Genomic DNA, 50,163 nt, shown 5'->3' on the forward strand with positions numbered 1-50,163 from the left:
CCCCCCTCACGTTCGTCGCTTGAGGCCTGCCCCCTCCACCAAGCCGCTGCGCGTCTTGGTCCCCCTCCCCGCAAGTGGGGAGGATTTGCATCAGTCAGCCCGCCTCCCGCCCCGCTCCATCCATGCTGCCTTGACGTCGGACTCTGCTAGCGCGAGAATCCATCGTGAACGCACAGCGTACATTTCGGGGGATTCGACCATGGCCAGCCGCGCGCAGACGCCGCTCTGGCGGGAAACGGTGAAGGCGGGCGCGGCCCGATCGGGTGCGATGATCGTCGCTGTGGCGGTCGCGGCAGTGTCGTTGCTGCTCATCCTTTCGCTTGCCAGCTATCATTCGGGCGACCCGTCGCTCAGCACCGCGGCGGGCGGCCCGGCGCAGAATTTGGTCGGCTATCCCGGCGCGGTGATCGCCGATCTGGCCTATACCGTCCTGGGCTGGCCAGCCTGGGGCATGCTGGCGGTCGGGCCGGTGATCGCGTGGCAGCTGTGGCGCGGCGAGGGTGCCGGCGGCTGGGTCAGGATGGCGCTGACCGCTGCGTTCGGCCTCCTGTTGGTCGCCACCGCGCAGGGATTCGTGTCGAGCGGGGCGAGCCTGGACTGGCCGGCCGGCAAGAGCGGGCTGGTCGGGATGCTGATCGCCGACGGCCTCAAATGGCTGATCGCGCTGATCGGCAATCCGGTCGCCGTCTTATGGACCGACCGCGTCGTTGGTGCGCTCGCCGGCCTGTCGGGCGCGGTGATCTGGTTCATGAGCCTGGAAGTCGGGCTCCCGCGCGTGCCGGCAATGCCGCGGATCGGCCGATCGGCCGAGGTGCAGCGCCTGACCGACCAGCGTCCGGGCGATCGCGTGATCGACATGGAGCCGGAGCCGTCGATCCGCCAGCCGCGCGCGGTGGCGCTCCCCGACAATCGCCCTGCGCCGGTCATCGCCGAGCGTAACGCGGTGCCGGCGCCGGCCAAGCCGGCCAAACCCAAACAGGGCAGTTTCGACCTGCGCGACAATTATCCGCTGCCGTCGCTCGATCTGCTCAAGGCGCCGCCGCCCTCGACCGGCGGGCCGATCGACAAGGCCGCGCTCGAGCGCAACGCGCGGTTGCTCGAAACCGTGCTCGACGATTTCCACGTCAAGGGCCAGATCACCGCCGTCCATCCTGGCCCGGTCGTCACGATCTACGAGCTCGAACCCGCCGCCGGGACCAAGGCGAGCCGCGTGGTCCAACTGGCTGACGACATTGCGCGCAACATGTCGGCGGTGTCCGCGCGCATCGCGCCGATCCCCGGCCGTACTGTGATCGGCATCGAACTGCCCAATGCGCGGCGCGAGACGGTCAACCTGCATGAGCTGATGGCCTCGGACGCGTTCGAGGATCAGTCGGCGTCGCTGCCGATCGTGCTCGGCAAGAACACCGCGGGCGACCCGGTGATCGTCGACCTGGCGCCGATGCCGCACCTGCTCGTCGCCGGCACCACCGGTTCGGGCAAGTCGGTCGGTCTGAACTGCATGATCCTGTCGCTGCTCTACAAGCTCGATCCCAAGCAGTGCCGGATGATCATGATCGATCCGAAGATGCTCGAACTGAGCATGTACGACGACATCCCGCACCTGCTCTCGCCAGTGGTCACCGATCCCTCCAAGGCGGTCCGCGCGCTCAAATGGGCGGTCGAGCAGATGGAGGACCGCTATCGCATGATGGCCTCGGTCAACGTGCGCGGCCTGGCCAGCTTCAACGACAAGGTGCGCGCCGCCAAGATCAAGGGCCAGCCGCTCGGCCGCAAGGTCCAGATCGGCTATGAGGACGGCAAGCCGGTCTATGAGGAAGAGCAGCTCGAATTCGAGCCGCTGCCGCAGATCGTCGTTATCGTCGACGAGCTCGCCGACCTGATGATGACCGCCGGCAAGGAAGTCGAATTCCTGATCCAGCGGCTGGCGCAGAAGGCGCGCGCCGCCGGCATCCACCTGATCATGGCGACCCAGCGCCCATCGGTCGACGTCATCACCGGCGTGATCAAGGCGAACCTGCCGACACGCATCTCGTTCAATGTCACCAGCAAGATCGATTCGCGCACCATCCTGGGCGAACAGGGCGCCGAGCAGCTGCTCGGCAAGGGTGACATGCTCTACATGGCGTACGGCAAGCAGATCAGCCGCGTCCACGGCCCGTTCGTCAGCGACGATGAGGTGCGGGCGGTCGCCGATCACTGGCGCGCGCAAGGCCAGCCCGATTACATCCAGTCGGTCACCGAGGAGAGCGAGGACGGCTTCGCGCTCGACGGCGCGCCGCTGGGCGAGGATTCGGCCGAGGACCAGCAATATCGCGGCGCGATTCAGTTGGTGGTCGAAAGCCAGAAGGCGTCGACCTCGTGGCTGCAGCGCCAGATGCGGATCGGTTACAATTCGGCGGCGCGGCTGATCGAGCGGATGGAGAAAGACGGCATCGTCGGCCGCCCCGACCATGTCGGCAGGCGCGAAGTGCTGCGCGATCGCGAGGGTAATCCGCTCTGATATGAAGTCAGCTTCGCTGACCGGCACCGGCCCGCTCCCCCACCCGGCCTCCCATATGATACTTCCGTTGGGAGGCCGGGTGGGGGAGCGGGCCGGTGCCGCCTTCCGGTTCGGCGAAGCTGAACCGGACCAAGACTTACGCGTTCAGAACGGGTTCAAGCCCATGGCGCCACTTTGGCCGCCTGTTTCAGGAGAATATTCGTGACGTCTCGCGCCCTAGCGCTGTTGTTCGTGCCCGCTTTTGTCGCCACCTCGGCCGTCGCCGCGCCGGCGGCGACCTCGCCCGACCTCGTCAAGGTCCAGCAGCATCTGCGTGCCGTCCAGTCTATGACCGCGGCGTTCAGCCAATATGACCGCAACGGCAAGACGCTGACCGGCACGCTGTCGTTGAAACAACCCGGCAAGCTCCGCTTCCAATATCAGAAGAACGTACCGATTCTGATCGTTGCCGACGGCAAGTCCTTATGGTTCCTGGACTATCAGGTCGGGCAGAAGCAACGCTGGCCGATCGGCGGCTCGCCGCTGGGTGTATTGCTCGACCCCAGCAAGGACATCAGCCGCTTCGCCAAGGTGATGCCGACCGCCGACCCGTCGGTCATTTCGGTCGACGCCAGCGATCCCAAACATCCCGAATATGGCCGCATCACCCTGGTATTCGAACGCAACGCGGCAGGGCCGGCCGGCCTGATCCTGCGCGGCTGGGTAGCGCTCGACGCGCAGAACAATCGCACGACGATCCGACTGTCCGACCCCAAGTTCAATGTGCCGATTTCCGACGGAACGTTCCGCTTCAACGACCCGGTGCGTGGCGGATTCAAAAAATAACGAACCGTTCATCTGGGCGACAGCTTCGCCCGCCTAATACACGTTTCGCGGATGTGGGGCGGTTCGGGATTTTCCCCCTGTTGCCCGAAGCAAGCCACTTCCCGCCTGCGTGACGAACGCTAGGTCGGCCCCTGTTCCATGCCCCCGGAACAGGGGCCTTTCTCTTTTTGATCGGCTCTCGCCGATGGACGGTGCCAGCCCGCTCCCCCACCCGACCTCCCATAGAATACTGACGTTGGGAGGTCGGGTGGCGGAGCAGGCTGGCACCGCGACGGATCGATAGCTACATCGCGAGCGCATGACCTCCCTCAAGATCGTCTCCTGGAACATCAACTCGGTCCGTTTCCGCATCGAGATCGTCGAGAAATTCCTGCGCGAGGTCGCGCCCGACATATTGTGCCTGCAGGAAACCAAGGTGATCGACGCCGACTTCCCCGAAGGCGCGTTCCGCGCGCTCGGCTACGACACGATCTTCCTCCACGGCCAGCGCATGCATCACGGCGTCGCGATCATCAGCCGCGTGCCGTTGGTCGAGGACGACCGATTCGACTGGCAGGCGAATCGCGAAGCGCGGCATGTCGGCGTGCGGTTGCCGAACGGCGTGCGGCTGGAGAATGTCTATGTACCTGCCGGCGGCGATATCCCCGACCGTGAGGTCAATCCCAAGTTCGGGCAGAAACTCGATTTCGTCGAGCGCATGACCGCCTGGTCGGCGACGCTCGATTGCCCGACCATCCTGACCGGCGACTTCAACATCGCGCCGCTCGAATCGGACGTGTGGAGCCACAAACAGCTGATCAAGGTCGTCAGCCACACCCCTGTCGAGATCGATGCGCTCAACCGGCTCAAGGACTCGAACAGCTGGGTCGATCTCGGGCGCCATTTCTATCCCGCGCCGGCGCGCCTCCACACCTGGTGGAGCTATCGCTCGCCCGATTGGACGGTCAATGATCGCGGCCGGCGACTCGACCATATGTGGGCGACCGCCGACGTCGCGGCCAAGGCGCGGTCGCATCAGGTGTTCGAGGATTGCCGCAATTGGCTCAAGCCCTCCGACCATGTCCCGATCATGACCGAGTTCGACCTGTGAGGGCCCTGTCTGTGAAAACTGCGCTATGAGCGCGCGCGACGTCGCCCGCGCGATCGACGCGCTGCGCCGCGGCTGGCCGATCGCCATCCGGGGCGCCGGCGCGCCAATCGGGCTGCTTGCGATCGAGACTGCCGATGCCGGGCGGATGAAGGCGTTCGACCCTGAGGGCGATTCGCCGATCCTGCTGTCGGCCGGGCGCGCCGCCACGCTCAAGCTCGCCAATCAACTCGAAGCCGCCATCCCCGATTCGCCGGTGCTGGTCGAACGCACCTTCTGGATCGATTTCGACTGCGCGGTCGCGCTTGCCGATCCGCAGCTCGACATGGCGACCCCGATGAAGGGGCCGTTCCGCGCGATCCATGTCGATGATCGTGACGTCATGGCGGCCGCGCTGTCGCTCGCGCGCACCGTCGGCGTGCTGCCCGCTTTCTTCGTCGGCCAGGCGCCGGACGAAGTCATCACCATCGCCGATATCGAGGCGTTCGAGGATCCGATCAGCCTGGCGATCGCGGCGCGGGCCAAGCTCCCGGTCGCCGGGTCGGAAAATTCGGAGATCGTCGCCTTCCGGTCGCCCGATTCGCCCGGCGAGCATGTCGCGCTGATCATCGGCCAGCCCGACGGCCGCCCCCCTTTGGTGCGGCTCCACAGCGAATGCCTGACAGGCGACGTTCTCGGCAGCCTCAAATGCGATTGCGGGCCGCAGCTCCACGCCGCGATCCATGCGATGGAGGATACCGGCTGGGGTATATTGCTCTATCTGCGGCAGGAGGGGCGAGGGATCGGGCTGGTCAACAAGTTACGCGCCTATGCGCTGCAGGATCAGGGGTTCGACACGGTCGACGCCAATACGCGGCTGGGTTTCGCGGTCGATGCCCGCGACTTCCGCGTCGCGGCGCGCATGCTCGATCTCCTCGGCCAGACCAAGATCCGGCTTTTGACCAACAATCCCGAAAAAGTCCGCGTGCTGGAGGCGGCCGGGATAACGGTCGCCGAGCGCGTGCCGATCGCTCTGCCGCCCAATCCGTTCAATGCCAAGTATCTCGCGACCAAGCGCGACCGGACGGGGCACCAGCTTTGAACGTCACCGAACGCGCCGCATAACCGTCGGAGGTTAGGCGACCAGCGCCGCCACCTCATCAAAACTCGACGCCACCGCCGCGACCCCGATCGTGCGGAGCCGGTCCGCATGGTCCGGCGCGCAATGATTGCCGGCGCACAATCCGATGACATGTCCGCCCGAGGCGACCGCGCCGGTCGCGCCGACCGGCGAATCCTCGATGATAGCGCTGTCGCGGATCGCCACGCCGAGCTTGTCGGCGGCGTAAATGTAGAGATCGGGCGCCGGCTTGCCGCGCTCGACATGCTCGCGGCCCGAATAGAGATGATCGCCGAACACGTCGGACAGGCCGATATGGTCGAGATGGCGGCGGATCCAGCGCGTCGAACTCGACGACACCACCGCCTTGGGCAAATCGGTCGGCAGCGCGCGGACGAAGGCGACCGCGCCGGCGACCTCCTCGATACCTTCCGCCATCACCCGTGCATCCTCGGCCTCGCGCGCAGCGAAGAAATCATCGGGCAGCGCACGGCCGATCCATGCCTCGACGCGGTCGAGAAAGTCCTTGCCCGCATAGCCCATGAAATTGGCCATCGATTCTTCGGGCGTGGTCGGGTGGCCGATCGAGGTCAGAAAATCGGCGATATGCTTGTTGCCGATATACTCGCTCTCGATCAGCACGCCATCGAAGTCGAACAGCAAGGCCGCGAACCTGACCGGGACCACGCCGCCGCTCAAGCGCGTGCTCCGAACAGCGCCGATCCGACGCGAACATGGGTGGCGCCAAGCGTTACCGCGGTCGGATAATCGCCCGACATGCCCATGCTGAGCCCCGCCAGGCCATTGTCGCGCGCCAGCTTGGCCAACAATGCGAAATAGGGTGCCGGTTCGACCTCGAGCGGCGGCACCGCCATCAGCCCGACGATCGGCAGCCCGGCGGCGCGCGCTTCGGCGAGCAGGCCGGGCAGATCGGCGATCGCGCATCCGCCTTTTTGCGGCTCGTCGCCGATATTGACCTGGACGAAGCAATCGGGGCGGCGGCCGCTTTCCATTGCCTTGGCCAGGGCGGTGATCAGCGAGGCGCGATCGACCGAATGGATTTCGTCGAACAACGCCACCGCGTCGGCTGCCTTGTTCGATTGCAGCTGGCCGACCAAGGCGAGCCGCAGGTCCGGGTGGCGCTCGCGTAGCGCCGGCCATTTGCCCTGCGCTTCCTGCACGCGATTCTCTCCGAACACGCGTTGCCCGGCGGCCATCAGCGGTTCGATCGCCTCGGCCGGGTGCGTCTTGGAAATGGCGATCAGCTCGATCGTGTCGCTGCGCCCGGCGAGCTTCGCCGCCCGGGCTATCGCATCGCGGACGCCGGCGAGCCGCGCGGCGGGGTCGTCGGTCGTCATGCCGCGCGCTATAGGCAGGGTCGTGCCGCATCGCCAGTCCCCGATCCCAGTTTTGTGGCTGATGACCGACGAGCGGCTCGGCGATGGGCTGTGGGCGGCGTTGCGTCGGTTGCCGAGCGGCAGCGGGGTGGTGTTTCGGCATTACGCCACGGCGGCGCGAGAGCGGCGGAAGCTGTTCCGCCGCGTGGCGCGGATCGCGCGGGCACGGGGACTGGTGGTAGTGCGGGCCGGCGCGCGGGCTGGATATGGCGAAGATGGCGTGCATGGAGCGGCGCGCGCTTGCAACGGGCTGCGGACGGCGCCGGCGCATGATCGGCGCGAGGCGGTCGCGGCGGTGCGGCGGGGGGCGGATGTGTTGTTCGTGTCGCCGGTGTTCGCGACTCGGTCGCATCCCGGGGCTGAGGCGCTGGGCGCGCGCAAGGCGCGGCGGATTGCTCGGGGTTTGCCGGTCACCGTGATTGCGCTTGGCGGGATGGATGCGCGCCGGTTTCGCGAGATGACCGGGTTCGATGGGTGGGCGGCGATCGATGCTTGGGGTGCGGGCGGTAGCGGCGCGAAGTGAATTCGCGCCGTCGGTCCTCGCTTGCTCGAGGCCGGCCGGAGTTCTTGCTTTTTCGCTATTTAGCTGCCGCTAAATCGCGGCAAGAACTCAGAACCTAAACGCCGTCCCGACATACACCGCCTGGCTGTCGCGCTGCGCGTCGGGCAGCGGGGCGAGGCGATCGCGATCCTGCGACTTGTAGCGGACACCCGCGGTCACATCGAGATTGCGGCTGAGCGAGTACGACCCGCCGACATCGATCGAATCCTTGGGCAGATAGCCTGCCAGGCGCGCATCGCCGATCGTGGTGCGCTCGCTGGTCGCCTTCAGCCTGGTGCTGCGGCGGACCGAGAAGCTGGTGCCGATATCGATCGGCTTGCGGCCGACCGGGCTGGCGGCCAGATCGATCTTGAGATCGCTCGGCGTCACGACATGCTTGACCGGCGCGTTGCGACCAAGATCATAGGCGATCGGCGCCAGGCCGACCGATTCGGTGTCGACCGAGGGCGCGCCGCGCAGCGTCACGACACCGGTCTTGACCGCCGGCGGCGGCGTCACGGGGCGTTGGGTGCCGCGCGATTCGGCCGGAGTGAAACGGAACGGAGTCGCATCGAGCCCGTTGCGCGCAATCAGCGCGGCAAGCTTGGGATCGGCCGACGCCGGGGTGAAGAAGGACGCGACAGGACGCGAAATCAGCCGCTTGGCGGTATCGGGCGCGCCGATCGCGGGCACGGCAAACGCGGCGGTGACGCCCAGCGCCCCCGTGACGATTCCGAAAATTGCCCGCTTCCCAACCACGATTGGTTCCCTGCGACTCCAATAGTCATACGAGCCCTAACACGGTTCGATCCCGACTCGCCACATCTGATCGCGTTTTTCCGCCAAGTGTTGCATCGCGTCCACAGACTCGTTCTCGCCTCTCGGCGCTTGCGGCTGGCGGCCCTGTGTCTATAGATGCGCGATATCTCCCCCTTTGGTATCAGGGAACGACCGATGACCCTTCTGCGCCGTGCCGCGTATCTGGCCCTTCCGCTCTCGCTGATGGCGTGTGCGCACCACCGGGGGGGAGTCGCCAAGGCCGACATCGCCGCATCGAAGGTGACGACGATCGGCGTCAATGCCTATCTGTGGCGCGCGACCCTCGACACGCTGAGCTTCATGCCGCTGCTCCAGACCGATTCCAACGGCGGCGTCATCGTCACCGACTGGTACGTCAATCCGCGCTCGCCCGGTGAGCGGATGAAGGTCACGGTGTCGATCCTCGATCAGGATCTGCGTGCCGACGCGGTCCGCGTCGCGGCGCTGCGCGAAGTCAGCACCAATGGCCAGTGGGTCGCGGCGCCGGTCCAGGCGGCGACGGTGCAGAAGCTTGAGGACATCATCCTCACCCGCGCCCGCGACCTTCGTCGCCAGGCGATCGCTCCAGGTAAATAACTAGGAACCCGGCGGGCGGGTACTGCCCGCCCAGCAGGATAGACCCTAATGTCGCGCTTCAACCCGCTGAAAGCGGATGCCCATTGGCAAAAGATCTGGGACGATGCCCAGACCTTTGCCGCGCGAGACGATTCGCCCAAGCCCAAAAGCTATGTGCTCGAGATGTTTCCGTATCCTTCGGGGCGGATCCATATGGGCCATGTCCGCAACTACACGATGGGCGACGTCCTCGCGCGCTATCAGCGGATGAACGGCATGGAAGTGCTCCACCCGATGGGGTGGGACGCGTTCGGCATGCCGGCCGAGAATGCGGCGATGGAAAAGCACGTCCATCCCGGCGGCTGGACCCGCCAGAATATCGCGACGATGAAGGCGCAGCTGAAGCGATTGGGCTTCGCGCTCGACTGGTCGCGCGAAATCGCGACGTGCGAGCCGGATTATTACGGCCAGGAACAGGCGCTGTTCCTCGACATGTATGCCGCCGGATTGGTCTATCGCCGCGAATCGGCGGTCAATTGGGACCCGGTCGACATGACCGTGCTGGCCAACGAGCAAGTGATCGACGGCCGCGGCTGGCGTTCGGGTGCGCTGGTCGAGAAGCGCAAGCTCAACCAATGGTTCCTCAAGATCACGCAGTTCGCCGACGAGCTGCTGGAGGGCCTGAAGGGCCTCGATCACTGGCCCGACAAGGTCCGCGTGATGCAGGAGAATTGGATCGGCAAGAGCCAGGGGCTGCAGTTCGCCTGGTCGCTGTCCGATGGCGGTTCGGTCGAGGTGTTCTCGACGCGTCCCGACACGATCTTCGGCGCGAGCTTCATCGCGGTCGCCGCCGACCATCCGATCGCACAGGCCGCCGCCGCGCGCGATGCGGAAGCGGCGGCGTTCATTGAGCTATGCAAGCAGGGCGGCACCACCGCCGCCGAGCTCGAGACGCAGGAGAAACTGGGTTACGACACCGGCATTACCGCGACGCATCCCTTTGATCCGGCGTGGCAAATTCCGGTCTATATCGCCAATTTCGTGCTGATGGACTATGGCACCGGCGCGGTATTCGGCGTGCCCGCGCACGACCAGCGCGACTTCGAGTTCGCCACCAAATATCTCCTGCCGATCCGCCGTGTCGTGTCGGACGGCGACAAGACCGATCCCGATTTCACCGATACCGAAGCCTATTCGGGCCCAGGCACGATCGTGAACTCGCATTTCCTCGAGGGCATGGACGTCGAGGACGCCAAGCGCGAAGTGATCGTCCGCGCCGAGGCGGGCGGATGGGGAACCGGCACCACCGTCTATCGCCTGCGCGACTGGGGCGTCAGCCGCCAACGTTACTGGGGCACGCCGATCCCGATCATCCATTGCGACCAATGCGGCGCGGTGCCGGTGCCGCGCGACCAATTGCCGGTCGTCCTGCCCGAGGATGTCAGTTTCGACATTCCGGGCAACCCGCTCGACCGCCATCCGACCTGGAAGCATGTCGATTGCCCGTCCTGTGGCGGCAAGGCCGTGCGCGAGACCGACACGCTCGACACCTTCGCCGATTCGTCCTGGTATTTCATACGCTTCGCCAGCCAGCCCAAGGACAAGCCGTTCGACCGCGCGATGGCCGAGCAATGGCTGCCGGTGGGCCAATATATCGGCGGCGTCGAGCATGCGATCCTGCACTTGCTCTACGCACGCTTCTGGACGCGCGCGCTCAAGCATATCGGCATGCTGGACATCGCCGAGCCGTTCGCCGGGCTGTTCACCCAAGGGATGGTGACGCACGAGACCTACAAGTCGGTCGAGGGCAGGTGGCTGTCGCCGGACGATGTGCGCGACGGCAAGGAGATCGCCACGGGGCAGCCGATCACGGTCGGCCGCACCGAGAAGATGTCCAAGTCGAAGAAGAACACGATCGATCCGGAGCCGATCGTCGACCAATATGGCGCCGACGCGACGCGCTGGTTCATGCTGTCCGATTCACCACCCGAGCGCGACCTCGCCTGGTCCGAAGCGGGGATCGAGGGCTCGTGGCGCTTCGTCCAGCGGCTATGGCGGCTGGTCGACGGGATCGAGCAAGGTGAGGGCAACGACATCGCGCTCGACCGCAAGCTGGCGCAGACGATTGCGGGCGTGGCCGTCGATATCGAGGCGCTGCAGTTCAACAAGGCGGTCGCCAAGCTCTACGAATTGGTCAACGCGATCGAGAAGGCCAAGCCGTCCGCGTCGCGCAGCAGCGCGATCCGCACGCTGGTCCGCCTGGTCGCGCCGATGACCCCGCACCTCGCCGAGGAAGCATGGGCGGCGATGGGCGAATCGGGACTGGTCGCCAATGCCGATTGGCCGTCTTATGATCCGGCCTTGCTGGTCGAGGATGAGGTCACGATCGCGGTACAGGTCAACGGCAAACTGCGCGACACGCTCGTAATGCCCAAGGGTGCAGACAGAGCTGTGGTCGAGGCCGCCGCGCGCGCCAATCCCAACGTCCTCCGCGTCCTGGACGGCGCCGAACCGAAGAAGGTGATTGTCGTGCCCGATCGTCTGGTCAATCTGGTCGCATGAAGCGACTCGCGCTCCTCCTCGCGCTGGCGACCGCCGGCTGTGGCCTCCATCCGCTTTACGAAGGCGGCGCTTCGGGCTCGGTCGCGTCCAGCCTGTCGCGAGTCGAGGTCGCGCCGATCCCCGGCAAGAACGGTTATCTGATGTCGAACGCGCTGCGCGACCGACTTCCCCAGAGCAGTGGCGAGCCGCCATTGTACCGGCTCGAGGTCAAGCTCGACGATTCGATCACCGGTCTGGGCGTGAAGCGCGACGACACGATCACGCGCGAGCGGCGGTCGTTGCGCGCGCGCTATCAGTTGGTCGCCGCGTCGAGCGGTGAAGTGCTGCTCGACGCGACCGCAGGGTCCGATGCCGGTATCGACGTGGTCAATTCGGAATATGCCACGATCGCAGCCGAGAACACCGCGCTCGAAAACCTGTCGCAGATCGTCGCCGATCAGATCGTCACGCGGATCGCCGTCTATCAGCGCCGCGCCGCCGCTGCGGAAAAGTGAAAGTTTCTGAAAATCAGTTAGTTAACTCGCTGGATTCGGCGGCTTCGGCGGTCCGGCTCTATCTGCTCCATGGTCCCGACGAAGCAGGCGCGATGGACTATGCCGCTCGACTGGGGCGTGCACTCGGCGCCGATGCCGAAAAGGTCGCGATGGAGGGACCGACGCTGCGTGGCGATCCTGGCAAGCTGGTCGACGAGGCGCGGTCGCTCGCCTTGTTCGGTGGGCGGCGCTGGATCCTGGTCGCCAATGCCGGCGACGAATCGCTCGAGGCCGCGCAATTGCTGCTCGCCGAGCCCCAGGTCGAGCATCCGGTGGTGATGATCGGACCGGGGCTGCGCACCACGTCGAAGCTGGTCCAGTTCGCGATCGCCCAGCCGGCGGCGATGAGCTTCGCCTGCTACATCCCCGATGGCGCCAATGCCGACCGCATGGTGGTCGGCATCGCGCGCGAATATGGTCTCCGCCCGACGCCGACCGCGATCCGGCGATTGATGGCGGCATCGGGCGGCGATCGCAGCGTGATCGCGCGCGAAGTCGAAAAGCTCGCGCTCTATCTCGACGCGGCGGGCGACCGGCCGCGCGAGCTCGACGACGATGCGCTCGACGCGCTCGGGGCCGATCTCGGCGAATCGCAAATGTCCGACGTAGTCGATGCCGCGCTCGAGGGGCGCGTCCACGACATCGCGCGCGAACTTGCCCGATTCGCCGATTCGGGCGGCGCGGCGATCCCGTTGCTGCGCCAGATCGTCCGCAAGCTGATGGCGTTGGCGGCGATGCGCGCCGAAGTCGATGCGGGCAAGCAGCCGTCGGTCGTGGTCAAGGCACGCCGAGTCCATTTCCGCGAAGAGCCGGGGATGATCCGCCAGGTGCAGAAATGGAAATCGTCCGACATCGCCGCCGCGATCGACCGACTGCGGCGTGCCGAACGCCAGCTGATGGCGCCAGGCGGGGCAGGGGAATTGCTCTCCGACGTCGCCATCACCGAAACGACGCGCGCTGCGGCGCGGATGCGGTAGGCAGTTTAGCTCGCACAAAGACGCAAAGGCACGAAGAAGTTCGCGCAGAGGCGCAGAGATTTTAGGAGAGCCTCGCTGTGCGAGGCTCTTAAATCACCGCATTTGTCTCTCAACGGCAACCCAGCGCGAAACACCTCCGCGCCCTCCGCGCCTCTGCGCGAACCTAATCTACTCTGCTTTGCGCCTTTGCGTCTTTGTGCGCGAAAATATTAAAGCGGCTCGCCGGTTAGCCGCTGGCAGACCATGTCGAGTTGGTCGAGTGTCGAATAGGAGACGGTGACCGTCCCGCCCTTCGCGCCATAGGTGATCTTCACGCCCAGCCCGATGACGTCGGTCAACTGGCGTTCGAGTGCGGCGATATCGGCGTTGCGCCCATGACTGCCACTACCGCCGCCGCCATGGCCGCCGGACGTGCCGTCGTCCTTGGCCGCCTTGGCGAGTCGCTCGGTCTCACGCACGGAAAGACCGCGAGCGACGACTTCGGCGGCCAGACGTTCGACATCGGGCACGCCGATCAGCGCGCGGGCATGCCCCATGTCGATCTTGCCGTCGGTCAGCAGCGACAGAACAAACTCTGGAAGATCAAGCAATCTCAATAGGTTAGCGATATGGCTGCGCGATTTGTGAACCAGCTTTGCCAACGCTTCCTGAGTATGGCCGAATTCGTTGATCAGGCGCTTGTACGCATCGGCCTCTTCGACCGCGTTGAGGTCGCGGCGCTGGATATTTTCGAGCAGCGCGATTTCGAACGTGTCGGCATCGTCGAGCTCGCGGACGATCACCGGGACTTCGTGCAATCTCGCGCGCTGCGCCGCGCGCCAGCGACGTTCGCCGGCAACGATCTGGTAATTGCGGCCGTGCGGACGGACCAGGATCGGCTGGAGCACGCCCCGCGTCGCGATCGACTGCGCCAATTCTTCCAGCGCGACGTCATCGAACACGCGGCGGGGCTGGCCGGGTTGAGGAGTCAGTGCACCTACCGGCAACATGCGAATGCCCGCCGGGGTTTCGCCGCCGCCCGACGTCGGCACCGCCTCGGGGGCGATGTCGCCGAGCAAGGCGTTGAGCCCGCGGCCAAGGCTGGGGCGGGGCTTGCGAGGAGCTTCGGTGGTCATGCGGCAATCGCAGGGGCAGCAGGGGGGAGGCGCCCGATCAGCTCGCGCGCCAACGCCATATAGGCTTCAGACCCCGAGCAGCGATAATCGTAGATCAGCGCCGGCACGCCATGGCTCGGCGCTTCGGACAGCCGCACATTGCGCGGGATTACCGTGTCGAACACCACCTTGCCGAGCACCGCGCGAACATCCGCCGACACCTGGTCGGTCAGGCGGTTGCGGCGATCGTACATGGTGAGGGCGACGCCAAGAATTGCCAGCCCCGGATTGAATCGCGTGCGGATGCGTTCGACCGTCGACAGCAACTGGCTCAGCCCCTCGAGCGCGAAGAACTCGCATTGCAGCGGCACCAACAGCGAATCGGCCGCGACCATCGCGTTGATCGTCAGCAGGCCAAGCGAGGGCGGGCAGTCGATCAGCACGACGTCCCAGCGGTCGCTCGCCGCGTCGAGCGCGTGGTCGAGACGGTGCGTGCGTTCCTCGTAATCGACCAGCTCGATTTCGGCCCCGGACAAATCGACCGTCGCCGGGACAATATCGAGCCCTGGCACGACGGTGCCGATCACCGCGTCAACCACCGAACATTCGCCGATCAGCACGTCGTAGCTCGACTTCTTGCGGTCGGCGCGATGGATGCCGAGCCCGGTCGAGGCATTACCTTGCGGGTCGAGGTCAATGATCAACACGCGCTTGTCGGTCGCCGCGAGCGCGGTGCCCAAATTGATCGCGGTCGTGGTCTTGCCCACGCCGCCCTTCTGGTTGGCCACGGCAATGACGGTCATCGCGCCCGTGCTCCGCGCGCGATCACGATGCTTGAGTCAGGATCGGTGATGCTCTGTTCCACGTGGAACATTCCATGCCATCTTTGCTTGGCGCGCGCCACCTCTTCGCGCGCCGATCGCCCCTTTGGTAGCAGCCAAAGTGTCTCATTGCTGGCGCATTGCGCCGCCGACGCGATCACTTGTGTCACCTGCGCGACCGCCCGCGCGGAGATGACGGCCACGCGCTGGTTGAAATTCTCGACCTTACCGGTGACCACCTCGACCTGGGGAAGGGCGAGCGTCGCCGCGGTTTCGCGCAGGAAGTCGGCGCGCAACCGACGCGGCTCGACCAGGATGAAGCGGCGCTCGGGCTGCGCTGCCGCCAACGCCAAGCCGGGAAAGCCCGCGCCCGTCCCGATATCGAGCCAATCCCCCTGGTCGGGTGCCAGCGGCGCGAGCTGCAGCGAATCGACGATATGCCGCGACCAGATCGTCGCCAGCGTCGAACGCGCGATCAGATTCTGCTGGTCACTTTCGACCGTGACGAGCGCGGCCAGATGATCGAGGCGGCCAATCGCCTCGGCGCCAAAGCGCGCTGTCGCCCAATCGCGTGCCTCTTCCTCGGTCATGCCGCTGCCCGTGTCGCGTGAAGCAGGACCGCGGTCAGCGCCGCTGGCGTGATTCCCCGGATGCGCCCCGCCGCGGCCAGCGTTGCCGGGCGCGCGGCGGTCAGCCGCTCGACCATCTCATTGGACAGTCCGGGGATGGCCGTGAAATCGAGATCGGGCCGCAGAGCGATGCGCTCGCTGGCGCGCAGTTCGGACACTTCCGCCTCCTGCCGCTCGACATAGGGCGCATAGCGCGCATCCTCGATCGCTTCGTCGACCACCGGCGTAGGGTCGGCCGCGAGGGTGGGGGAGACGTGCGCCAGCTCGACGCCAGGAAAGCGCAGCCATTCGCCCGCCGATCGCCGCGCGCCGTCTTGCGCGACCTGCGCGCCGCGCGCCGCCAGCGCACTCGCCGTTATCGGCTCGGCGAGGTGCGCGTCGATCGCCGAGCGTTCGACCTGGCGCGCACGGACATGGCGCAGCCGCTCCTCGCCAAGCAGGCCGGCCGCTTCGGCAGCCGCGCTCAAGCGAGTCTCTGCATTGTCTGCGCGTAGCCGCAAGCGGAACTCGGCGCGCGCGGTGAGCATGCGATAGGGCTCGGTCACGCCCTGCAGGACAAGGTCGTCGATCATCACGCCGAGATAGGATTGCGCACGGTCGGGGACGAAGTCCGCCAGCCCCAGTGCCGCCGCCGCGGCATTGGCGCCCGCGACCAGGCCTTGCGCCGCCGCTTCCTCATAGCCCGTGGTGCCGTTGATCTGCCCCGCGCAGAACAGGCCGGGCAGGGCGCCGACCGCCAACCGATGATCGAGCGCGCGCGGGTCGATATGATCATATTCGACCGCATAGCCGAACGCAGTGATCCGGGTCCGCTCGAGCCCCGGGATCGAAGCGATCAGCGCCTGCTGCACGTCGGCCGGCAACGACGTCGAGATGCCGTTAGGATAGACGGTGGGATCGTCCAGGCCTTCGGGCTCCAGGAAAACCTGATGTCCGTCGCGATCTCCGAAGCGGTGAACCTTGTCCTCGATCGACGGGCAGTAGCGCGGCCCCACGCCCTCGATATCGCCCGAAAAGAGCGGCGAGCGGTCGAGCCCGGCACGGATGGTCGCGTGCGTTTCCTCGGTCGTCCGGGTGATCGCGCACCACAATTGGGGGAGGGGGCGGCCGCGCGACAGCGCCGACATCATCCAGCTATCCGCCTCCGACGGTTGAACTTCGGTGCGCGCCCAGTCGATCGTCCGCCCGTCCAGGCGCGGTGGAGTGCCCGTCTTGAGCCGCGTCATCGGCAGACCGAGATCGCGCAATTGCTCAGCCATCACCGTGGCAGCGCGCTCGCCCAGCCTTCCGCCCGCGTCGCGCTCGTCGCCGCGGAACATCTTCGCACCCAGGAACGTACCGGTCGCGAGGACGACTGCCGGTGCCGCCATATGCGTGCCGTCCGCCACCTCGATACCGGCGACCCGTCCACCATCAATCACCAATGCCGTCGCTTCGTTCGCGACCACTTGCACATTGTCGTAGCGCGAGAGCAGGTTCCGCACGGCGGCGCCAAAGCGGCGTCGGTCGGCTTGAATGCGCGGCCCCCGCACGGCAGCGCCCTTCGAGCGATTGAGCATACGGTAATGGATCGCACCGGCATCGGCGGCGCGCGCGATGATCCCATCACAGGCGTCGACCTCGCGGACCAGATGGCCTTTGCCGAGTCCGCCGATACTGGGGTTGCAGGACATCGTTCCGATATTGCCCGCATCGAACGTCACCAGCGCGACCGACGCGCCACGGCGCGCAGCCGCCGCTGCGGCCTCGACACCGGCATGGCCGCCGCCGATCACGATGACATCGAAGCTGTTCATGGCGGCGCGATTAGCAGGGATGTTCCACGTGGAACACTCACTTTCCGATGCAGAACCTCGAGAACAAGGCATCGAGCATCGCCTCGATGCCAACATCGCCGGTAATCCGCGCCAGGGCTACATTGGCGCGGCGCAATGCGTCAGCGACAACGAGCTCGTCAGTCGCATCCATGTCACCAAGCGCCTCGAGCGCTTCGCGGCAATGCGCCCGCTGCCGCCGGTTGAGCGCCATATCGGTGGCGCCAGGAATCAGCGTCGAGGACTTGGCGACCAATAGCTCCCACAATTGCTCGATCCCGGCTCCTGTTTCGGCCGATACTGCGAGCGCGGCCCCCTCGGGCACAGCGTCCCGACCGGCGATATCGGCGCGCGCATGAATCCACAGCATCCGATCCTCCGGCGGAGGATTGTCTCCCAACCAGAGCACCAGATCGGCGCCGGCGATCGCTTGCCCAGCGCGATCGATACCTATCGCCTCGATCGCGTCGCCGGCCGAGTCGCGCAGCCCCGCCGTATCGGTCAGCACGAAGGGCATGCCCGCGCGCGATATGGGGACCTCGATCCGGTCGCGCGTAGTGCCTGCGATCGGCGAGACGATCGCTGCATCGCGACGCGCAAGGGCGTTGAGCAAGGTAGACTTGCCACTATTGGGCGGACCGGCCAGCACGACACGGATGCCGTCGCGCAGGCGATCCACCGCAGGAGCAGCGAGCGCCACTTCGATCTCGGACGCTATCGTACAGGCATCGCTCCGAATGCCGTCGAGCAGCACTGGGTCGACATCGGCCTCGTCCGAAAAATCGAGCGATGCTTCGAGCCGCGCCGCCAGTCCGAGCAACGCGGCACGCCATTGGGCGATCCGTCGGGACAGCGTGCCGTCAGCCATGGCCAGCGCCGCACGCCGCTGCAACTCGGTCTCCGCGGATAGCAGGTCGCCAAGCCCCTCCGCCTCGGCAAGATCTATGCGGCCATTGGTCAGCGCGCGCCGAGTGAACTCGCCCGGCTCGGCGCGCCGCAAACCTGGCTGCCGGGCCAGCGCCGCCTCGACCGCGGCAACCACCGCTCGGCCGCCATGGACGTGCAGTTCGACCAGATCCTCGCCCGTGGCGGTGTTGGGGGCGGGGAAGACCAGTACCAGCGCGCTATCAAGATGATCCCCATTCGCCGGGTCGAGCAACGTCCGCAACCTTGCTTCACGTGGAAAAGGCAGGTCGCCGGCCAGCGCGCGCGCCGCGTCGAACGCCTGAAGTCCGCTGATGCGAATGACGGCGATCGCCGCCGGCGGCAGGCCGGACGAGGGGGCAAAGATCGTGCTCATGGCAGTGTCACAGTAGCAAGCGGCAATTACTCGCTCTTGCCGCCCTCGAACATCTTGCGCCAGAATTGCATCCCAGCGTCGCCCATCGGCATCCAGCTCTTCATCATGGTCTCGAGCAGTTCGGGCTTGACCATATTGCCGTCCATCGCCCCCATCAGCGCCTCGACATATTTATCGTGAATCGGCGTCAGATCGGGCAGGCCGATCGCGCGGCGTGCCTCTTCGGGGGTGCAATCCACCTCGACATTGATCTTCATCGCCGAAACTCCGCTTGAGCGCGCCGGTCGCGCTGCTACCTAGTTGAACGACCTGTATGCGCGCGACGGACCATCAACCGCAACCGCCCCATTCGGAGAGAGCCATGACCGCGACGATCAAGATCGAGACGCTCGAAAAGGACGCCAGCTTAGACGCCTATGTCGCCGAGCCGGCCGGTGGCAAGGCGACCGCCGCGATCATCGTCATCCAGGAGATATTCGGCGTGAACGCCGGCATCCGCCGCAAATGCGATCAGCTGGCCGAGGCCGGCTATCTGGCGATCGCGCCAGATCTGTTCTGGCGGCTTGAGCCGGGCATCGTGCTCGACCCCGATATCCCCGACCAGTTCAAGGCCGCGCTCGACTATATGGGCAAGTTCAACCAGGATCAGGGCATTCGCGACATAGAGGCGACGATCCATGCCGCGCGAAATCGTGTCGGGGGCGGGAAGGTCGGAGCGGTCGGTTACTGCCTGGGGGGCCGGCTGGCCTATATGACCGCCGCGCGCACCGATGTGGACGCTACGGTCGGCTATTACGCAGTCGGGATCGACGGTCTGCTGCGCGAGAAGCATGCCATCGCGCGCCCGCTGATGCTCCACATCGCCGGCGCCGATGGCTTCGTCAGCCCCGAGGTGCAAAAGGCGATGCATGAGGGGTTGGACGATCATCCCAAAGTCACTCTGCACGACTATCCCGGCGTCGACCACGGCTTCGCCACCGAATTCGGCAACCGCCGGAGGGACGAGGCGGCCAATCAGGCTGACGCGCGGACGATGACATTCTTTGCCAATAATTTGAAGTAATTATCGTTATATTTTAAGTAGCTGTGGTAACTTAAGTTCGACCCCCAGCGCCGGCAGCACGCCTAGGCGCTGGTCGGTCAGGCCGTCATAGATCATCGAACAGGCGACCCATAGGATCACCACCAGCCCGACATAGGCAATCCAGCGATGGCGATCGATGATCCGCGCGATGAAGTTGGCGGCCAGCCCCATCAGCGCGACAGAGAAGATCAGCCCGAAGATCAGGATGGCGGGGTGATCGCGCGCCGCGCCGGCGACACCCAGCACATTGTCCAAACTCATGCTGACATCGGCGAGTGCAACCGCGACGACCGCGCCGCCGAAGGTCTTGGCCTTTTTGCCGTCCTTGCCGTCCTGCGAGGCGCTATGCCGCAATTCGCGCCATAATTTCCACGCGACCCACAGGAGCAACAATCCGCCCGCAGCAAGAACGCCAATGAAATGAATCATATAGGTCGCTATCAACGCGAACCCGATACGCAGCACCAGCGCCGCGACCGTCCCGGCGATGATGACCTTGCGCTGCTGTTCCTTGGGCAGGCCGGCGGCGAGCGAGCCTACCACCACCGCATTGTCGCCCGCCAAGGCGAGGTCGATCACCACCACTTCGCCCAGGACGGCGAGCGATTGGGCGGAAAAGAGAGCGGCGATGTCCATGCGCGGACTCTACAAGCCCGCCAGGGCATGGGTTGTTCCCTGAGGGTTCGAACTCAGATCCAGCCGAACAGTCGCCCCAACCCGATAGCCGGATCGACGATGCCTTCATGGATCATGGAACCCGCGACATAGAGGATCACTACCAGTCCCAGATAGGCGATCCAGTGATAGCGCTCGATCAGCCGCGCGATATAATTGGCAGCGATCGCCATCAGCGTGACCGACAGTGCCAGCCCGAAGAGCAGCACCGTCGGATGGTCGCGCGCCGCACCGGCTACCGCGAGCACATTATCGAGGCTCATCGACAGATCGGCGAGCGCGACCTGGAACGCCGCCTTGGCGAAGCTCTTTGGCGCGCGGGCGGGGGTGGCTGCGTTCGCCGCGACAGCCTTGTCATGGTGCCGTGCGTGCTGAAGCTCGCGGAACAACTTCCACGCCACCCATAGCAACAGCACGCCGCCGGCGAACAGCAGCCCGACCACATGGAGCAATTGCGTCGCGACGAAGGCGAAGATGACCAGGCAGAGCAACGCGACGCCGACGCCGATCGACAGGACCCGCTTGCGATCCTTCTCAGGCAGGCCGGCCGCGAGAGTCCCGAGCACGACGACATTGTCGCCCGCCAGCATCAGGTCGATCATGATGACCTGGCCGAGCGCGGCGAGCCCCGCGGCAGTGAAGACGTCGGAAATGTCGATGATCGGCATGGGGATGGGGTAGCAGCGAGAGGCAGGGGCGCAAATGAAAACGGCGCGGGGTTGGCCGCGCCGTTTTCTCGGGTTCGGGTTGCGGCGCGAAGTGAATTCGCGCCGTCGGTCGGACCTACGGTCAGCCGGCCGACCAGGAGCGAGTCCGGGGATTAGCGAGCGCTAATCCCGGTCGCTCACTGGTTCATACTGTCGAAGAAGTCCTCGTTGGTCTTCGAATCCTTCATCTTGTCGAGCAGGAACTCCATCGCGTCGGTGGTGCCCATCTGCATCAGGATACGACGCAGCACCCACATCTTGGAGAGCTTGCTCTTCTCGACCAACAGCTCTTCCTTGCGCGTACCGGACTTGCCGACGTCCATCGCCGGGAAGATGCGCTTGTCGGCAACCTTGCGATCGAGGACGATTTCCGAGTTACCGGTGCCCTTGAATTCTTCGAAGATGACTTCGTCCATACGGCTGCCGGTATCGATCAGCGCGGTGGCGATGATCGACAGCGAGCCGCCTTCCTCGATGTTGCGCGCGGCGCCGAAGAAGCGCTTCGGACGCTGCAGCGCGTTGGCGTCGACACCGCCGGTCAGCACCTTGCCCGATGACGGCACGACGGTGTTGTAGGCGCGGCCGAGACGGGTGATCGAGTCGAGCAGGATAACGACGTCTTTCTTGTGCTCGACCAGGCGCTTGGCCTTTTCGATCACCATTTCGGCGACCTGGACGTGGCGCTGCGCGGGTTCGTCGAAGGTCGAGGAGACGACCTCGCCCTTCACGCTGCGCTGCATGTCGGTGACTTCTTCCGGACGCTCGTCGATGAGCAGCACGATCAGGAAGACTTCGGGGTGGTTGTCGGTGATCGCCTTGGCGATGTTCTGCAGCATCACCGTCTTGCCCACGCGCGGCGGGGCGACGATCAACGTACGCTGGCCCTTGCCTTGCGGGCTGACGATGTCGATCACCCGTGCCGACTTGTCCTTGATCGTCGGATCGAGCTGATCGAGCGTCAGCTTCTGTTCGGGATAGAGCGGGGTGAGGTTGTCGAAATTGACGCGATGGCGGACCGCGTCGGGATCGTCGAAATTGACGCTGGTGAGCCGCGTCAGCGCGAAATAGCGCTCGCCATCCTTGGGCGCGCGGATCTCGCCTTCGACCGTGTCGCCGGTACGCAGGCCGAATTTGCGGACCTGGTTGGGCGAGATGTAGATGTCGTCGGGGCCGGCGAGGTAATTCGCCTCGGGGCTGCGCAGGAAACCGAAACCATCGGGCAGCACTTCGATCGTGCCCAGGCCCATGATCTGGTCGCCATTCTCGGCCTGTTCCTTGAGGATCGCGAACAGCAGATCCTGCTTGCGCAGGGTCGACGCGCTCTCGACCCCCAGCTCCTCGGCCATCGCGACCAGCCCGGCGGGGGGTTTCTTCTTGAGGTCTTTAAGATGCATTTCGGGTGTAATCCGGGTGTCTTGGGGGAGATTTTTCGAGCTTCTGTCGGCGAGGACCGCGACGATGCTGGAGGAAGGAGGAGAGCGAGCGTCCCGAAGGGCACCGCTCTTCTCCACGATCTATGGAGCGGATTCCCTCAAGTCAAGGCGATCAGAACGGTTTCACCACTACCAGGATCACGATCAGCGCTACAAACAGGGCAGGAAGTTCGTTGATCAGGCGGAGCTGCTTCGAGGTCAATGTCGCCTTGCCGCCGGCGAGCTTCTTGGCATAGCCGGTCATCCAGCCGTGATAGCCGCTCATCACGATCACCAGCAGCAGCTTGGCGTGGAGCCAGCCCTCGTTCCAATGCTGACCGACGGTCGCGATGGTCAGCCCGAACACCCACACCAGGATCATCGACGGAGTCATGATTATCTTGCGCAGCTTCGTCTCGCGAACGACCCATTTCGCCGCCTCGGGCGTGCCGAGCGAGTCCTGGTGATGGACCAGATAGCGCGGCAGCATGAACAGCCCGGCCATCCAGAAGATCACGAAAATGACGTGCGCCGCCTTGAGCCACAGATAGATCGAGGCGAGGAATTCCATCATCGGTTCCTTACGAAGTCCAGAAGCTGCTCGACATGCGCGATCGGCGTGTCGGGCAGGATGCCATGGCCCAGGTTGAAGATATGCGGGCGGTCGGCGAATGCCGCAAGGATGCCGCGTGCGGCCGATGTCATGGCGTCACCGCCGGTGATCAGCGCGAGCGGATCGAGATTGCCCTGCACCGGCAACCCCTGCGGCAACACGTAATTCGCCCAGACCGGATCGACCGTCTCGTCCAGTCCGATCGCGTCGGCCCGGGTCTCGCGCGCATAAGCAGCGAGCTTCGCGCCCGCGCCCTTGGGAAAGCCGATCACCGGCGTATCCGGATGACGCTCGGCCAGCGCCGCGACGATGCGCGCGGTCGGGGCGATCACCCAGCGCTCGAATTCGCTCGGCGCCAGGCTGCCCGCCCAGCTGTCGAACAATTGCACCGCCTCGGCACCCGCTTCGATCTGCTTCGACAGATAGTCGATCGTCAGCGTCTCGATCGCGCTGACGATCGCCTGGAATGCCTGGGGATCGCGATAGGCCAGCCGCCGCGTCTCGCCCTGGTCGCGGCTGCCTTGTCCGGCGACCATATAGGTGGCGACCGTCCATGGGCTGCCGGCGAACCCCAGCATCGTCGTTTCGGCGGATAACTGCGCGACCACGCGGCGCACCGTCTCGTATACCGGCTCCAGCCGCTCCGGCACCGCCTGAAGCGCGCTGAGCGCGGTATCGACCAGCCCGGGTGCCAGGCGCGGTCCTTCGCCTTGTTCGAACCACAGACGCTGTCCCAGCGCCCAGGGCACCATCAAGATGTCGGAGAACAGGATCGCCCCGTCCATCCCGAAGCGCCGCACCGGCTGCAGCGTGATCTCGCACGCCGCCTCGCTATCGGTGGCGAGATCGAGGAATCCGCCCTTCTTTTCGCGAAGGTCGCGATATTCGGGCAGATACCGACCCGCCTGGCGCATCAGCCAGATGGGAGGCACGTCCTGGCGCTCGCCGCGCAACGTCGCGAGTAGGGGTTTTTCCGGAATCTGAGCCGTCCCAAGAATCATATAGGAAGATAGATAAGAAGGTTGTTGTAGTTGTTGGCCGGTGAATGCCGGGGCTTATGCGTTCATCCCGCAAATGCCAACAGCTTGACCGCAGCGGAGTCACGCAAGCGCGCCGATTCCCGTTGGCTCATCCCCGTAATCCACAGCTTGTGCGGGGAAATGTTGCCTGTCGATGACGTTGTGGATGAGTGACCCATTTTTCCACGGCCGGGCATCGCTTGGCCGCCGGGGCGAGTTGCGCTAGCGGTTTTACCGATGTTGCCCACAGGCTTTTCAGCGCGCCGGTAAAATGCGGCTCCATTTACACCTCCTGTCCGATTCCACCGGCGAGACGCTGGAGAACATCGCCAAGGCGGCGCTTGCCCAATATGACGATGTCGAGACGATCCGGCATTTCTGGCCGATGGTCAGGAGCGAGGCGCATCTCGAGCGTATCCTGCAGGAAATCGCGCATAATCCCGGGCTGGTGCTGTTCACCTTGGTCTCGAGCGAGATGCGTCGCGCGCTGGAGACGCGATGTCGTGCGCTCGGCCTGCCCGCAGTGGCACCGCTCGATCCGGTCAACGACGCTCTGTCCAATCTGCTCGGCCAGCAGGCGAAGGCGCGGCCCGGCCGCCAGCACGTGCTCGATGCCGCCTATTTCGCGCGGGTCGACGCGATCCAGTTCACCATCGCGCATGACGACGGCATCGGCTGGGAGAATTGGGAAGAGGCCGACATCGTGCTTGCCGGGGTATCGCGCACCTCGAAGACCCCGACCTCGATCTACCTCGCCAATCGCGGTTACAAGACCGCCAATATCCCGATCGTTCCGGAAAGCCCGCCGCCGGCCAAATTGTTCGAGCTGAAACATCCGATCGTCGTCGGGCTGACGACCAGCGCCGATCGCCTGATCCAGGTGCGGCGCAATCGCCTGCTGTCGCTGAATCAATCGCCGGAGACCGCCTATGTCGATCAGGAAGCCGTGACTCGCGAAGTCGCTTTCGCGCGGCGAATGTTCGCCGACAATGGCTGGCCGGTGATCGACGTCACGCGGCGCTCGATCGAGGAGACCGCGGCGGCGATCGTCGCCTTGATCAACGACCAGACGGGGGACGAATGACGGTGATCCTCGCCTCGCAAAGTGCGTCCAGGCGAGCGATGCTCGATGCCGCCGGCGTCACTTATGTCGCTGAGCCTGCGCGGGTCGACGAAGATGGCGTCAAGGCGGCAATGGCTGGCCAACCGGCGCGCGACATCGCCGACGCGCTCGCCGAACTGAAGGCACTGAAGGTATCGCAGGCAAATCCTACGGCGTTGGTGCTGGGCAGCGATTCGATCGTCGCGCTCGCCGACGGCAGGCTGCTCGACAAGCCGCTGACGCGGGAACAGGCCGGCGATCATCTTCGTGCCATGTCCAATGGCGAGCACGCCTTGTGGAGCGCGGCGGTGATCGCCGAACAGGGTCGCCCGGTCTGGCGTCACGTCGACCGCGCGCGGCTGTTCGTACGGCCGCTGTCGGACGCCTTCATCCAGGCCTATCTCGACCTCGAATGGCCGGCGATCGCCGGCTGTGTCGGCTGTTTCCGCATCGAAGGCCCGGGCGTCCAATTGTTCGGCCGGATCGAGGGCAGCCATTTCACCGTGCTCGGCATGCCGCTGCTTCCGGTGCTCGACTATCTACGCATCCGGGGGGAAATGACGTCATGAAATATGCCGAAGTGATCGGCGACCCGATCAGCCATTCCAAATCGCCGCTGATCCATGGTTTCTGGCTGAAGGCGCTGGGACTCGACGGCGAATATTGCGCCACCCATGTCACGCCCGAGGGGCTGGCCGACTATTTCGCCACCCGCGCGGCCGATCCCGATTGGCTCGGTTGCAACATCACCATTCCGCACAAGGAGACCGCGCTCGCCTTTGTCGAGGATCGCGGTGGGGTTAAGCAATCGATCGGTGCGATCAATCTGGCGTTCCGTTCCGAGGGCGCTTTGGTCGGGACCAATACCGACGCGGCCGGATTCTATGCGCCGATCTCGGGGCTGGATCTCGCCGGCCAGCCGGTGGTGGTGATCGGAGCAGGCGGCGCGGCGCGCGCGATCCTGTTCGCGCTGTCGCGTGTCGGAGTCGGGCGAGTCACGTTGCTCAACCGCAATCCGCTTAAAGGTGCCGCCCTGCTGGCCAGTTTCGGGCTCAAGGGCGATGCGCTCAAGCTGGACGCGCCGCTGCCGCCCGCCGCCTTGCTGGTCAACGCCACCTCGCTCGGCATGGCGGGGCAGCCGCCCCTCGATCTCGATCTGTCGCCGCTGCCGGACGACGCCGTCGTGTACGACATCGTTTATGCTCCGCTCGAAACCGGATTGCTCAAGGCGGCGCGAGCACGCGATCTCGACACGGTGGACGGGCTCGAGATGCTGATCGGCCAGGCGGCGTTGGCGTTCGAACTGTTGTTCGGCGCCGAGCCCCCGCGCGAACGCGATGACGAGCTCAGGGCCCTGCTGACGTCATGAAGACGATCGGCCTCACCGGATCGATCGGGATGGGCAAATCGGCGGTGGCGCAGATGTTCGCCGATGAAGGGATTGCGGTATTCGATGCCGACGCGACGGTGCGCCGGCTGCAGGGCCCCGGCGGCCGGTTGCTGCCGGCGATCGAGGCGGCGTTTCCCGGCACCACCGGTCCGGATGGCGTCGACCGCGCCGAACTCGGAGCGCTGGTGTTCGGTGACGACGCGGCGATCAAGCGGCTGGAGGCGATCGTCCACCCCGCGGTCGGCGAGGAACGCGCCGCGTTTCTGGCACGACATGGCGACGACGACATGGTCGTGTTCGACATTCCCTTGCTGTTCGAGACCGGTGGCGACCGCAATGTCGACCTGGTCGTGGTGGTCTCCGCCGACGCCGCAACCCAGCAGGCGCGCGTCCTGGCGCGCCCCGGCATGACGCGCGACCGCCTCGCCGACATTCTCGCCCGCCAGACCCCCGATGCGGAAAAAAGAGCGCGCGCCGACCATATCATCGCAACCGATTGCCCGATGGATCAAACCCGCGCCGCCGTGCGTAGGGTGATAGCTTGCGTCCGTGCCAGCCAAGACCGATAAAAGGACAAATGCGCGAAATCGTCTTCGACACCGAAACCACCGGCCTCTCCTTCAGCGGGGGCGACCGTATGGTCGAGATCGGGTGTATAGAGATGATCAATCGCGTCGAGACCGGGCGCAGTTTCCACCTCTATTTCAATCCCGAACGGCCGATGCCGGTCGAGGCGTTCCGCGTCCACGGCTTGTCCGACGTGTTCCTGTCCGACAAGCCGCGCTTCCACGAAAAGGTCGACGAGTTGCTCGAGTTCCTGGGCGATGATTCGCGGCTGGTCGCGCACAACGCCAGTTTCGACTTCGGCTTCCTGAACGGCGAGCTCGGCAGGATCGGCCGGGACATCATTTCGCTCGACCGCATGATCGACACCGTGGCGATGGCGCGTCAGCGCCATCCGGGCGCCAAACATTCGCTCGACGCTCTGTGTGCCCGCTACGGCATCGACCGGAGCCACCGCGTGCTTCACGGAGCGTTGCTCGACGCGCAATTGCTGTCGCAAGTCTATGTCGAGCTGACCGGCGGCCGTCAGATCGGCCTGACCCTGGTCAGCGAAATCGAGGAGACGATCGAGATCTCCGTGGTCGAGATCGATCCGCGCGCCGCCCAACCGCGGCCGATGCGTGTGTTCGAGCCGAGCGCGGAGGAACTGGCGCGCCACGCCGGGTTCGTGGCGACGCTCAAAAACCCTTTATGGGGGGCCGAGGCGTCCGGTTGACGCGCGTTGCGAGGGACAAGGCGAATGCGCCACCGTCGCCAAGAATGGAGAAGAGAAAATGGATATCCGTGTCTCGGGACATCAGGTTGAAACGGGCGAAGCGCTGAAGAGCCATGTCCAGGATCGCCTCCAGGGTATTGCGGACAAATATTTCTCGCGCGCCATCTCTGCCCAGGTGACTTTCGGGAAAGGCCCGCACGACAATCGATTCAAATGTGACGTCGTCGCGCACGTCATGCACGGCCTCGTGCTCAAGGCCAGCAACGACGGCAACGACGCGCACGGCGCATTCGACGGATCGGCCGACAAGATCGAGAAGCAATTGCGCCGCTACATGCGCCGGCTGAAGGATCGCAAGGCAGGCACGGCTGTCGTCAACGGCGAGGCCGAAGCCGATGCCAATGCCGGCTACACCCTGTTCCAGGAATCGACCGACGAGGACGAGGCGGGGGATTCGCCACTGATCATCGCCGAAACCCGAGTCGACGTGCCGGAGGCATCAGTGTCCGACGCGGTGATGATGCTCGATCTGCGCAACACCCAGGCGCTGATGTTCAAGAATAGCGGGACGGGGTCGTACAACATGGTCTATCGCCGCGGCGACGGCACGATCGGCTGGGTAGAGCCGCAGCGCGCCAGCTGACGGATAAGGGCATCGTGCGGAAAGCCGATACGGGCTTTCCGCACAAGACGATGCGACCATGATGAAGTAGAGAGCGGGATATGATCGACCTGTCGGACCTGATCCGGCCCGAGGCGGTTGCCGAGGGGCTGGCGGCGGCGAGCAAGAAAATGCTGTTCCAGCAGATCGGCGCGCTGGCTGCGACGGCTTATGGCGTGGACGCCAAGGCCGCGGCCGAGGGGCTCGCCCAGCGCGAGAAACTCGGTTCGACCGGGTTCGGTGGCGGCATTGCCATCCCGCATACGCGGATCGAGGGGATCGATGCGATCCACGGCGTGTTCGTCCGGATGGCACGCCCGATCGATTTCACCGCGGTCGACGATCTGCCGGTCGACCTGGTGTTCGCGCTGTTCTCACCGCCCGATGCGGGGGCCGCCCACCTCAAGGCGCTGGCGCGGGTGTCGCGGCTGCTGCGCGACGTCGCGTTCGTGGCGAAATTGCGCGGCGCGGGGTCGAAGGACGCGCTCTATTTCCTGCTGACCCAGGACGAGGCCAGGGATGCCGCCTGAATCGGGTGGCGTGGATTCGGGTGCCCAGGCGCATTTTCGCGCGCTCGAATCGCTTTATGCCGCGGCCCCGATCAATCAATTGTTCAAATCGCGGCTGGAGATTCCCGAAAGCGGCATCGCGCGAATCCATTTCGAAATCGGCGAACAGCATTATCATGCCGGTGGCGCGGCGCATGGCACGAGCTATTTCAAGATGCTCGACGATGCCGCCTTTTATGCCTGCAACAGCCTCGTCACCGATCGCTTCCTCCTTACCACCGCGTTCAACCTGCTGTTCACCCGGCCGCTGAAAGTGGGCCCGGTGATCGCCGAGGGGAAGTGGGTCAGCGGCCAGCGGCGCGTGTTCGTCGGCGAGGCGCGGCTGATCGATGAGCATGGCGAGGAAGTTGCGCGCGGCACTGGCACGTTCATGCGCTCCTCGATCCCGCTCGCCGGCCTGCCCGGATATCGAAGCTAGCGTGGCCCAGGCGCGGCTTACGACCGGCGCGCTGGTCAATGCGATGGTACGCCGCGCGAACTGGGCAGGCGGCTTCGCCACCGTCCTGGCCAAGGGGGACGCGACCGCCGGCGCCGTGCTAGTGGTCGCGCAGGATCGCGGCCAGCACGCCCGGCTGTGGGAACGCGGGATCGGCCCGAGCGGCAATGTCGAGCTGATCGCCGTCGGGCCGGAAGGTGACCCGCAGGAACTGACCGATTATTGGACGAAACGGCGCCGAAACGATCCCGACCTGTGGGTAGTGGAACTGGATATCCCGCAGGCGGAACGGTTCGCCGCTGAAATGCTCATCGGCGATTGACCTGCTGCGTTGCACAATTAAAGGGCTCATCCACCAATTATCCGCGTTGCGCCGCGATGGGGTGCGATCCCTAACGGTTACGCAGTCGGGTGGTGGTCCGGGCGATCCTATTTCTTGCGATCGCGTCCGCGCCCCAACCGCACTTTAGCAAGTCTAAATGCTGTTTTCCTCTCGCGCCGCGAGCCTCGCGGCGACGTTCATTGCACTAACCACGCTCGCCGGTTTTACCGCATCGAGCAAGGCCCTGGGTGCGGATCGCGATGCGACGCTGATCCCGGCAATCGCCACCACGGCCACTACGTCCGCTATAAACCCGTCAGTCCCCAAGCCGGTTCCATCGATCGAACCGGGCGACAGCGCGACGACGTCCTCCAATGAGGTCCGGACGACGGCGCCGGCCCCCGCGCAGGGGCTCCAGTTCGCCAGCCTGGCCGCCGCAGTCGCCGGGCAGGATGTTGAAGAGGGCGCCGACTCCGAATTGTCGTGCCTTGCCGGCGCGGTTTATTTCGAAGCCAAGGGCGAGCCGCTGTCGGGCCAGCTCGCTGTCGCCAACGTGATCATCAACCGCACCAATTCGGGCCGTTTCCCGCGCACGATCTGCGGCGTCGTCAAGCAGCCGGGGCAATTCTCGTTCATCCGGGGCGGGACGATCCCGGCGATTCGCTCGGCCGCGCAATATCGTACCGCGATGGCCATCGCGCAGGTCGCGATGGACAAGGAATGGGATAATCCCACTCCCGGCGCACTCTATTTCCACGCCCGCCGCGTCTCGCCGGGCTGGGGTCGTCCGCGCGTCGCCACGATCGGCAATCACGTCTTCTTTCGCTGATCTGATGCGTTAGCGCGCATGCGCGGCACCAGCCCGAGCGGGCTGGTACCGCTCGTTTGGCTGCCGCCAAACGAAAAACACGTCTTCACGATGTTCCTGTGATGTTCTAAAGCGAAGAGATGCTCGATGCGTCTCCCCGCTGTCCTCCGACAGGAACCGAGGCGCTGTGCGCGGCTGATGTCGCGCGCGGCGTCATTCGCATGCTCGCCCGCCACGATCTCGCGGCGATGACCGAAGTCCCGCTCGACGGCGGGCGCCGCGCCGACATCATGGCGATCGATTCGCGCGGGCAGATCGTCATCGTCGAGATCAAGGTGTCGCGCGCCGATCTGCTCGGCGACGGCAAATGGTTCGACTATCTCGATCATTGCGACCGCTTCTTCTGGGCGGTCCCCGATGGCTTCGACCATGGGCCGCTCCACGGCGAAGCCTTCCTCCCCGAACGCTCGGGCGTGATCATCGCCGACCGCTACGACGCAGCGATCCTGCGCGAAGCTGCCACTCATCCGCTGAGCACGCCGGGGCGCAAGAAGTGCACCCTCGCCTTTGCCCGCCGTGCAGCGCGTAGGGCTAGCGGCTTGGCCGATCCCGAACTGGGGTTCCTGCTACAGGCCGAGTGAATTTTGAGTCACGCAAAGGCGCTAAGGCACAAAGATTTTTTTCGCGCGGAGGCGCAGAGAGCGCAGAGTTTTAGAGAGCCTCGCTTTGCGAGGCTCGCCGTCCATTCATCGCAAATGAGTCTACCGGCAGCGCAGAGCTGAAACGCCTCTGCGCCCTCCGCGCCTCTGCGAGAAATCGATCCACTCTTCTTTGCGCCTTTGCGCCTTCGCGTAAACCAAAAAATCAATGCCGGAAGTGGCGCATCCCGGTGAACACCATTGCCAGCCCAGCTTCGTCGGCCGCCGCGATGACCTCATCGTCGCGGATCGATCCGCCCGGCTGGATGACCGCGGTGGCACCCGCCTCGACTGCGGCCAACAAGCCATCCGCGAACGGGAAGAAGGCGTCCGATGCAACGGCGGAGCCGATCGTGCGCGGCGTCGCCCAGCCGGCCTTGTCGGCGGCGTCCTTGGCTTTCCAGGCGGCGATGCGCGCCGATTCGAGTCGATTCATCTGCCCCGCGCCGACCCCGGCGGTAGCGCCGTCCTTGGCATAGACGATGGCATTCGACTTGACGTGCTTGGCCACCGTCCAGGCGAACAGGCAATCGGCGAGTTCCTGAGGCGTCGGCTGGCGCTTGGTCACCGTCTTGAGGTCGGCCGCGGTGATCCGGCCATTGTCGCGTCCCTGGACCAGCCAGCCGCCGGTGATCGACTTGACGTCCAACCCGCCCCGCGCCGGATCGGGCAATTCGCCGGTCAGCAGAAGCCGCAGGTTCTTCTTGGCCGCGAACAGCGCCAGCGCTTCCTCGTCGGCGTCGGGCGCGACCACGACTTCGGTGAAGATCCCGGTGATCTGGCGTGCCGTGGCGGCATCGAGCGGCCGGTTCACCGCGATGATTCCGCCGAACGCCGATACCGTGTCGCAGGCGAACGCCTCGGCATAAGCGGTCTCAAGGCTCGCCGCGGTCGCGACACCGCAGGGATTGGCATGCTTGACGATGACGCAGGTCGGCGCGGCATCGCGGAACTCGGCGACGAGCTGGAGCGCGGCGTCGGCGTCGTTGAGGTTGTTGTAGCTGAGCTCCTTGCCCTGCACTTGCCGTGCCTGGCCGATGCCGCGCGCGGAGGGACCGGCATGACGGTAGAACGCAGCCTGTTGGTGCGGATTCTCGCCATAGCGCAGCACCGTCGGCTGGTTGAGCACGACCGGCAGCGTTTCCGGGAACATCTGACCCTGATCGGCGAATCCGAACCAGCTCGCGATCATCGAATCATAGGTCGCGGTTGCAGCGAAGGCCTTGGCGGCGAGCTTCTTGCGCTCGTCGAACGTCGTCTCGCCCTTGTCGAGCAGCGCATAGTCCGCAGGGTCGGTGACGATCGCGACAAAGGCATGGTTCTTCGCCGCCGAGCGCACCATCGACGGACCGCCGATATCGATATTTTCGATGATCTCGTCGCGCTCGGCACCCTTGGCCACCGTCTGGGCGAACGGATAGAGATTGACCACGACCAGATCGATCGCGCCGATCGCATGCTCGTCCATCGCCTTGGCATGTGCGGGATCGTCGCGCACCGCGAGCAGGCCGCCATGGACCATCGGGTGGAGTGTCTTGACCCGCCCATCCATCATCTCGGGGAAACCGGTCAAATCTGACACGTCGCGGACGCTCAGCCCGGCGTCGCGCAGCGCCTTGGCAGTGCCCCCGGTTGAAACCAGTTCAACGCCTTTGGCGGCAAGTCCCGTGGCCAGCTCGACGATTCCGGTCTTGTCTGAAACGGACAGCAGCGCCCGCCGGATGGGGACGATATCGGTGGCCATGGCGATTTCCTGTGTTGGGCTGGGAAGCAGACGCCGCCCCCATTGCCGATCAGGTCGCGCGCTTCAAGGCCCAGCTGATATTCTCGCCGCCCGCCGCCGCCTCGCCGCTCACCACCAATTGCTGGGTGGAGACCGGCCGCCCATCGGGATCGATCCACAAACTTTCTTCGATCGTCAGCGATCCGCCGCGGCAGCGGAATTGCCACAGCCGTCCCGACGGCAAGCGCAGAAGTGCCGCCATGCCGTCAGCGGTCGGCGCCGCCTCGACCCCTGCCCCCAGATGGAAGCGGATCGCGAACGGGATCGTGCCGACCTTGCGCTTGCGCCCGGCCGGCAACAGCATGTCGTCGCCGCGCAATTCGCGGCCGTCGCTGGCCAGCAGCAACTGGCGGCGGTGGAGGAATCCGAACCGACGGGCATAGCCGTCATGGCTCGCCTCCAGCCGGCTGGCGCCGTTGCTCTCCTGCCGCGCCAGTTCGACCTCGGCGACGCCCTTGCCCAACGTCCCGTCGGCGTGGATCGCGGTCGAATTGCTGTCGCCGACCACCAAAGTCGAATGCGCCGCGGTGGTGCGCAGCCCTTCGGACAAGGTCGCCGGGATCTGTGCGATCGCCGAACGGGCGCCGCCGCAATTGACGATCAGCCGCTCGGCGCCGTCGGACATCTCCAGCGCCAGGGTCGAGGCGCAGCCACCTTCGGCCAGCCGTGACACCGGGGGCGGCGCGGCATCGACGATCACCACCGCCTCGCCCTGCGCCAGGCGTTGATAGCCCCAGTCGCGCGCCTGGCGCAGCGGCCGCGCGCGCACGCCGGTCGCCGCAACGATCTCGTCGATCCGCTCGCCGCGGATCGGGCCGCCGCCCTGCCAGCTGGAGAGACCATGGTCGCCGTGGCACACACCCTGCAACGCCGGAACCATCCGGCCCAGCGCGGCGGATAAGGCCGCAGGCGGTGCCAGCCGGCGCGCGGTATAGGCCTCGCGCAACATGGTCAGCAGCATGATGATGTCGACCTGGGCCAGCGGCGCGCGCGCAATCACCCCGCCATCCTCATAGACGGCGCTCTCGATCGCCTTTTCCAGGCCGTCTTCGCCGATCTGGCGGCGCGGATCGCCCCCCGGGATCAGCAGCCCCGCACAGATCACCCCACACCAGGCCGCGATCCGCGCGACCCCGGCGGGCGCCTTGTCGGCGCTGCGATCGAGGTGCCGCGCGCCGCGCGCCAGCGTGTTGAGCACCTTGCTGCGATAGACCAGATCGGACGACGACAGGATCAGCGGTGCGTGCGCGGTCCAGTGAAGAATGCGGCGGCCCCACAATTCCGGCGTCCAGGCGGGTTCGCTGACCTTATCGGCATGGACTTCCAGCCACAGCCGCATGATCGTCTCGGCGATCGGCACGCCGATTGGGCGCGTCGCCACGGTCGACAGGTCGCGCAACCAGGCGAAGCTGTGGAGGTAATGCGCCAGCGGTTTCGACCAGTCGGGCTTGGCGAAATCGAGATCGGCGATCGCCACGCTGTCGCCGCGGAACGCGACCCGACCGTCGAGCAGCGCATTGCCGCGACGCGGATCGCCGACGAACGGATCCTCGGGCACAGCGACCAGCTTGAGCGGATGGCGACCGCGCAGCCGAAACGCATGGAGCGGCGTGCGCCAAGTCAGTTTACGGAAGCGCTCGGCGACGCGGTCGGCAAGCGACAGGCCGGCGCTGCTTCCGATGCGGATCAGCCGCTTGCCTTCGTCGATCCCGTCTGACGCGTGTTCCTCGCTCACCCGTCCCTCAACGCCGCGATGTTGGCGGCATAGGCGCCTGGCCCGCCGCGGAAAGTGGCGGTACCGGCGACCAACGCGTCAGCACCCGCCGCGATTACCTGGGGCGCGGTCTCGCGATCGATTCCGCCATCGACTTCCAGGTCGACATCCAGCCCCTGCTTGTCGATCATCTTGCGGATCGCTTCGATCTTGCGCAGCGCCGAAGGAATGAAGCTCTGCCCGCCAAAGCCGGGATTGACGCTCATCACCAGCACCAGATCGACTTCCTCGAGCAGGTAGTCGAGCGCCTTGGCCGGGGTCTGCGGAGTCAGCACGACACCGGCGCGCTTGCCCAGGCTGCGGATATGGCGAAGGCTGCGATGCGTGTGCGGCCCGGCCTCGACATGGATCGAGATCGTATCGGCGCCCGCTTCTGCGAACTGGTCGAGATAGGGATCGACCGGCGCGATCATCAGATGGACGTCGAGCGGCTTGGCGGTGTGCGGGCGGATCGCCTTCACCACTTGCGGCCCGATCGTGATGTTGGGGACGAAATGTCCATCCATTACATCGACATGAATCCAGTCGGCACCGGCGGCGTCGATCGCGCGTACTTCCTCGCCCAGTTTGGCGAAATCGGCACTCAGGATCGACGGCGCAATACGGACGGGCTTGGACATGGCTTGCTCTAACCGGCCCTCGCGAATCGGGCAATGAAGAAGCCGTCGCATCCGCCCTGCTCGGCCAGCGCGCCTGGCAGAATGCGTACCCAGCCGCGCGGATCGGGCACGATTCCGGCCGGCAGCTCGTCGGCGCGGACCGGATCGATCGCGAAATCGGGATTGGCGGCGAGGAACGTCTCGACTTGCTCCTCCCCTTCCTCGCGCTCGAGCGAGCAGGTCGCGTAGACCAGCTTGCCGCCCTTCTTCACCCAGCCTGCCGCCTGGACCAGCAATTGGCGCTGAAGATGCGCCGCTTCCTCGATGATCGCCGGGTGGACGCGATGAAGCACGTCGGGATGGCGGCGAAAGATTCCGGTCGCGCTGCACGGCGCGTCGAGCAAAACCGCGTCGACCGGCGCCGGCGGCGACCAGAAAGCGACATCGGCGGTGACGATCTCCGCGCTGAGCCTGGTACGCGCCAAATTGTCGCGGAGTCGTGCCAGACGACTTTCCGACGCGTCGACCGCGGTGACCGACCATCCCGCGGCGGCCAGCTGCATTGTCTTGCCGCCGGGTGCGGCGCATGCGTCGATCACGCTCCCCTTCCCCGGGCCGAGCAAACGGGCCGGGATGGCGGCGGACAAATCCTGCACCCACCAGTCGCCCTCGGCGAAGCCCGGCAGATCGGGGATCGCGGTGCCGCGCGGCAGGCGGCGCTGGCTGGGCATCAGTTCGAGGCCTTCCGGCCCCTCTTCGCCGCGCAGCGTGAGGTCGACCGGCGGCGGTTCGGCCATCGCGCGCCGCGCCGCCAGCACGACATCGTCGCCCCAGGCGGCTTGCCAACGCAGGGCGACCGCGTCGGGCAAGGTCGGCGGTTCGGGCAGGGTTGCCTTGCGCCGGTCGAGCGTGCCGAACACGCCATGGACCAATTTGCGCGGGCCCCCATCGACCAGCGGCAGTACGGTCGAGATCGCGGCATGCCCCGGCGTTCCCAGTCGCAGCGACTGGGCGAGCGCGATGCGCAGCGCGAACCGCGCCTTGGCGTCATGCGGCAATGGCCGCTGCGTCGCCGAATCGATCAGCGCGTCGAGGTCCGGCAGATGACGCAACACTTCCGACGCGATCGCCCGCGCCAACGCGCGGTCGTTATCGGCCTTCAGACTGGACAGCACGCGCGGCGCGGCTTGATCGAGCGTCTCGCCGCGTCGGAGCACGGCGTCGAGCAGACGAAGCGCGGCCTGGCGCGCGGGAACGCCGGGGGGAAGCGAGGAATTAGACAAGCAGGAAATATCCGATCGTAAATAATGCAGCGATCGCGGCAAGCCAGACGATCAGTCCGAGGAGGACGGCGGGCACATAGCCGACCGGGCGATCCGGCCGAAATGCTTTCAGGATGAGCGCCCCGGTCCCCCAGATCAGGCTGTCCAGAACCGTGTCGATAAAAAGATCTGCTATGAAACCGCCCAACAGGCCCTCCGGCACGATCGGCACTTGCGCCGGTCCTTTGCTGCGCCGATGTGGTTCGTCGACGATCAGCGTTCAATCAATGGACCCATCATGCCCCGTCCCCCGTACGTCAAGCCGCCCGCTTATCTCACGCCCAGCCCGCCGGTGCCTGAGCCGGAGAAGGTCGAGCCGTCGGAGAAGGATCCGCTCGACAAGGATCCGACACGATACGGCGACTGGACGCTGAAAGGCATCGCGGTCGATTTTTAACCTTCGTCACCCCGGCCTTGTGCCGGGGTCCACCGGGCGGCAAGCCGGGGAAAAAGAGCTCTAGCTGCTCGCTAACCTGCGTAGTGGATGCCGGGACGAGCCCGGCATGACGACAAGATTTTGATCTGCTCGATCATGCATAGCCATTCCGGTCGCTTCGACGCCATCTTTGCCGGCGCCAAACGGTTTCGGCCAGGAAGGCGACCTACCACTCCTCCACCCACGCCGTCAGCAAGGTGTGCGCGATCGCATAATGCGGCGGCGACAGGAACGGGGCGGACGGATCGCCGGCCAGCGACTTGCGGACGTCCTCGCGGCTGACCCACATCGCATCCTGCAGCTCATGGGGATCGATCGTGATGACGTCGTCCTCCGCTTCGCCGATACAGGCCATCATCAGCGATGACGGGAACGGCCAGGGCTGGCTGGCGACGTAGCGGACGTTGCGCACGCGCACCCCGGCTTCCTCGAAAATCTCGCGCGCGACCGCTTCCTCGATCGACTCGCCCGGCTCCATGAACCCGGCCAGCGCCGAATAGCGCCCCGCCGGCCATTGCGGCCCGCGTCCGACCAGCGCGCGGCCCGAATGTTCGGCGATCATGATCACCACCGGATCGGTGCGCGGGAAATGCTCGGCGCCGCAGTTCGGACACGAACGGCCCCAGCCGGCGCGGATCATCACGGTCTGCGTCCCGCAATTGGCACAGAATTGATGGCGGCTGTGCCAGTCGAGCACGCTGCGCGCCGCGGCATAGGTCTCTGCTTCCTCCGGCCGCATCAGGTCGAGCGCACGGAACAGGCTCGGCGAGCGCCCAGCCGGCGCGCGCATACCCGGGACATAAGCGGCGAAATGCGGCTTGCCTTCGAGCAGCCCCAGTAGGACCAATTCGGCATCGTCGGGCGCGTCGGCCAGGCTGGTCCAGCCGAGCGTGCCGTCCTCCGCCACCTCTGGCTCGAAATTGTCGAGCTTGAGCAGCCTGGCGCGCCAGTCGCCCATCGCCGCCGCCAGTTTCTCGGGATCGTGACGCAGCGGATCGGCCCGGTCGAGTGGGCTGCCGGTAAAGCCGGGGCGAATCATTTGGCCCGGAAACGCTGCATGTCGCTGATCAGCGCCTTCACCGTCTCGTCGCGGATCGGCCATTTGTCGGCGGGGAAGTAATTGACCATGATCGTGCCGCGGATCTTCTTGACCGGATTGACCCAGGCTGCGGTGCCGGCGGCTCCGCCCCAGCCGTACGTGCCCGCGCCCATCGAATTCGCCTTGTCCTCCAGCACCACCGATCCGCCAGCGCCGAAGCCCATCTTGGGGCCCGCGGTTCCGCCGGTGGCGCCTGCCACGCCGCCGAACTCGACACCGGCGGGGAGGAGGTTCGACATGGCGAGCCTGGCGGTCTCCGGCTTCATGATGCGGACGCCGTCCAGCTCGCCATAATCCTGCAGCATGTGCAGGAACCGGTCATAGTCGCGCGCCGACATCACCAGTCCGGCGCCGCCATAGGGAAAGCTGGGCGGCGACAGATAGGCCGAGGTTGCGGCCGGATCGATCGCGAAGAGCTTGTTGCCGGGCAGGAAGGCGTAATTGGTCGACAGCCGTCCGACCTCGCTCGACGGGACCGTCCAATAGCTCGACGTCATCTTGAGCGGATCGAGGATGCGCGTCTGGACGAAGGCGTCGAAACGCATCCCGCTCGCCTTCTCGATCACCGCGCCCATCAGGTCGAGCCCGATCGAATAGCTCCACTTGGTGCCGGGGTCGGCGATCAGCGGAACGCTCGCCACGCGGTCGGCGAATTCCTGCAGCGATGTCGGGCGCGTCTTGCGCGCATCGACCTCCATCGCCGCGTTGACCTGGCCGGGGGTGATGCCCTTGTCCATGTAAAGCTGGAGCAACGGGCCCTTGGTGATGATGTTGTAACCCAGGCCGGCGGTGTGGGTCAGCAGATTGCGGACCGTGATCGGGCGCACTGCCGGGCGGCTGTCGATCGTATTCTCGTTGAGCTGGACGCGCATGGTCTTGAACGCGGGCAGGAAGTCGCTGATCGGCTCGTCGAGCTTCATCTTGCCGTCCTCGATCAGGATCATCGCCGCCATCGCGGTGATCGGCTTGGTCATCGAATAGACCCGCCACAGGCTGTCCGGACCGGCCGGCGCGGCATTGGCGTCGGTCGCGATCTTGCCCGAGGCGACGAAGGTGGTGGGCAGGTCGCCGGCCCCGAACGCGCCAACGATGCCGGGCATCTCGTTCTTGGCGACATACGAATCGTAGAGCGCCTGGGTCTCGGGGAGAGGCGGTGCCGGTGCGCCAACGGGGGCGGCGGCCGATATCGGCAAGGCCACCTGCTGCGCGGCGGCGGCACCGACCAGCAATGCGATCGTGGCGGTAGCGGTAAACAAGGGGGTCACGCGCATCGTCAAAGCTCTCCCGTCGCTCTAGCGGCCTTGGCGAAGACAGTCGGCAGACCGGCTTCTCCAAGCGACTCGATCGGCCACCATTCGGCGCCGTCGGGCGCTGCATGGCGGTCGACGACGGCGCTCGCAAGCGCCAGCTGCAATCTGAAATGGGTAAAGACGTGTTCGACGCGCCCCGCCAGCATCTGCCAATCGGCCGGGAGCGGGGCGTCGGCGAGGCCCGGCGCCGAATCGGTCCAGGGCCCGGTCGGCAGCGCGCGCATGCCGCCGAGCAGGCCCTTGGGCGGCCGCCGTACCAGCAGCACGTCACTACCGCTTCGCGCCCAGAAGATGGTGCCGTGGCGCGTCGGCTTGCCCGCCTTTGCCGGCTTGACCGGATAGGCCTCCTGGTCGCCGGCCGCATTGGCCGCGCATCCGTCGCGCAGCGGGCAGAGCAGGCATTTGGGTGCGCGCGGCGTGCAGATCGTGGCGCCCAGGTCCATCATCGCCTGGGCGAAATCGCCGGCGCGCTCGTTCGGCGTCAGCGTCGCGGCGGCGGGGCGGATCGCGGCCTTCTCCTCCAGCCGGAACAATCGCGCGACCACGCGCTCGACATTGGCGTCGACTACGGTCGCGGGCGCGCCGAACGCGATCGCGGCGATCGCGGCGGCGGTATAGTCGCCGATCCCGGGCAGCGCGCGCAGCTCGGCCTCGGTGCGCGGAAAGGCCCCCTTATGCTCGGCGACGACGGCGCGCGCGCAGGCGACGAGGTTGCGCGCCCGGGCATAATAACCCAGCCCTGCCCATGCCGCCATGACGTCGGCCTCCTCCGCCTGGGCCAGGCTGGCGAAATCGGGCCAGCGCGTGACCCAGGCGGCGAAGCGCGGACCGACCGCCGCGACGGTGGTCTGCTGTAGCATCACTTCGGACAGCCAGACGCGATATGGATCGGCGGTTTCGCCGGGTCCCGCGCGCCATGGCAGGGTGCGGCGATGTGCGTCGTACCAACGCAACAATGCCGGCGCGACAAAACCTGACAAGGATGGTGCGGAAGGAAGCTTGGCGGCCACCCCGCGGCTATGGCATGGATGGCCGAATGAGCAAGCGCGCCACTCCCAAAGGCCCGACGAAACCCGCGCCGGAACCGCGTCGCGGTGGACCGGCGCGCGCTGTCGGCGACTTGCTGCCCCAGGTCGGCGGGGCGGCGTTTCGTCGCTTCGGCTTCGTCCAGTCGGGAATCGTCACGCGCTGGGCGGAAATCGTCGGACCCAAATATGCCGGCGTGTCGTCGCCCGAATCGATCCGCTTCCCGCCGGGCAAGAAAGCCGAGGGCGTGCTCACCGTTACCGTGAAGGGCGCGCATGCGGCGATGATGCAGCATATCGCGCCGGAGATCGTCGAGCGGGTCAACCGTTTCTTCGGCTATGCCGCGGTCGCCCGGCTCAACCTCAAGCAAGGCAGGATCGCCGAGCGCCCGTCCCGCGCCGCGCCGCCCAGCCTGCGTCCCGCGCCGACCCCGCCGGCCGAACTCGGCCCGGGGCTGCGCGCGATCGCCGATCCCGAATTGCAGGCGGTGCTCGCGGCGCTCGCCGCCGGCGTCGCGGGCAATCGCGGCATCCCCGTCCTTGGGCCCATCAAAGTGCCCGTCATCGGAAAGACTGAAAAATGATCCGTTCGTTGCTGGTGCTGGCATTGATTGCCGGACTGCCGCTTGCCGCCGGTGCCGCGACCAGGGCGCCGGCGAAAAAGACCGCCCCGGCCAAGCGCGCGCCGGCCAAGGTCAATTGGGTCAATGTCGTCGCCGCGACGCCCGAAGGCGGAATGCGGATGGGCAATCCCAATGCCAAGGTGAAGCTGATCGAATATGGCTCGCGCACCTGCCCGCATTGTGCGCTGTTCGCCAAGGAAGGGCTTCCGGTGCTGAAGGCCGGGCCGATCGCCGCGGGCAAGCTTAGCTACGAATTCCGCGACTATCCGGTGCACGGCTCGCTCGACCTCGGGCCCATCCTGTTGGGCCGCTGCGTCTCGACCGCCCAATTCTTTCCCCTGCTCGATGCGATGTTCGCCAATCAACAATCGCTGCTGGCCAAGTTCCAGGCGGCGGCGGCCAAGACCCAGGGCATGGCCAACGCCACGCCCAACCAGATCGCAACCAGCCTGGCCACGGACCTGGGCTATGTCGATTTCGTCAAACGCCGCGGCATGACGGCGGCGCGGGCCCAGGCCTGTCTCGCCAGCACCGCCGGCGTCGATCGCATCGTGGCGATGACCGATGCCGCCGAGAAGCAATATTCGGTCAACGGCACGCCGACCTTCACCATCAACGGCACCAAGGCGGAGAATGTGTTCGATTGGGCCCATCTCCAGCCGTTGCTCGCCGCCGTCGGCGTCTGAATTTTCCCAAGGGAGTAGTATATGAAGATCTCGCCCCTGTTCGCCGCTCTGCCGCTCCTGGCGCTCGCCGCCTGCGGCGGGTCGGGCAACGACGCCAACAGCTCGACCCCGGCCGCCCCGGTCGCGGCCAAGCCGGCGCCCGCCGGCATGTCCTGGGTCGACACGGTGGTGAAGACGCCCGAAGGCGGCTTCCGGATGGGCAATCCCGACGCGCCGCTCAAGATCGTCGAATATGGATCGCGCGCCTGCCCCTATTGCGGCAAGTTCGACCAGGAAGGCTTCCCGGCGCTCAAGGAAAAGTACATTTCCGCCGGCAAGGTCAGCTACGAATTCCGCGAATATCCGGTCCACGGTCCGCTCGACCTCGGCCCGATCCTGCTCGGCCAATGTTCGGGCGACACCGCGACCTTCTTCCCGATCCTCGATCAGATGTTCGCCAACCAGCAGACGCTGCTCGCCAACGAACAGCAGGTCTCGGCCAAGGTCCAGGCGGCGCAGGGCGCTACTCCCAACCAGGTCGCGACCATGTATGCCGAAGGCCTGGGTTATCTCGATTTCATGAAGCAGCGCGGCCTGCCCGAGGACAAGGCACGCGCCTGCCTCAACGACAAGGCGGCGATCGACAAGCTCGTCGAGCGCACCAAGTTCGCCAACGACAAGTTCCAGATCAGCGGCACGCCGACCTTCATCATCAATGGCGAGAAGCTCAACGATGTCGGCGACTGGGCGACGCTCGAACCCGTGCTCAAGGCACGGGGCGCCTGATCGCTGATCGCGCCGGGGGGCCGCTGAACGGATGCAGATCAAACGGCTGAGGCTGTCGGGGTTCAAGAGCTTCGTCGACGCGGCCGATCTCCGCATCGAACCGGGGCTGACCGGCGTGGTCGGCCCCAATGGCTGCGGCAAGTCCAATCTGCTCGAGGCATTGCGCTGGACGATGGGCGAGAACAGCCCGAAGTCGATGCGCGGCGCAGGGATGGACGACGTCATCTTCGCCGGTACCGACAAGCGTACCGCGCGCGACTTCGCCGAAGTGTCGATCCTGGCCGAGATCGACGGCAGCGAGACCGAGGTGGTGCGGCGGATCGAGCGCGGTGCGGGATCGGCCTATCGCATCGATGGCCGCGACGTCCGCGCCAAGGACGTCGCCTTGCTGTTCGCCGACGCCGCGACCGGCGCGCATTCGCCGGCTCTGGTCAGCCAGGGGCGGATCAGCGCGGTGATCTCGGCGCGGCCGACCGAGCGCCGCGCGATGCTCGAAGAGGCGGCGGGGATCGCCGGCCTCCATGTCCGCCGCAAGGATGCCGAGCAAAAGCTGCGTGCGACCGAAGCCAATCTGTTGCGGCTCGACGAGATTATGGCCGACCAGGAAGCGCGCGCCTCTGCGCTGCGGCGCCAGGCACGCCAGGCCGAGCGCTATCGGTTGCTGTCGGACCAGATCCGCGTCGCCGAGGGTCGGATGATCTTCGCCCGCTGGCGCGACGCGGCAGCGGCGGCCGATGCCGCCAAGGCCGAGGCTGCGCAATGTGAGGAAAAGGTTGCGGCCGCGGCCGAGGCGCAGCGTGCGGCGACCGCGCACCAGCATGCCGCGGCGCAAGCACTGGGCGATGCCCGCGCAGCGGCCACTGCGGCGCGAGAGGCGGCGAGCGACGCCGCCCACGCCCTCGCTGCGCTGCGCGCCGAGCATCAGGGCGCCGAGCGACGGATCGCAGAACTGGCCGATCAGCGTGGCCGCATCGGTGAGGACCGCGCGCGCGAAGGCGCGCTGGCGGTCGACGCCGCCGAGGCGCTGGCGCGGCTCGACGCCGAGACGAAATTGCTGACGAGACGTGCCGACGAGGCGGCGGGGCGGCTGCCCGCGCTCGACGCGACGTTGGCGGAGGCCGAGCGCGCGGCACGCGATGCCGATGTCGCGCTGGCGCAAGCGATGAGCCGGCAGGCCGCCGAACTCGCCGATGCCCGCGTTGCCGACGCCGCGGTGGCGGCGGCCAAAGCGCGGCACGACCGTGCGCTGCGCGACCAGACGACGCTGGCGGCCGAGCAAAGGGCATTGGGCGATGCCGCGCCGCTGCGCGAGGAGCGCGAGCGGGCGATCAAGGCGCGTGCCGACGCGCTCGAATCGACCGAGACCGCGCGCGGCGCCCGCGCCCGGGCCGATGCCGACGAACGCGCCGCGCAGGAAGCGCGCGACGCCGCCGAACAGGCGCGCGCCGCTGCCCGCGCCGAACTCGCCGCGATCGAGAGCGAGGTGCTCGCGCTCGAAAAGACGACGCGGCCGTCGGGACGCGACAAATTGCTCGACCATGTTCGCGCCGCGCCGGGCTACGAACGCGCACTGGCGGCGGCTTTGGGCGACGACCTCGAAACCGGGCTCGATGCCAAGGCCGATCGCTATTGGGCCGGCGCCGAGCCGAAGCCCGGGGACCCGTCGGCTGGGGGGCTAACCCGGCTCACCGACCATGTCGAGGCGCCGGCGGCGTTGGCACGGCGATTGGCGCAGATCCTGGTCGCCGAACAGGACGATCAGCGCACGCTCGCGGTCGGACAACGGCTGGTGACGCTGGGCGGGATGCTGCGGCGCTGGGACGGCTATGTCGCCAGGACCGGCGGTGCGGCGGCGGCCGAACGGCTCGAACGGATCAATCGCCTCGCCGCGCTCAACAAGGCGCGGCCCAAGGCGCAAGGCGCGGTCGAAAAGGCCAACGCCCAGCTCGACGACGCCGAGCGCTGCATCGCCGCCGCGCGCGCCGATGCCCAGGCGGCACGCGCCTCGCTCGAACGCGCCGAACATGCCGCGCGTGAGGCGAGCCGCGCAGAGGACCGCGCCACTGCCCAACTCGAACGGATCGAGGCGCAGCGCGCCGATCTCGATACGCGGGCGCGCCGGGTAGCAGCCGAAGCCGGTGAGGCCGAAGCCGAACTGGCGCGTGCGGAAGCGGCCCGCGCTGCCTTGCCCGATGGCGCCGACACGCGCGCCGCGGTGGCGCAGCTGCAAAGCGAGGCCGAGGCACGCCGGGCGCACGCCTCCAATGCGCGTGCCGACCGCGCCCAACTCGACCGCGCGGTCGCTGCCGACCGCGAGCGGCTGGCCGCGGCCGAGGGCGAGCAGAAAGGCTGGAAAGCGCGCGCCGGTGAGGCGGCCAAGCGCATCGCCGACATGGACAAGCGTGAGGCGCAGCTCGCCGCCGAAGCCGAGACGGCGGAAGCGCGTCCCGCGCAGCTCGCGGTGCAGATTGAAGAGCAGGAAGCGCGCCATGCCGAGCTGCGCGCCGCCGCGGACACCGCGGCGGTGACCGAGCGCGCGGCCGAAGTGCGCGTCCGCGACACCGACGAGGTAGGCCGGATCGCTGCGGAAGCGCTGTCGCTGGCGCGAGAAGCGCGCGCCGGGGCGACCGCGCGCGCCGAAAACCAGGATATCCGCCGGATCGAGATGGCGCGGCTGTCGGGCGAGCGCTTCGCCTGCCCGCCGCCCCTGCTCGGCGAGCGGGTCGGGTTCGATCTCGACCAGGTCGGCGATCCGCAGGACGAATCGGTCAAGCACGACAAATTGCTGATCGATCGCGAGCGGCTCGGACCGGTCAATCTGGTGGCCGAAACCGAACTCGCCGAGCTCGATTCGCAGCGCACCGATGCCGCCGCCGAGCGCGACGAGCTCGGCCAGGCCGTCGCCCAGTTGCGCGGCTCGATCGGCACGCTCAACCGCGAAGGGCGGCAACGCCTGCTCGCCGCGTTCGAGGCGGTCAACGGCCATTTCCAGCGGCTGTTCACGACCCTGTTCAATGGCGGCGCGGCGCGGCTCGAACTGGTCGATTCGGACGATCCGCTCGAAGCCGGGCTGGAGATCATGGCGCAGCCCCCGGGCAAGAAACTGCAATCCCTGACCTTGTTGTCGGGCGGCGAACAGGCGTTGACCGCGGTCGCCTTGATCTTCGGCCTATTCCTGACCAATCCCGCGCCGATCTGCGTGCTCGATGAGGTCGACGCGCCGCTCGACGACGCCAATATCGAACGCTTCTGCGACCTGCTCGACCGCATGACCCAGGAAACCGCGACGCGCTATCTGATTGTCACGCACAATGCGGTGACGATGAGCCGCATGCACCGTCTGTTCGGCGTGACGATGGTCGAACGGGGAGTGAGCCGGCTGGTGTCGGTTGACCTGGGTGGCGCGGAGAGTTTGCTGGCGGCGGAATAAGGCGCGCCGCCGAAGATTGCAGCGGAGCTGAAATCAAGGCCGAGGCGCGCCCGGCCGGCGGCGCTGTAAGCGCCGTCCGACGACGCGGGCTTGGCCCGCGGCGGGGCTCAGCTCTCCACCACCTCCGGCAACAGCAACTTCCCGAACACCAGCTTGATCGCCACGAATACCGCCGCCGCGCCCAGGATCGCGCCGACATGGATTCCCCAGAAGCGCCCGGCCGGCATGATCTCCAGCCAGCCGCCGACCACGCCGACCAGATAATTGGCCAGCGCCAGGAACAGATAATAGATGCCGACCACCGTCCCCGAAATCGCCCGCGGCGCAGCGCGCGAATAGAGCGCAAGGCTGACCGGAAAGACGTTGGCGAAGCCGAGATTGTTGAGCGTGTTGACCGCGAGCGCGACCCATAACGCCGGCTTGACGCCGGTCGCCTCGTGACGGCTCGCGACGATCATCACCAGGAGGAAGGCGGAGGACGAGATCAGGCAGCCGATGATCAGCTTGGTGATCTCGTCGGGCTCGCGCCAATGCCGCGCGTACCGGCGCCAGAACGCTACTGCCCCTGCCAGCGTGACGAACCCGGTAAAGGCGTCGAACGAGACCAGGAACGAGGTCGGCATGCGGTGGCCGAACAGCATGAATTCGTAGGAGCGGTCGGCCCAGACCAGATAGGCGTTGAACATCTGCTGGTTGCCGATCGCGCTGACCGCCAGCACCGGGACCATGAACAGCAGCAGGATCAGCACGACGATATCCCGCCGCGTCATCGCCGCCCGTGGCGCGGCCGATACGCTCGCTGCTCGCCGCTCGGTCAGCGGATCGGGCGGCAGATGCCGGCGCCCGGCCAGATAGATGACCAGACCGATCACCATCCCGACGCCGGCCGCGCCGAATCCCCAGTGCCAGCCAACTTCCTCGCCCAAGGCGCCGCAGACCAACGGCGCGAAGAAGGCGCCGAAGCTGATGCCGATATAATAGATCTGGAACGCATCGGTCGCGCGGCCGTCGCCCGGCGCGTAGAGCGCACCGACCTGGCTCGCCAGATTGCCCTTGAGGCAACCGACGCCGAGCACCAGCAACAGCAAGGCGAACAGGAACGATATGTCGAACGCCATCAGGAAATGGCCCGCGGCCATCAACAGCGCGCCGATCGTCACGGTCAGCGTCTTGCCCAGCCAGCGATCGGCCAACAGCCCGCCCAGGATCGGCGTGACATAGACCAGCATCGTGTAGGTGCCGAAAATGTGCGAGGCGAGCGCCTGGGTATTGGGCGGCGCGCCATAGATCCCCGCCAGCACAGCGCTGAACCAGCCGAAACCCACGATCCGCTCGACATGCGGCGTCAGCAGCAGCGCCTTGACCATGTAGAGCACCAGCAGGGTTTGCATGCCGTAATAGGAAAAGCGCTCGAACCCCTCGGTGAAGGCGATGACCGGCAGGCCGACCGGATGGCCCAGGAACTCGCGACGATGCGGCACATCGACGGGCCGCGACCCGGCATCCGGTTCTTCGATCGTCACGCACCCACTCCCACTCGAAAGGACGAGGCTAGGGCGACGGCGCCGTCGGAGCAATGGGCCAAGGTCCGAGGATCATTCCCGCCGATGAGCCGAAATAGGTCACGCAAAGGCGCGAAGGCGCAAAGGGAAAGGGTTTTCGCGCAGAGGCGCAGAGCTGTTTAGCGATAGGCGTCCCCGCGCGATCAAATTCGAACGATCGATTAAGGAGCCTCGCATGGCGAGGCTCAGCCGATGATCTCAGCGCCCTCTGCGCCTCTGCGCGAACCGTCTTCGCGCCTTAGTGCCTTGGCGAGAAAAAATTACGACCGGGCAAGGCGGCCGGTTTCGGTCATCATCCCGGCTGTCTCGCTATGGTTTTCCATCGTATCGTACACCAGCTGATCCGGTGGGAGGGAGGCGGATGATGCGACCGGTACTTCGCCTTGCGTTCGCGATGACCGCGGCGACATTGCTGTCGAGTTGCTGGTGGGTCGGCCCTCCCTTTTACAAAGGCGATCCCGCCGATGCCGGCCCGGTCCGGCCCGGTGTCTACAAGGTCGATCTGCTCGGCGACGGCAAGCCTGCGCACTTCTATCGGGTCGCCTGGCAACCAGACGGAACGATCCTTACGACGCCGCTCCGGCCGCGAAAGGACGAGAAGTCCTCCCGCGTCATCATGGTGCGGTTCGCGGCGACGGGGCGCGATCTGTGGATCGTCCAGGACTTGGCCGACGAAGACAAGGCGGAGGTGTCCTATGGGCTGGCCGAATTGCGCGGCGACGTCTTGTGGCTCGCGCCGGTGATCGATTGCGACACAACAGCGGACATCGTTCGCTCCGCCGGCGGCGAGGTCGAAGAGCCGGCAACCACCAATGTCGAGGATGCCGACGTGGCGCCCTCGGACAATTCGACCCAGGCCGAACCGGCGGCAGGCTCCAAGCCGAGCGGCGGGGCGACATGCCATTTCAGGGACCGGGCCTCGCTTGAGCGCGCGCTTCGTGCTTATGTCGCGACCAATCCGCGATTTGCCGAGCGGATACGCCTCAAGAGGATCGGTGATTGACCGCTGCGACCGACGACACGAGCTTCCTCGGCCACCCGCGCGGGGTCGTCTATCTCGCCTTCACCGAATGCTGGGAGCGGTTCAGCTATTACGGCATGACGTCACTGCTGACGCTCTACATGGTCCAGCAATTGTTTCTGCCGGGTCACGCCGAGCATGTGCTGGGGCTGGCTGCCTTGCGGCACGTGTTCAGCTGGCACGGGACACTCAGCGACGTCGCCTTCGCGTCGCTGATCTACGGCTGGTATGGCGGGCTGGTCTATTTCACCCCGATCCTCGGCGGCTGGATCGCCGATCGCTGGTTGGGGGCGAAGGTCACCGTCATCATTGGTGCCTTGCTGATGTGCGCCGGGCATCTCGCGATGGCGTTCGATACCTCGTTCCTGCTCGCTTTGCTGCTGCTGATCCTCGGTTCGGGTTGCCTCAAGGGCAATATCTCGGCGCAGGTCGGCGAGCTTTATCCGGCCGAAGCGGAATCGCGGCGGACGCAAGGCTACACGATCTTTTCCGCGGGCATCAATGTCGGCGCGATCCTGGGGCCGTTGGCGTGCGGCGTGCTGGCCGCAGCCTATGGCTGGCATGCCGGGTTCGGCGCGGCCGCTGCGCTGATGCTGCTCGCCTTGGTCATCTATCTCGCGGGCCAGCGCCATCTGGCCGGTCGCAGCCCGCGCGCCGACCGCGTCGCACTGCCGCCCATGACTCCGGCCGAGCGCAAGCGGATGTGGCTGCTGATACTGGTCGCCGCGATGACGCTGTTTCCCAACGTCGCCTATCCGATGATCTGGAGCATCGGCGTGCTATGGGTCGATCAGCATGTCAGCCTGTGGACGTCATTGGGCGACGTGCCGCCCTCCTGGTTCAACTCGATCGATCCGTTCGCCTCGGTCGTCGCGGTGCCGCCGCTGGTCGCGCTCTGGGCGTGGCAGGCGAAGCGCGGTCGCGAGCCGTCCGACGTCGTCAAGATGGCGATCGGATCGCTGCTGGCCGGTGTCTCGGCGTTCGTGCTCGCCGTCGGCGCATTGCTGACCGGGCCGGACGGCAAGACCGCCGTGGGGTGGGCGCTCGTCGGGTTCTTCGGGATGGGCGTCGCCTTCCTCTATTATTGGCCGGTGCTGCTCGCGCTGATCAGCCAGGCCGCGCCGAAGCAGGTCACCGCGACCATGATGGGCGGGGTGTATCTGTCCTTCTTCCTGGGCAGCGTGATCATGGGCTGGGTCGGCAGCTTCTACGACACGATGAGCCCCGCCGCTTTCTGGGCGCTCGACGGGTCGATCGGGCTGGTCGGCGGGCTGCTGATGCTGGCGATTGCGCGGCCGCTTGCGCGGGCGCTGGAGCCGGTGTCGGACGGGGACGCCGGCGCGCGCTGAGACTCCGTTCGAAAACGCGCTGAGGGGCGCGTTTCGCGGCACCAGCCC

General features: G+C 66.2%; 51 protein-coding genes. 28 read left to right on the forward strand and 23 right to left on the reverse strand.

Going from position 1 to position 50,163, the window contains the following annotated elements; all coding sequences use genetic code 11:
• Positions 1 to 199 precede the first annotated feature (199 nt).
• From SPR01S_RS10910 to ribA, 4 genes are all read left to right on the forward strand, one after another.
• Positions 200 to 2,503, forward strand: coding sequence for an FtsK/SpoIIIE family DNA translocase (locus SPR01S_RS10910; RefSeq protein ID WP_066589361.1), 2,304 nt, complete (start codon positions 200 to 202; stop codon positions 2,501 to 2,503).
• A 201-nt stretch (positions 2,504 to 2,704) separates the two neighbouring features.
• A complete protein-coding gene (locus SPR01S_RS10915) occupies positions 2,705 to 3,328 on the forward strand; it encodes a LolA family protein (RefSeq protein ID WP_066589364.1) in 624 nt (207 codons plus the stop codon).
• A 298-nt stretch (positions 3,329 to 3,626) separates the two neighbouring features.
• Entirely contained in the window at positions 3,627 to 4,418 is a 792-nt protein-coding gene (locus SPR01S_RS10920; RefSeq protein ID WP_066589367.1) for an exodeoxyribonuclease III, read from the forward strand.
• Between the two features lie 25 nt (positions 4,419 to 4,443).
• Positions 4,444 to 5,496, forward strand: a complete 1,053-nt coding sequence (gene ribA, locus SPR01S_RS10925) for a GTP cyclohydrolase II (RefSeq protein ID WP_066589369.1) — start codon at positions 4,444 to 4,446, stop codon at positions 5,494 to 5,496.
• A gap of 33 nt (positions 5,497 to 5,529) precedes the next feature.
• On the opposite strand, the gene SPR01S_RS10930 is transcribed toward ribA, so the two are convergent.
• On the reverse strand, positions 5,530 to 6,213 hold the full coding sequence (locus SPR01S_RS10930; protein WP_245661949.1) for an HAD family hydrolase: 684 nt from the start codon (positions 6,211 to 6,213) through the stop codon (positions 5,530 to 5,532).
• Complete coding sequence (locus tag SPR01S_RS10935) at positions 6,210 to 6,872, reverse strand: YggS family pyridoxal phosphate-dependent enzyme (RefSeq protein WP_066589371.1); 663 nt, start codon at positions 6,870 to 6,872, stop codon at positions 6,210 to 6,212. Before SPR01S_RS10935 ends, SPR01S_RS10930 begins: the two co-directional genes overlap by 4 nt.
• A gap of 22 nt (positions 6,873 to 6,894) precedes the next feature.
• On the opposite strand from SPR01S_RS10935, the gene SPR01S_RS10940 reads away from it, so the two are divergent.
• Positions 6,895 to 7,434 carry a thiamine phosphate synthase gene (locus tag SPR01S_RS10940; protein WP_245661950.1) on the forward strand — a complete coding sequence of 180 codons (540 nt, stop codon included), beginning with the start codon at positions 6,895 to 6,897 and terminating at the stop codon, positions 7,432 to 7,434.
• Positions 7,435 to 7,521: 87 nt separating this feature from the next.
• On the opposite strand, the gene SPR01S_RS10945 is transcribed toward SPR01S_RS10940, so the two are convergent.
• A complete protein-coding gene (locus SPR01S_RS10945) occupies positions 7,522 to 8,211 on the reverse strand; it encodes a hypothetical protein (RefSeq protein WP_066589374.1) in 690 nt (229 codons plus the stop codon).
• A 195-nt stretch (positions 8,212 to 8,406) separates the two neighbouring features.
• On the opposite strand from SPR01S_RS10945, the gene SPR01S_RS10950 reads away from it, so the two are divergent.
• Genes SPR01S_RS10950 through holA form a run of 4 tightly spaced genes read left to right on the forward strand, consistent with a single transcriptional unit; the run spans position 8,407 to position 12,898 of the window.
• Complete coding sequence (locus tag SPR01S_RS10950) at positions 8,407 to 8,847, forward strand: DUF3576 domain-containing protein (protein WP_084251109.1); 441 nt, start codon at positions 8,407 to 8,409, stop codon at positions 8,845 to 8,847.
• Between the two features lie 48 nt (positions 8,848 to 8,895).
• Positions 8,896 to 11,388: a leucine--tRNA ligase gene (gene leuS / locus SPR01S_RS10955; protein ID WP_066589376.1), complete on the forward strand. Its 2,493-nt coding sequence runs from the start codon at positions 8,896 to 8,898 to the stop codon at positions 11,386 to 11,388.
• Positions 11,385 to 11,882, forward strand: coding sequence for an LPS assembly lipoprotein LptE (gene lptE, locus SPR01S_RS10960; protein ID WP_066589379.1), 498 nt, complete (start codon positions 11,385 to 11,387; stop codon positions 11,880 to 11,882). The genes leuS and lptE overlap by 4 nt, the downstream gene beginning before the upstream one ends.
• On the forward strand, positions 11,879 to 12,898 hold the full coding sequence (holA, locus tag SPR01S_RS10965) for a DNA polymerase III subunit delta (protein ID WP_066589382.1): 1,020 nt from the start codon (positions 11,879 to 11,881) through the stop codon (positions 12,896 to 12,898). Before lptE ends, holA begins: the two co-directional genes overlap by 4 nt.
• 209 nt (positions 12,899 to 13,107) lie before the next feature.
• Here the strand turns inward: holA and SPR01S_RS10970 are convergent, their stop codons facing one another.
• Genes SPR01S_RS10970 through SPR01S_RS10995 form a run of 6 tightly spaced genes read right to left on the reverse strand, consistent with a single transcriptional unit; the run spans position 13,108 to position 18,813 of the window.
• Complete coding sequence (locus SPR01S_RS10970; RefSeq protein ID WP_066589383.1) at positions 13,108 to 14,013, reverse strand: ParB/RepB/Spo0J family partition protein; 906 nt, start codon at positions 14,011 to 14,013, stop codon at positions 13,108 to 13,110.
• On the reverse strand, positions 14,010 to 14,795 hold the full coding sequence (locus SPR01S_RS10975; protein ID WP_066589385.1) for a ParA family protein: 786 nt from the start codon (positions 14,793 to 14,795) through the stop codon (positions 14,010 to 14,012). The genes SPR01S_RS10970 and SPR01S_RS10975 overlap by 4 nt, the downstream gene beginning before the upstream one ends.
• Positions 14,792 to 15,403, reverse strand: coding sequence for a 16S rRNA (guanine(527)-N(7))-methyltransferase RsmG (rsmG, locus tag SPR01S_RS10980; RefSeq protein WP_066589388.1), 612 nt, complete (start codon positions 15,401 to 15,403; stop codon positions 14,792 to 14,794). The genes SPR01S_RS10975 and rsmG overlap by 4 nt, the downstream gene beginning before the upstream one ends.
• Complete coding sequence (gene mnmG / locus SPR01S_RS10985) at positions 15,400 to 17,238, reverse strand: tRNA uridine-5-carboxymethylaminomethyl(34) synthesis enzyme MnmG (protein ID WP_066589392.1); 1,839 nt, start codon at positions 17,236 to 17,238, stop codon at positions 15,400 to 15,402. Before mnmG ends, rsmG begins: the two co-directional genes overlap by 4 nt.
• A 37-nt stretch (positions 17,239 to 17,275) precedes the next feature.
• On the reverse strand, positions 17,276 to 18,556 hold the full coding sequence (mnmE, locus tag SPR01S_RS10990; RefSeq protein ID WP_066589394.1) for a tRNA uridine-5-carboxymethylaminomethyl(34) synthesis GTPase MnmE: 1,281 nt from the start codon (positions 18,554 to 18,556) through the stop codon (positions 17,276 to 17,278).
• A gap of 26 nt (positions 18,557 to 18,582) precedes the next feature.
• The gene (locus tag SPR01S_RS10995) at positions 18,583 to 18,813 is read right to left on the reverse strand and encodes a DUF6489 family protein (protein ID WP_066589397.1); all 231 of its coding nucleotides are present in this window, start codon (positions 18,811 to 18,813) and stop codon (positions 18,583 to 18,585) included.
• Between the two features lie 104 nt (positions 18,814 to 18,917).
• Here SPR01S_RS10995 and SPR01S_RS11000 point away from each other — a divergent pair, with 104 nt between their 5' ends.
• Positions 18,918 to 19,619: a dienelactone hydrolase family protein gene (locus SPR01S_RS11000; protein ID WP_066589399.1), complete on the forward strand. Its 702-nt coding sequence runs from the start codon at positions 18,918 to 18,920 to the stop codon at positions 19,617 to 19,619.
• Positions 19,620 to 19,625: 6 nt separating this feature from the next.
• Here SPR01S_RS11000 and SPR01S_RS11005 read toward each other — a convergent pair whose 3' ends face one another.
• The 5 genes from SPR01S_RS11005 to hemE all read right to left on the reverse strand — a co-directional run bounded on the left by SPR01S_RS11005 (position 19,626) and on the right by hemE (position 24,048).
• Positions 19,626 to 20,276, reverse strand: coding sequence for a YjbE family putative metal transport protein (locus SPR01S_RS11005; RefSeq protein WP_066589402.1), 651 nt, complete (start codon positions 20,274 to 20,276; stop codon positions 19,626 to 19,628).
• A 53-nt stretch (positions 20,277 to 20,329) separates the two neighbouring features.
• Complete coding sequence (locus tag SPR01S_RS11010) at positions 20,330 to 20,983, reverse strand: YjbE family putative metal transport protein (RefSeq protein WP_066589407.1); 654 nt, start codon at positions 20,981 to 20,983, stop codon at positions 20,330 to 20,332.
• A 176-nt stretch (positions 20,984 to 21,159) separates the two neighbouring features.
• The gene (gene rho / locus SPR01S_RS11015) at positions 21,160 to 22,416 is read right to left on the reverse strand and encodes a transcription termination factor Rho (protein ID WP_066589409.1); all 1,257 of its coding nucleotides are present in this window, start codon (positions 22,414 to 22,416) and stop codon (positions 21,160 to 21,162) included.
• A 151-nt stretch (positions 22,417 to 22,567) separates the two neighbouring features.
• A complete protein-coding gene (locus SPR01S_RS11020; protein ID WP_066589412.1) occupies positions 22,568 to 23,008 on the reverse strand; it encodes a CopD family protein in 441 nt (146 codons plus the stop codon).
• Entirely contained in the window at positions 23,005 to 24,048 is a 1,044-nt protein-coding gene (hemE, locus tag SPR01S_RS11025; protein ID WP_066589415.1) for a uroporphyrinogen decarboxylase, read from the reverse strand. Before hemE ends, SPR01S_RS11020 begins: the two co-directional genes overlap by 4 nt.
• Positions 24,049 to 24,337: 289 nt before the next feature.
• Between hemE and SPR01S_RS11030 the strand changes: the two genes are divergently transcribed.
• From SPR01S_RS11030 to SPR01S_RS11080, 11 genes are all read left to right on the forward strand, one after another.
• Positions 24,338 to 25,150, forward strand: a complete 813-nt coding sequence (locus SPR01S_RS11030; protein ID WP_066589417.1) for a pyruvate, water dikinase regulatory protein — start codon at positions 24,338 to 24,340, stop codon at positions 25,148 to 25,150.
• Positions 25,147 to 25,737, forward strand: coding sequence for a Maf family protein (locus tag SPR01S_RS11035; RefSeq protein WP_084251110.1), 591 nt, complete (start codon positions 25,147 to 25,149; stop codon positions 25,735 to 25,737). Before SPR01S_RS11030 ends, SPR01S_RS11035 begins: the two co-directional genes overlap by 4 nt.
• Complete coding sequence (gene aroE / locus SPR01S_RS11040; RefSeq protein ID WP_066589422.1) at positions 25,734 to 26,537, forward strand: shikimate dehydrogenase; 804 nt, start codon at positions 25,734 to 25,736, stop codon at positions 26,535 to 26,537. The genes SPR01S_RS11035 and aroE overlap by 4 nt, the downstream gene beginning before the upstream one ends.
• Entirely contained in the window at positions 26,534 to 27,127 is a 594-nt protein-coding gene (gene coaE / locus SPR01S_RS11045) for a dephospho-CoA kinase (RefSeq protein ID WP_066589425.1), read from the forward strand. The genes aroE and coaE overlap by 4 nt, the downstream gene beginning before the upstream one ends.
• A gap of 8 nt (positions 27,128 to 27,135) precedes the next feature.
• The gene (dnaQ, locus tag SPR01S_RS11050) at positions 27,136 to 27,837 is read left to right on the forward strand and encodes a DNA polymerase III subunit epsilon (RefSeq protein ID WP_066589428.1); all 702 of its coding nucleotides are present in this window, start codon (positions 27,136 to 27,138) and stop codon (positions 27,835 to 27,837) included.
• A 58-nt stretch (positions 27,838 to 27,895) separates the two neighbouring features.
• Positions 27,896 to 28,480, forward strand: coding sequence for a ribosome hibernation-promoting factor, HPF/YfiA family (hpf, locus tag SPR01S_RS11055; RefSeq protein ID WP_066589431.1), 585 nt, complete (start codon positions 27,896 to 27,898; stop codon positions 28,478 to 28,480).
• 80 nt (positions 28,481 to 28,560) lie between these two features.
• Positions 28,561 to 29,028, forward strand: coding sequence for a PTS sugar transporter subunit IIA (locus tag SPR01S_RS11060; protein WP_066589434.1), 468 nt, complete (start codon positions 28,561 to 28,563; stop codon positions 29,026 to 29,028).
• The gene (locus SPR01S_RS11065) at positions 29,018 to 29,485 is read left to right on the forward strand and encodes a PaaI family thioesterase (RefSeq protein WP_066589437.1); all 468 of its coding nucleotides are present in this window, start codon (positions 29,018 to 29,020) and stop codon (positions 29,483 to 29,485) included. The genes SPR01S_RS11060 and SPR01S_RS11065 overlap by 11 nt, the downstream gene beginning before the upstream one ends.
• A 43-nt stretch (positions 29,486 to 29,528) precedes the next feature.
• Positions 29,529 to 29,825, forward strand: coding sequence for a DUF1491 family protein (locus tag SPR01S_RS11070; RefSeq protein ID WP_066589505.1), 297 nt, complete (start codon positions 29,529 to 29,531; stop codon positions 29,823 to 29,825).
• A gap of 157 nt (positions 29,826 to 29,982) precedes the next feature.
• Positions 29,983 to 30,654, forward strand: coding sequence for a cell wall hydrolase (locus tag SPR01S_RS11075; protein WP_066589444.1), 672 nt, complete (start codon positions 29,983 to 29,985; stop codon positions 30,652 to 30,654).
• Between the two features lie 119 nt (positions 30,655 to 30,773).
• Positions 30,774 to 31,274, forward strand: coding sequence for an MmcB family DNA repair protein (locus SPR01S_RS11080; RefSeq protein WP_066589447.1), 501 nt, complete (start codon positions 30,774 to 30,776; stop codon positions 31,272 to 31,274).
• A 223-nt stretch (positions 31,275 to 31,497) separates the two neighbouring features.
• Here the strand turns inward: SPR01S_RS11080 and purH are convergent, their stop codons facing one another.
• The 5 genes from purH to SPR01S_RS11105 are packed head-to-tail and all read right to left on the reverse strand — an operon-like array spanning position 31,498 to position 36,981.
• Positions 31,498 to 33,075 carry a bifunctional phosphoribosylaminoimidazolecarboxamide formyltransferase/IMP cyclohydrolase gene (gene purH, locus SPR01S_RS11085; protein WP_066589449.1) on the reverse strand — a complete coding sequence of 526 codons (1,578 nt, stop codon included), beginning with the start codon at positions 33,073 to 33,075 and terminating at the stop codon, positions 31,498 to 31,500.
• A gap of 49 nt (positions 33,076 to 33,124) precedes the next feature.
• Positions 33,125 to 34,849 (reverse strand): heparinase II/III family protein, encoded by a 1,725-nt coding sequence (locus tag SPR01S_RS11090; RefSeq protein WP_066589452.1) that lies wholly within the window; start codon positions 34,847 to 34,849, stop codon positions 33,125 to 33,127.
• Positions 34,846 to 35,508 carry a ribulose-phosphate 3-epimerase gene (gene rpe / locus SPR01S_RS11095; protein WP_066589454.1) on the reverse strand — a complete coding sequence of 221 codons (663 nt, stop codon included), beginning with the start codon at positions 35,506 to 35,508 and terminating at the stop codon, positions 34,846 to 34,848. The genes SPR01S_RS11090 and rpe overlap by 4 nt, the downstream gene beginning before the upstream one ends.
• Before the next feature lie 8 nt (positions 35,509 to 35,516).
• On the reverse strand, positions 35,517 to 36,770 hold the full coding sequence (locus SPR01S_RS11100; RefSeq protein WP_084251112.1) for an RsmB/NOP family class I SAM-dependent RNA methyltransferase: 1,254 nt from the start codon (positions 36,768 to 36,770) through the stop codon (positions 35,517 to 35,519).
• The gene (locus SPR01S_RS11105) at positions 36,763 to 36,981 is read right to left on the reverse strand and encodes a hypothetical protein (RefSeq protein ID WP_066589462.1); all 219 of its coding nucleotides are present in this window, start codon (positions 36,979 to 36,981) and stop codon (positions 36,763 to 36,765) included. Before SPR01S_RS11105 ends, SPR01S_RS11100 begins: the two co-directional genes overlap by 8 nt.
• A 66-nt stretch (positions 36,982 to 37,047) precedes the next feature.
• On the opposite strand from SPR01S_RS11105, the gene SPR01S_RS11110 reads away from it, so the two are divergent.
• Entirely contained in the window at positions 37,048 to 37,206 is a 159-nt protein-coding gene (locus SPR01S_RS11110; RefSeq protein ID WP_084251116.1) for a DUF1674 domain-containing protein, read from the forward strand.
• 205 nt (positions 37,207 to 37,411) lie between these two features.
• Here SPR01S_RS11110 and nudC read toward each other — a convergent pair whose 3' ends face one another.
• From nudC to SPR01S_RS11125, 3 genes are read right to left on the reverse strand one after another with little or no spacing between them, the layout of a single operon-like run.
• Positions 37,412 to 38,284 carry an NAD(+) diphosphatase gene (gene nudC / locus SPR01S_RS11115; protein ID WP_066589468.1) on the reverse strand — a complete coding sequence of 291 codons (873 nt, stop codon included), beginning with the start codon at positions 38,282 to 38,284 and terminating at the stop codon, positions 37,412 to 37,414.
• Positions 38,281 to 39,615, reverse strand: coding sequence for a serine hydrolase domain-containing protein (locus SPR01S_RS11120; RefSeq protein ID WP_066589470.1), 1,335 nt, complete (start codon positions 39,613 to 39,615; stop codon positions 38,281 to 38,283). Before SPR01S_RS11120 ends, nudC begins: the two co-directional genes overlap by 4 nt.
• Positions 39,616 to 39,617: 2 nt before the next feature.
• Positions 39,618 to 40,664 carry an A/G-specific adenine glycosylase gene (locus tag SPR01S_RS11125; protein WP_439646730.1) on the reverse strand — a complete coding sequence of 349 codons (1,047 nt, stop codon included), beginning with the start codon at positions 40,662 to 40,664 and terminating at the stop codon, positions 39,618 to 39,620.
• A 14-nt stretch (positions 40,665 to 40,678) separates the two neighbouring features.
• On the opposite strand from SPR01S_RS11125, the gene SPR01S_RS11130 reads away from it, so the two are divergent.
• The 4 genes from SPR01S_RS11130 to smc are packed head-to-tail and all read left to right on the forward strand — an operon-like array spanning position 40,679 to position 46,183.
• The gene (locus SPR01S_RS11130; RefSeq protein WP_066589477.1) at positions 40,679 to 41,263 is read left to right on the forward strand and encodes a DUF721 domain-containing protein; all 585 of its coding nucleotides are present in this window, start codon (positions 40,679 to 40,681) and stop codon (positions 41,261 to 41,263) included.
• Positions 41,260 to 41,988 (forward strand): thioredoxin domain-containing protein, encoded by a 729-nt coding sequence (locus tag SPR01S_RS11135; protein ID WP_066589479.1) that lies wholly within the window; start codon positions 41,260 to 41,262, stop codon positions 41,986 to 41,988. Before SPR01S_RS11130 ends, SPR01S_RS11135 begins: the two co-directional genes overlap by 4 nt.
• Positions 41,989 to 42,009: 21 nt before the next feature.
• Entirely contained in the window at positions 42,010 to 42,753 is a 744-nt protein-coding gene (locus SPR01S_RS11140) for a DsbA family protein (RefSeq protein ID WP_066589482.1), read from the forward strand.
• 31 nt (positions 42,754 to 42,784) lie between these two features.
• Complete coding sequence (gene smc, locus SPR01S_RS11145; protein ID WP_066589484.1) at positions 42,785 to 46,183, forward strand: chromosome segregation protein SMC; 3,399 nt, start codon at positions 42,785 to 42,787, stop codon at positions 46,181 to 46,183.
• Positions 46,184 to 46,290: 107 nt separating this feature from the next.
• Here the strand turns inward: smc and SPR01S_RS11150 are convergent, their stop codons facing one another.
• Positions 46,291 to 47,706: a peptide MFS transporter gene (locus SPR01S_RS11150; RefSeq protein WP_245661953.1), complete on the reverse strand. Its 1,416-nt coding sequence runs from the start codon at positions 47,704 to 47,706 to the stop codon at positions 46,291 to 46,293.
• 403 nt (positions 47,707 to 48,109) lie between these two features.
• Here SPR01S_RS11150 and SPR01S_RS11155 point away from each other — a divergent pair, with 403 nt between their 5' ends.
• Both SPR01S_RS11155 and SPR01S_RS11160 read left to right on the forward strand, forming a co-directional pair.
• Positions 48,110 to 48,748 (forward strand): hypothetical protein, encoded by a 639-nt coding sequence (locus SPR01S_RS11155; protein ID WP_157082162.1) that lies wholly within the window; start codon positions 48,110 to 48,112, stop codon positions 48,746 to 48,748.
• Positions 48,745 to 50,115 (forward strand): peptide MFS transporter, encoded by a 1,371-nt coding sequence (locus SPR01S_RS11160; RefSeq protein ID WP_066589490.1) that lies wholly within the window; start codon positions 48,745 to 48,747, stop codon positions 50,113 to 50,115. Before SPR01S_RS11155 ends, SPR01S_RS11160 begins: the two co-directional genes overlap by 4 nt.
• The last annotated feature ends 48 nt before the right edge of the window (positions 50,116 to 50,163 follow it).

Origin of the sequence: Sphingomonas pruni NBRC 15498 (genome assembly GCF_001598455.1) — a bacterium.
Classification (GTDB): domain Bacteria; phylum Pseudomonadota; class Alphaproteobacteria; order Sphingomonadales; family Sphingomonadaceae; genus Sphingomonas; species Sphingomonas pruni.

Bases quoted from the DNA above. Each gene is read 5' to 3' on its own strand.
- SPR01S_RS11020 (WP_066589412.1), bottom strand. From the start codon at position 23,008: ATGATGGAATTCCTCGCCTCGATCTATCTGTGGCTCAAGGCGGCGCAC.
- SPR01S_RS11120 (WP_066589470.1), bottom strand. From the start codon at position 39,615: ATGCGCGTGACCCCCTTGTTTACCGCTACCGCCACGATCGCATTGCTG.
- rho (WP_066589409.1), bottom strand. From the start codon at position 22,416: ATGCATCTTAAAGACCTCAAGAAGAAACCCCCCGCCGGGCTGGTCGCG.
- aroE (WP_066589422.1), top strand. From the start codon at position 25,734: ATGAAATATGCCGAAGTGATCGGCGACCCGATCAGCCATTCCAAATCG.
- SPR01S_RS11010 (WP_066589407.1), bottom strand. From the start codon at position 20,983: ATGCCGATCATCGACATTTCCGACGTCTTCACTGCCGCGGGGCTCGCC.
- SPR01S_RS11080 (WP_066589447.1), top strand. From the start codon at position 30,774: ATGCTCGATGCGTCTCCCCGCTGTCCTCCGACAGGAACCGAGGCGCTG.
- SPR01S_RS11060 (WP_066589434.1), top strand. From the start codon at position 28,561: ATGATCGACCTGTCGGACCTGATCCGGCCCGAGGCGGTTGCCGAGGGG.
- SPR01S_RS11035 (WP_084251110.1), top strand. From the start codon at position 25,147: ATGACGGTGATCCTCGCCTCGCAAAGTGCGTCCAGGCGAGCGATGCTC.
- SPR01S_RS11135 (WP_066589479.1), top strand. From the start codon at position 41,260: ATGATCCGTTCGTTGCTGGTGCTGGCATTGATTGCCGGACTGCCGCTT.
- nudC (WP_066589468.1), bottom strand. From the start codon at position 38,284: ATGATTCGCCCCGGCTTTACCGGCAGCCCACTCGACCGGGCCGATCCG.
- rsmG (WP_066589388.1), bottom strand. From the start codon at position 15,403: ATGACCGAGGAAGAGGCACGCGATTGGGCGACAGCGCGCTTTGGCGCC.
- SPR01S_RS10935 (WP_066589371.1), bottom strand. From the start codon at position 6,872: ATGACGACCGACGACCCCGCCGCGCGGCTCGCCGGCGTCCGCGATGCG.
- purH (WP_066589449.1), bottom strand. From the start codon at position 33,075: ATGGCCACCGATATCGTCCCCATCCGGCGGGCGCTGCTGTCCGTTTCA.
- SPR01S_RS11070 (WP_066589505.1), top strand. From the start codon at position 29,529: ATGGTACGCCGCGCGAACTGGGCAGGCGGCTTCGCCACCGTCCTGGCC.
- smc (WP_066589484.1), top strand. From the start codon at position 42,785: ATGCAGATCAAACGGCTGAGGCTGTCGGGGTTCAAGAGCTTCGTCGAC.
- mnmE (WP_066589394.1), bottom strand. From the start codon at position 18,556: ATGAGCACGATCTTTGCCCCCTCGTCCGGCCTGCCGCCGGCGGCGATC.
- hpf (WP_066589431.1), top strand. From the start codon at position 27,896: ATGGATATCCGTGTCTCGGGACATCAGGTTGAAACGGGCGAAGCGCTG.
- SPR01S_RS11005 (WP_066589402.1), bottom strand. From the start codon at position 20,276: ATGGACATCGCCGCTCTCTTTTCCGCCCAATCGCTCGCCGTCCTGGGC.
- SPR01S_RS11030 (WP_066589417.1), top strand. From the start codon at position 24,338: ATGCGGCTCCATTTACACCTCCTGTCCGATTCCACCGGCGAGACGCTG.
- SPR01S_RS11130 (WP_066589477.1), top strand. From the start codon at position 40,679: ATGGATGGCCGAATGAGCAAGCGCGCCACTCCCAAAGGCCCGACGAAA.
- SPR01S_RS11000 (WP_066589399.1), top strand. From the start codon at position 18,918: ATGACCGCGACGATCAAGATCGAGACGCTCGAAAAGGACGCCAGCTTA.
- SPR01S_RS10920 (WP_066589367.1), top strand. From the start codon at position 3,627: ATGACCTCCCTCAAGATCGTCTCCTGGAACATCAACTCGGTCCGTTTC.
- rpe (WP_066589454.1), bottom strand. From the start codon at position 35,508: ATGTCCAAGCCCGTCCGTATTGCGCCGTCGATCCTGAGTGCCGATTTC.
- SPR01S_RS11110 (WP_084251116.1), top strand. From the start codon at position 37,048: ATGCCCCGTCCCCCGTACGTCAAGCCGCCCGCTTATCTCACGCCCAGC.
- SPR01S_RS11075 (WP_066589444.1), top strand. From the start codon at position 29,983: ATGCTGTTTTCCTCTCGCGCCGCGAGCCTCGCGGCGACGTTCATTGCA.
- SPR01S_RS10910 (WP_066589361.1), top strand. From the start codon at position 200: ATGGCCAGCCGCGCGCAGACGCCGCTCTGGCGGGAAACGGTGAAGGCG.
- mnmG (WP_066589392.1), bottom strand. From the start codon at position 17,238: ATGAACAGCTTCGATGTCATCGTGATCGGCGGCGGCCATGCCGGTGTC.
- lptE (WP_066589379.1), top strand. From the start codon at position 11,385: ATGAAGCGACTCGCGCTCCTCCTCGCGCTGGCGACCGCCGGCTGTGGC.
- SPR01S_RS11155 (WP_157082162.1), top strand. From the start codon at position 48,110: ATGCGACCGGTACTTCGCCTTGCGTTCGCGATGACCGCGGCGACATTG.
- coaE (WP_066589425.1), top strand. From the start codon at position 26,534: ATGAAGACGATCGGCCTCACCGGATCGATCGGGATGGGCAAATCGGCG.
- SPR01S_RS10970 (WP_066589383.1), bottom strand. From the start codon at position 14,013: ATGACCACCGAAGCTCCTCGCAAGCCCCGCCCCAGCCTTGGCCGCGGG.
- hemE (WP_066589415.1), bottom strand. From the start codon at position 24,048: ATGATTCTTGGGACGGCTCAGATTCCGGAAAAACCCCTACTCGCGACG.
- SPR01S_RS10950 (WP_084251109.1), top strand. From the start codon at position 8,407: ATGACCCTTCTGCGCCGTGCCGCGTATCTGGCCCTTCCGCTCTCGCTG.
- SPR01S_RS10975 (WP_066589385.1), bottom strand. From the start codon at position 14,795: ATGACCGTCATTGCCGTGGCCAACCAGAAGGGCGGCGTGGGCAAGACC.
- SPR01S_RS10995 (WP_066589397.1), bottom strand. From the start codon at position 18,813: ATGAAGATCAATGTCGAGGTGGATTGCACCCCCGAAGAGGCACGCCGC.
- dnaQ (WP_066589428.1), top strand. From the start codon at position 27,136: ATGCGCGAAATCGTCTTCGACACCGAAACCACCGGCCTCTCCTTCAGC.
- ribA (WP_066589369.1), top strand. From the start codon at position 4,444: ATGAGCGCGCGCGACGTCGCCCGCGCGATCGACGCGCTGCGCCGCGGC.
- SPR01S_RS11140 (WP_066589482.1), top strand. From the start codon at position 42,010: ATGAAGATCTCGCCCCTGTTCGCCGCTCTGCCGCTCCTGGCGCTCGCC.
- SPR01S_RS11065 (WP_066589437.1), top strand. From the start codon at position 29,018: ATGCCGCCTGAATCGGGTGGCGTGGATTCGGGTGCCCAGGCGCATTTT.
- leuS (WP_066589376.1), top strand. From the start codon at position 8,896: ATGTCGCGCTTCAACCCGCTGAAAGCGGATGCCCATTGGCAAAAGATC.